This window comes from Micromonospora sp. NBRC 107095 (genome assembly GCF_030269705.1).
Taxonomy (GTDB): Bacteria; Actinomycetota; Actinomycetes; order Mycobacteriales; family Micromonosporaceae; genus Micromonospora; species Micromonospora parva.
Genome location: NZ_BSTU01000001.1, coordinates 2,039,850 through 2,097,520, shown reverse-complemented (window position 1 = coordinate 2,097,520; position 57,671 = coordinate 2,039,850). Strand labels below are relative to the sequence as shown.

Genomic DNA, 57,671 nt, shown 5'->3' with positions numbered 1-57,671 from the left:
TCAGTGAGATCCGCTCGCGCCAGCGGGGGCGTCGGGGCCGATCGTGCACGGCGACTCCGCCACCACCATCAGCACCGGCGCCGCCGCCACGACCGGCATCGGCTCCGGCATCATCGCCACCGGAGCGACCGGCGTCGGACGCCGGCCGACCGGCCCGTTCGGGCTGCTTCATCGGCACTCCGTACCCCCGCTTTTCGGCTGCTCGGACCGCGACTTTCGGCGGGCCGGGCGCCGCCGCCGCATCCACTGAGGATTGCTTCGTCACCATTTCACCCCCCAGTGTCGCTCGGGCCCGTCACTGCAACGGCCGACTGGACGTTACCGGAGTAAGTCGACGACTGAGCCACCCGATGCCGGGCGGGATCACGCACTGGGCAGAACCGGAAATCCTACATGAATGCTCACATTCACGCGGCCTTTCCGTCCCCCTTCCCACCACTGGGTGAAGTCAGCGTATGGCGGAGCGTAGCCAGGAGTAGCACCTGAGTATGGGAAAAGCGGGACACGCGCGTTCCGCAGCGGTGCCGGGGGGAGAACGTCCATGAGTGTCATCCGACCGACGACCGTAGAGGTCGAGACGTCGCTAAGGCTCGTCGCACCTGACGCCACCGCCTTGCCGGTGCGTGCCAGTCTGCGTTACGACCCTGCTGACCCGTATGCGGTCCATGTCCTGTTCCATGCCGAATCGGCCGGGGGCGAGGCGGTGAGTTGGTCGTTCGCTCGCGAACTTCTGGTCACCGGCCTGGACGAACCGGCCGGCATCGGGGATGTGCGGGTCTGGCCCTGGGCCACACCGCGCGGCGATTTCGTCGCGCTGGCCCTCTCGTCACCGGACGGCAACGCCCTCTTCGAGGTGCCGCGCAGCGTCCTGGTGCGTTTCCTTCGACGGACCTACGTCGTCGTCCCGCGCGGCCGTGAGGCCGAGCACCTGGACGTCGACACGGCGGTGAACCGGCTGCTCGCCGGTCGCTGACCGCCCGAACACTGCAACACCGGCCACACCGGGGCCGCGCGGATCTGCCGAGTCCGCGCGGCCCCGGCACACACCCCATCGGGTACGCGGACAGCGCGGCCCCGGGGTCCGCCGGTGCTCAGCCGTGCGTGGTGATGCCGCCGTCGACCGGAATGACGGCTCCGGTGAGGTACGCGCCGGCGCGTGACGAGAGGTAGATGGCCGTGCCGGCCATGTCCTCGGGGCGTCCGATGCGGCCCAGCGGCACCTGCTGCTCGATGGCGGCCCGGCTCGCCGGGTCGTCGAGCGCGAACGCCATCATCTTGCTCTCGAACGGGCCGGGCGCTATCGCGTTGACGGTGATCTGCTCACCGGCGAGCTGGTGGGCGAGGCTGCGGGTGAGCATGTGCACGGCCGCCTTGGTGGCCGAGTACGCGTACACCTCCATCATCGGCACCCGGATGCCGTCGATCGACCCGATGTTGATCACGCGGGCCGGGTCGTCGGCGCTGGCGGCGGCGCGCAGCGCCGGCAGCAGCGCGGTGGTGAGCCGGAAGACGGCCTTGACGTTGACCGCCCAGAGCTTGTCGAACGCGGCCTCCGGGTAGTCCTCCAGCGGTGCACCCCAGGTCGCGCCCGCGTTGTTGACCAGCACGTCGAGCCGACCGAAGCGCTCGCGTACGGCGGCGGCGAGCGTCTCGGCGCCGGCGTCGTCGCTGAGGTCGGCGGGGATGGCCTCGCAGCGGCCCTCGGCGGAGAGGGTGGTGGCGACCGCCTCGCAGACGTCCGCCTTACGCGACGAGATGATCACGTGCGCGCCGGCCCGGACGAAACCCTGGGCGATCATCAGCCCGATCCCCCGCGACCCGCCGGTGACCAGGACCGTCTTACCTTCGACCGAGAACAGCTGCGTCATGCCCATCCCATCGCGAGTCGGCGGGGGCCGCCGGCCGGTCGGGGTGGCCGGCGAGTGCCGGGTGAACCGCGGACCGGCGGCGCTACCGTCGGGTAACGTAGCCCGGCTCCCAGGACCCGGACAAGCCCGGGGCACACCGCGGATTCCGCTCCGAACGGCGACCGGGATGCGGTGACCTGCGGTTCGGGCTACCGTCGCAGGCGATGGTCTCCACCGATCCCTCCCCCGCGCCATCGATCGGAACGGCGTCTCGCGGACCCGACGAGATAGCCACGTTCGCGCTGGCCGACCTCGCCGGTGACCCCGGCTGGCGTCGGCCGGTGGTCGTCGAGCGGGAGCTGTTGATTCTCACCACCCGTGGGCACGGCGACGCGGAACTCGACTTTCACCTGCTGCTGTGCCGGCCCGGCACGCTGCTGCGGGTCCACCCCGGCCAGGTGCTGCGCTGCGCCGGCCCCCAGTTCGACGCCACAGTGGTCGCCTGGGAGCCCGAGGCGCTGCGCGACTTCGACATCGACCTGAACACCACCGCGACCTGGCGGCAGTTGGCCGGCGAGGACGAGGACGCGGTGATCAGCGAGGTGAGCCAGTTGGCGGTGGACTGCCGGCGGCACCCCGACGGCCCCACCGCCCGCGTGCTGCTCCGGCACCAACTGGCCGTGCTGCTGCTACGGCTGGCCCTCCCGCACGCCGACCGGCCGTCGACGCGGCCCGAGGACGAGACGTTCCACCGGTTCCGCCGCGAGGTGGAACACGGCTATCCGCACACCCGGCGGGTCGAGGACTACGCGGCCGAGCTGGGCTGCTCCGTGCGGACCCTGACCCGGGCCTGCCTGGCCGTCACCGGCCGCAGCGCCAAGCAGGTCATCGACGAGCGGGTCGCGTTGCAGGCCGGCCGGTTACTCGCCACCACGGATCAGCCGATCGCCGAGATCGGCCGGCGGCTCGGCTTCTCCGAACCCACGAACTTCGGCCGCTTCTTCACCCGCGAGGTCGGCGTCAGCCCCGGCGCGTTCCGGGCCGCACGGGACCAACCGGCGGCCGGTCGAGTGATCCGACAGCGACCGCCGGCCGAGTCGACGGCCGCCAACGGGGCCAGATTCCGCCTCGGCACCCCCGGTGACTCCGCCAACAGCGACCACCCGACGAGACCACTGCCGCCCGCCGGAGGGCCGGAGGTCACCGGCCGGGCATGATGACAGGGTGCAGATCTCCGCGCGCGGCGACTACGCGGTACGGGCGGCGTTGAGCCTCGCCACCGCGTACCCCTCGCTGCTGTCCACCCAGGCCATCGCCGCGGAGCAGGACATGCCCCGCAAGTTCCTGGAGGCGGTCCTGGCTGATCTGCGCCGGGCCGGCATCGTCCGCGCCCAACGCGGCGCCGAGGGCGGCTACACCCTCGCCCGCCCGCCCCGCGAGGTGACAGTCGGCGCGGTGCTACGCGCAGTTGAAGGCCCCCTGGCCGGGGTACGCGGGCTGCGCCCCGAGGAGACCCGCTACGAAGGCTCGGCGGAGAACCTTCCCGGCCTGTGGGTGGCCGTCCGGGCGGCGGTGCGGCGGGTCGTCGACGAGGTGAGCCTCGCCGAGATCGTCAGCGGTCGGCTGCCCGCGCACGTCCGCAAGCTCACCGCGCTGCCCGACGCGTGGGAGCCGCGCTGACACCAGCCGGCGGCCACCGCCTCAGCGGCCGAAGAGCTTGCGCAGCCAGGCGAGCTGTTCGAGCTGCTGGTGTGCCTCGCCACCCTCGTGGTCGTTGAACTCGTACACGCGCACCTCCTTGTCGCCGCCGTAACGGTGGTAGGCGGCGAAGCAGGTCGAGGGCGGGCAGGTCCGGTCCATCATCGCGACGGAGAACAGCGCGGGCGCTGTCGCGCCGGGTGCGAGCACCGCGGCGTCGACGTACGACAACGTGCGGAACACCTCGCTGCTCTGGTCGCGGTGCAGCGCGAGATACTCGACGACCTCGCCGTAGGGGCCCTCGGTGGCGACCCGGACGGCGCGCGGGAAGTCACACAGGAACGGCACGTCGGGCATGACCGCCGCCACGCCCGGGAACAACGCGGCCACCGCCAGCGACAGGCCCCCTCCCTGGCTGATGCCGGTGACGACGACCCGGTCGGGGTCGACGGCGGGATGCTCCTGGGCGGCCTGGGCGAACCGGACCGCGTCGGTGATCAGCCTGCGGTAGTAGAAGTCCTCCGGGCTGGTGACCCCACGGGTGAGGAACCCCGGAACGGTGCCCGCCGGGTACCGGTGCGGATCGGCGGTGCTGCCGGGCGCGGCACTCCAGCCCTGCCCCCGGGCGTCCATGATGAGGTGCGCGAAGCCCGCCGAGGCCCAGAAGAGCTTCTCGTGCGGCAGTCCCCGACCCCGGCCGTACCCGAGGTACTCGACCACGCACGCCAACGGCTCGATGGCGGTCGCCGGCAGGTGCAGCCAGCCGTGCACCGGCTCGCCGCCGAAGCCGGGGACGGTGACCGAGAAGGTACGGATCTGGGTGAGCCCGGTGTCGACGGGCTCGTACGTCGCCGCGGTGGGCTGGGCGGCACCGAGCGTCCGCTCCCAGAACGCGTGCAGGTCCTCCGGAACGGTCAGGTCGGGTCGGTACGCCCAGCAGTCGGCGACGGTGAGATCGCTCAAAGCCACAGCTTGGCCTCCACGGCAGCAGGATTGTCAGATGGTCGTGGGGGTGGGTGCGGCGTTCGCCATCGCCGCCGCGAACCACCCGGTGATGGTGCTGGGGTGGGTGATCGCCGTACCCACCACCACCGTCCACGCCCCGGCCCGCAGCGCCTGGGCCGCGTGCGCCGGTGTGTGGATCCGGCCCTCCGCGACCACCGGCACGTCGACCGCGGTGGCGAGCCGGGCCACCAGGTCCAGGTCCGGGCCGGGCTGCTTGCTGGTGTACGCGGTGTAACCGGACAGGGTGGTACCGACCAGGTCGGCACCCGCCGCTGCGGCGTCGATCCCCTCGGCGAGGGTGGAACAGTCGGCCATCACCAGAGCCCCGGTCAGCTGGTGGACGGCGGCGATGGTCTCGGCGAGGGTGCGGCCGTCCGGCCGGGGCCGCGCCGTGCCGTCGAGAGCCACGATGTGCGCGCCGGCCCGCGCCACCGACAGCGCGTGCTCCAGCGTGGGGGTGATGAAGACGTCGTCGTCCCCGTCCTTCCACAGCCCGATCAGCGGCAGGTCGACCGCCCCTCGGATGGCCGCGATGTCCGCCAGGCCCTGGGCGCGGATGCCGGCGGCGCCGCCGTTGGCGGCGGCGAGGGCCACCCGGCGCATCGTGTCCGGGCTGCGCATCGGCTCACCGGGGTACGCCTGGCAGGACACGACGAGGCGGTGCCGGAGCTGTTCGATCAGCTTGTTCATGCGGTGCCCTCCCAGGCGAGTGCGGCGGCGCCGAGAAGTGGGGCGTCCGTTCCGAGGGTCGAGGCCAGGACGGGCACGCCGACCAGGCTGGGCAACGTCTCCCGCCGTACGGCGTCGCGCAGCGCCTGCCACCAACGCTCGCCGAGGCCGGTCACGCCGCCGCCGATGACGACGGCAGCGGGGTCGAGCACGTTGACCAGACCGCCGACCGCCGAGCCGACGGCGGCCCCGCCCAGCAGGACCACCTCGATGGCAAGGACGTCGCCGTCCGCCGCACGCGCGGCCACCGTGCGCAGGTCGTCGACCGGCTGGCCGGTACGCCGGACGTACTCCTCCGTGAGGCCGGGGCCGGAGGCGAGCGCCTCCAGGTGCTCCCGGCCGCCGCACGTGCACGCCAGCCCCACCGCGTACGGGGAGGGCTGGTGACCCGCGTGGCCGGCAGCGGAGTGGGCTCCGGCCAGCACTGTGCCGTCGATGACGAACGAGGCGCCGATACCGGTGCCGACAGCGATAAAGAGCGTCGTCTCGTGGCCGACGGCCACACCGTGGCGCGTCTCGCCGAGGGCGTGCGCGTGCACGTCGTTGACGACGGCCACGGGCAGGCCGAGCAGTTCGCGCAGTCGCCCGCGCAGATCCGTGCCGGCCCAACCGGCCAGGGCGTCGGTGGCCGAGAGCACCCGGCCGGTCCGGTGGTCGATGACCCCGGCACTACCCACTCCGACGGCGTGGACGCGTGTTCCCGCCGCCCGCGCCCGCAGCCGACCGACGAGGTCGGCTGCGGTGTCCAGGATGGCGGTCGCCCCGGCCCGACCCGGGGTGGGGGCGGTGATCCGGTCGACGACCTCGCCGTGGCGGGTCACCAGGGCGGCGGCCGTTTTGGTGCCCCCGATGTCGAGCGCGGCGACAACCGGGGGCCTGTGTACCTCGGACATGGTTAGAGCAGTCCCGCCAGTTCCAGGTGGCCCCGCACCCGCGCCGTCTCGTCCGCGTCGAGCGGTCGCAGCGGAAGCGACACGGCGTTGCTGTCGATGACGCCGAGCAGGGCCAGGGCGGTCTTGAACGCGCCCACGCCCCGGGTCGCCCCCGCCGCCGTCGCCGGGTCGGCCGCGTCGACGATCCGGAACAACCGGGTCAGCCGGTCCTGCTCCGCGCGGGCGGTGTCCCAGTCGGCGGCCAGGCAGGCCCGGTGCAGTCGCACGTAGCCCTGCGGGTCCACGTTGCCCAGGCCGGGGACGGAACCGGAGGCACCGGCGAGCATCATCGCGTCGACCACCACCTCGTGACCGGTCAACAGGCTGAAGCCGGCGTCCGGCGCGTGTTCCGCGATGGACAGCACCAGCTGGCGGAAGGAGACGTCGTCGCCACTGGAATCCTTGACACCCGCGAGGACGCCCTCCACGGCGAGCCGGCTCAGCAGACCCGGCGACAGCTTGGTGTGCACGCAGACCGGAATGTCGTACGCCAGCAGCGGCAGGTCGACCGACGCGGCGAGCGACCGGAAGTGCCGCTCGACCTCGTGCGGGCCGACGATGGCGTAGAAGGGGGCGGTGGCCACCAGGCCGTCGACCCCCAGCCGCGTCGACGCGTCGGCCCGGTCGAGCACCCGGCGGGTGGTCGGCTCGATGCACCCGGCGATGACGGGTACGGTCCCGCCCACGGTCTTCACCACGGTTTCCAGAGCCTGGTCCCGCTGACTGTCGGTGAGGAACACCGTCTCGCCGGAACTGCCGAGGGCGAAGATGCCGTCGACGCCGGCGGAGAGCATCCGCTCGACGAGTCGCTCAAGGGAGGCGACGTCGACAGCACCCTCCTCGGTCAGGGGGGTGACGACCGGCGGCACGACTCCGGCGAACCGCGGGGCAGGGGTGGTCACGCTGACTCCTCGACATGTAGGGGGGTGGTGCGACCGGTCGATGCTCTGGCGAGCTCGACCAGTTCGGCGTTGCTGGATCCCGCGGGAACGGGGTGGTAGCACCGGAACTCGTGGGTGCCGCCGCCGTCCGCCTCGGGCGGCGGCATCTCGGTGGCGCACACGTCGGTGGCCTTCCAGCACCGGGTACGGAACGGGCAACCGCTGGGCGGGCGGGTGGCGAGGGGAACGGGGCCGACCAGCGGGATCGGGTCGAGCGGCGAGAGCAGCCCCGGCGTGGCGGAGAAGAGCGCCCGGGTGTACGGGTGCTGGGCGACCTCGGGGAGCCCGGCGGCGGGTGTCTGCTCCACGATCCGGCCGAGGTACATGGTGACCACCCGGTCACTGATCCGCTTGACCGTCTGGATGTCGTGCGAGACGAAGACCATGGCCAGGTTCAGCCGCTCCTTGAGGTCCAGGAGCAGGTTGAGGATCTGCGCCCGGACCGACACGTCGAGGGCGCTGGTCGGCTCGTCGGCGATGACCAGCCCCGGCTCCAGGGCTAGGGCGCGCGCGATGGACACCCGCTGGCGTTGACCGCCGGAGAGCTGGCTGGGCAGCACGTCGGCGACCGACCGGGGCAGCCCCACCAGCGCCATCAGTTCCCTGACCCGCTCCTCGCGGGCGGTGCGGGTGCCGCGACGGTGCACGTCGAGCGGGTCGCGCAGGATGTCGCGGACCGGCATGCGCCGGTTCAGCGACGTGGCCGGATCCTGGAAGATCATGCCGACGCCGGCACCGATGTGCAGTCGGCGTTCCGCCGCGCTCATCGACCACACGTCCTTGCCCGCGAAGGCGACAGTGCCGCTCGTCGGCCGTTGCAGGCCCACCAGCACCTTGGCCATCGTGGACTTGCCGCAGCCGGACTCGCCGACGACGCCGATCGTCTCGCCGGCCCGCACGGTCAGGTCCGCGCCGGTGAGGGCGTACACCCGCTCGCGGCCGAACAGGCCACCCCCTCGGGTGCGGTGGACCACGTGCACGTCACGCAGTTCGACGATCGACTGGTGGGACGCGCTCATCGGGTCAGCTCCTCTTCCCTGACGGTGACGGCCGGGTGGTGGCAGGCGTACCGGTGGGCGGCGTCGCCCTCCAGCCGGGGCGTCTGTTCCCGGCAGACCTCGCTGGCCATCGGGCAGCGGTCGGCGAACCGGCAGCCCGCCGGGAAGTCGGCCGGCGACGGCACCACACCGCGGATCTGGGTGAGCCGCTCCGCGCCGGCCTCCAGGGACAGCACGGAACCGAGAAGGCCACGGGCGTAGTGGTGCGCCGGCGCGCCGACCACGTCGGCGGTGACGCCGCTCTCGACGATCTGCCCGCCGTACATCACCACGACCCGGTCCGCGACGTCGCTGACCAGTGCGAGGTCGTGGCTGACCAGGATCAGCGCGAAGCCGAGCTGGCCGCGCAGCCGCAGCAGCAGCTCCATGACCTGCGCCTGGACCGTGACGTCGAGCGCGGTGGTCGGCTCGTCGGCGATGATGAGCCGCGGGTCCCGGGACAGCGCCATCGCGATCACGACACGCTGCCGCTGCCCACCGGAGAGTTCGTGCGGGTACGCGGACAGGGTGCGCTGCGCGTCCAGACCGACCAGTTCCATCAGCTCCTGGGCCGACCGGGTGCCGCCACGGCTGATCATCTGCGCGAGCTGGGGGCCGATGCGCAGTGACGGGTTCAACGCCGAGAGGGCGTCCTGGTAGACCATCGCGATCTCGCGCCCCATCAGGGCACGGCGTCGTTTGGTGCTCACCGTCAACAGGTCGGTGCCCGCGAAGCGGACCTCACCGCGTACCCGGGCGCCCTGCGGCAGCAGGCCCATCACGGCGAGGGAGGTCAGCGACTTGCCGGAGCCGGACTCCCCCACCAGGCCGAGGACCTCGCCGGGGCGCACGTCGAAGGTCAGGTCGTCGACGATGTCGACGCCGCGGTGGCGTCCCTCGAACCCGATCGACAGGTTGCGGACCTCCAGGACGGGCTCGCCCTGCGGGAGCGGGCGGGCCCGCTCGCGCAGCCGCTGCGCCGCCTCCGCCAGGCCGGGCAGTTGCACCACCTCACCGGAGCCGGGCTGCGCCTCCTCCTGCGCGTCGCCGTTCTTCGTGGTGGTGGCGCGCCGCGCCGCCGGGGCGGCCCACGCGTCGGACATCCCCTCGGAGAGCACGTTCAGGGCGAGCACGGTGAGCAGGATCAGCAGGCCGGGGAAGAACGTGGCCCACCAGCCACCGATCTGGACCATCTCCTTGCCGAAGGCGATCACCGAGCCCCACGAGGACGCGGCCTCCTGGGGTGCCAGCCCGCCACCGATGAAGGAGAGCGACGCCTCGAACACGATGGCGTCGGCGACCATGACGGTGACGAAGACGAGGATCGGGGCGGCGCAGTTGCGCAGGATGTGCCGCCAGAGGATGTGCGGTCGCCGCGCGCCGATGATCCGTTCGGCCGCGACGTAGTCCTCGCGGTACTGCGACAGCACGTTGGCGCGCACGATCCGCGCGATCGAGGGCACGAAGACGAAGCCGATCGCGACCACGAGGACCACGAGGCTGTTCTTACCGAACGAGATGATCAGGAGGGCGGAGAGCACGATGGCGGGGAAGGCCATGACGACGTCGAGGCAGCGCATCACCACCTCGTCGACGGCGGGCCGGCTGGTTCCGGCCAGCGCGCCCAGGATGGCGCCGACCACCAGGGCGATGCCGGCGCTGCCGAAGCCCACGATCAGCGAACGTCGGGTGCCGGCGACCAGCCGCGAGAAGACGTCGCGTCCGAGCTTGTCCAGGCCGAACCAGTAGTCACCGTTCGGCCCGGTGAGCGCGGGACCGAGCCCGGCCTGCGCGGGGTCGTGCCGCAGGATCAGCGGCGCGAAGATGCCAACGACAACGATGAGCAGGACGAAGCTCAGTGCGATCCGGGCCGTGACGCTGAGCCGTTTGAAGGCGATGCCGGGGGTCGACAGCCGGGCGGTGAGTGTGCGACGCATCAGTGGGCTCCGCGCAGTCGAGGGTTGGCGAAGAGGTAGAGGATGTCGACCACCAGGTTCACGAGGACGAAGCAGATGGCGATGGTCAGCACGGTTCCCTGCGCGAGGGCTGTGTCGTTCTGCTGCACCGCGCTCATGATCTGGGTGCCCATGCCGGGCAACGAGAAGATCGCCTCGATCACGACGGTGCCGCCCAGCAGGTAGCCGATCCGCAGGCCCAGCACGGTGAGCGGGTTGACGAGCGCGTTGCGCAGCACGTTGCGTCCGATCACCACGCGGGGTGGCAGCCCGGCGCCGATGGCGGTCCGCACGTAGTCCTTGTCGAGTTCCTCGACCATGGACGTGCGCACGATTCTGGCCAGTGAGCAGCCGACCGGCACGGCGAGCGCCAGCGCGGGCATGGCGAGGGACTGCAACCACAGGGAGAACGAGTCGCCGGGGTTGACGTACCCGCCCGTCGGGAAGACGGGGCGGCGGACCGACAGCTCCTGGATGAGCAGGAGCGCGAGCCAGAACGACGGCATGGCGATGCCGGCCATCGAGACGAACCGGATGACCTGGTCGGGCCAGCGGTCGCGGTACAGCGCGGCGGGGATGCCGAGGGCCAACGCGATGGCCAGCGCGCCGACGATCCCGAGGGCCGTCAGCTGGATGGTCAGCGGCAGCGCGGTGGCGATCTTGTCGGCGACCGGGACGGACGGCGGGAACGTCACGCCGAGATCACCCCGGAGCAGGTCACCCAGGAAGTGCAGGTACCGCAGCGGCAGCGGGTCGTCGAGACCGTTGGCGGCCTTGAACGCGGCCACCTGCGCGGGGGTCGCCTGATCACCGAGGACGGACAGCGCGGGATCGATCGGGGAGAACTGCATGATCACGAATACGAAGATCGTGATGCCCAGCACCAGCGGTATCAGGGTCAGGAGTCGTCGCGTGACCAGGCTCAGAACGCTCAGCATGGTGTCTTTCTCTCGTCGAGGGCCGCCGGGACGTCCCGCCCAGCCCGAGGGACAGGGGGCTGGGCGGGACGCGGAGGGGTCGGGGTCCGGGCGCCCCCGAGGCAGGGATCAGCCCTTTCGGCTGGAGCCCAGGAAGTACAGACCGGTGGTTGCCGCGCCCGAGAAGTCGGAGAGCTTCGCCGGGTCGTACGCGGTGACGACCTTGGTGTGCAGGATCGGGTACAGCGGGACCTCGTCGGCCACCTTGTCCAGGGCCTGCTTCCACAGCGCCTTGCGGGCCGCCTCGTCGGAGGTCTGCGCCGCCTTGTCGAGCAGCTCGGCCATGGCCTTGCGGTCCGCGGCGCTCCACCGGTAACGCTGCCCCGGCCAGGTCTCGCCGTAGTAGAACCAGCGCATGAGCAGGTCGGTGTCGACGCCGAAGACGCTGGGGTCACCGGTGGCCATCAGCACCCGGAAGGTGTCCTTCGGAACGATGTCCCCGTAGATGGCCGAGGACGGCACCGTGTTGAGGCTGGCGGTGACGCCGATCTTCTTCCACTGCTCGATGACCAGCGGCGCGACGTCCTTCACGACCGAGTTGTCGGTGGTGTCGAGCTGGAACGACAGGTTCGTGACACCGGCCTCCTGAAGCAGACTCTTGGCCTTCTCCAGGTTGTAGTCGTAGACGGTGGCGGCCTTCTGGTAGTCCTTGTTGCCCTCGTCCAGGTAGCTCGTCGCCGGGGCGCCGTAGCCGTTGAGCGCGGTCTTGATGACCTCGTCCTTGTTGATCGCGTAGTGCAGCGCCTGGCGCACCCGCTTGTCGCTGAACGGCGCCGCCGACGAGTTGAACATGAGGAAGACCTGGTTGAAGGCCTGCTTCACATCGACGGTGTACTTGTCCTTGAGCGAGTCGACGTTCAGGTACGGCACCGACTCGATGGCCTGGACACGGCCGCCCTGCAGGTCCGACACCCGGGCGGAGGCCTCGGACGTGGTGTTCCAGGTCATCGTCTCGACCTTGGCGGGACGCGGGCCGTTGTAGTTCGGGTTCGTGCTGAGCTTGACGCCCGACTCCTTGGAGGCGCTGTCCAGCTTGAACGGGCCGGAGCCGATCGGCGCCGTGTCGAATGCCTTCGACGCGGCCGGGTCGGCGGTCTTCGCCTTCGGCACGACCTTGATGACGGCGATCCGCTCGGCGAACAGGGCGAACGGGTACTTGAGCTTGAACTCGGCCGTCGTCGCGTCCTTGGCGGTCACCGAGTCGATGAACGACACGAAGCCCTGCATCAGCGGCGGGGCCTTGGGGTCGGCCGGCTTCAGCACGCGGGTGAAGGACCAGGCGACGTCCTCGGCGGTGACGGGGGTGCCGTCGGAGAACGTGGCGCCGTCGCGCACCGCCACCGTGTAGGTGAGCCCGTCCGCGCTGGCCACCGGGTCTTCCTTGGCGAGCGCGCGGTAAGGTTCCCGGGTAACCGGGTCAAGATCGATCAGGCCCTCGAAGATGTGCTGGTTGACCGCCGTCGCCACCGCCGACGAGGCGTTCCCCGGGTCGAACCCGCTAGAGAGGGTGAACGCGAGGGTGGTCTCGATGGACTTCTTCCCCCCGCTTCCCTCGACGGCGTTGGTCGAGGCCGGGCCGCCGCTGCACGCGACCAGTCCGAGAGCGAGGGTCGCCGCGGTGGACGCGACGGCCAACGAACGGAGCCGGCGCGGGGGGCAGCGCCGACTCTCCTTTGGCTCAATGGTGGTGCTCACGTAGCTGCCTCCATAGGCTCTTCATGCGCTCGCGTTGCTGCTCGCGCTGAGGGATTCGAAGATAATGGGGTCTGACGTCAGACATCTGATGCCGATAGGGTGAGCGTGTCAGATCCGTGAACGAAGGGCAAGTGGCAGATGACGACCATTGACGCAACCCCGCTACGCGGTGCGGAGCGCCCCGGTCCCCGCCGGCAGGAGGTGGGGGCCAAGATCAAGGAGTACATCCTGCGCAACCGCCTCAAGCCGGGAGACATCCTGCCCACCGAGGCGGAGCTGTGCGAGGCGGTGGGTGCGAGCCGCTCCAGCGTCCGCGAGGCCGTCAAGATCCTCTCCGCCCTCGACATCGTCGAGGTGCGGCACGGGCACGGCACCTTCGTCGGCCGCATGTCCCTCGCCGCCCTCGTGGAGGGCCTGACCTTCCGCGGCCTGCTCAGCGGCGAGGAGGACCATCACGTGCTGGGGCAGGTCGTCGACGTCCGGCAGACCCTCGAACAGGGGCTCGCGGCCCAGGTCATCGCCGTTCTCGACAGCGAGCACCAGGCCGCCCTCTCCGCGCTCGCCGACGAGATGGAGAGCCTTGCCGCCCAGGGCATGGATTTCCTCGACGTCGACCGGGCCTTCCACGTGAAGCTGCTGGAACCCCTCGGCAACGACCTGATCCTCCAGTTGACCGAGGCGTTCTGGCAGGTGCAGGCCATCGTCGCCCCCACGCTGCGCACCGAGCCGGAGGACCGGTTGATCACCGCCCAGCGACACCGGGCGATCGTGCAGGCGGTCGCCGCCGGGGACGTGGCGCGCCTGCAGGCTGCCATCGCCGAGCACTACGCGCCCATCCGGGCCAGCATCGCCCGCGTCGTACAGGCCTGAAATAGGCACCGCCATCGCCGTCGGAGTGGAGAGCGGCCTGATCGACGGCGCGCGATGGGGTGCGTCCGGTAACGATCACCGCCCCGGCGGCGCACCACCCTGACGTCGGGCACCCGACGTCAATCCGCGATCCAGCGGCGGCGCACCGTCCCCTGTGTCCGTACACGGGAGACTGTCGCCGCCCTGAACGTTCGACGAACTCGTCATCGCAGCGCCGGGATGTTGCGGCACTGAGCGGGATCGGTCACAGCGCCCGCCGGAGCCACTCCTCGACACCGGCGACGTGCACCGTGGCCCAGGAGCGCGCCAGATCGGCCTGCCCGGCCGTGATCGCGTCGACGATCGCCTGGTGCTGCTCACGGGTCCGGGTGACGGCGCCCTCCTGGGTGACACCGCGCCAGATGCGGGCCCGGGTGGTGGAGCCGGAGAGCCCGTCGAGCAGCGAACACAGCACGGCGTTTCCGGCGCCGACGGCGATCTGGCGGTGAAATTTCAGATCGTTGGCGACCAGCGTTTCGACGTCGCTGGTGTCGTCGACGTCGTCGAGGACGGCCTGAAGGTTGGCGATCGCCTCGGCACCCATCCGTTGCGCGGCCAACGCCGTGGCGGCGGGCTCGAGGATGCGCCGGACCTCAAGGAACTCCAGCACGGTGTCGTCGCGGTGGAAGTCCACGACGAAGCCGAGCATGTCGAGCAGCAACTGTGGAGCAAGGCTGGTGACGTAGGTGCCGTCGCCCTGGCGGACGTCCAGGACGCGGATGATGGACAGCGCCTTCACCGCTTCCCGTAGGGAGTTGCGGGACAGGCCGAGCCGGCGGGCCAGGTCCGCCTCCTTGGGCAGTCGATCGCCGGGACCGAGCTCGCCCGAGGTGATCATATTCTTGATCTTGCCGATCGCCTCGTCGGTGAGGGCCATCGCTGCCTCCAGACGCCGCGTCGGTGAACTCGTCGAAGCTGCACCACACCACCTCGCAAACATCGGGTGTTTCCGGGTCTGCGACCTCCGACATCTGATGTGTAGCAGGTGTTGAGTCATCCGGCAACAGATCCAGATGACCTGACGGACCGTCCATCAAGGTCGCTGCCTCCTTACGAGTTAACACATCACGCGGATGAATCCGACCCATTGACAAAAATAAACATCCCATGTTAACTCCCCTTTCATAGAGGAGGCCCTATGTTCAAGGTCGGCACTTTCCGGACGATCCTGCGGGCCGCAGCCGCATCCCTTCTCGTGGCCGCATGCCTGACTTCCGGGTCCGTCACTGCGGCTCCAGCCGGGGCCGCCGTCAGCGACCCCGCCCTCGCGCTCTGGTACGACGAACCCGCCGCCACCTGGGAGAGCAACGCGCTGCCGCTGGGCAACGGCGCGCTCGGCGCGATGGTCTTCGGAGGCGTCCAGACCGAACGCCTCCAACTCAACGAGAAGAGCCTGTGGACCGGTGGACCCGGCACCGCCGGCTACAACCACGGCAACTGGACAGCACCACGGCCCGGAGCCCTGGCCGGCGTTCAGGCCCAGATCGACAGGGACGGACGGATGACGCCCGGCGCGGTCGCCACCGCCCTCGGGCAGCCAGCGACCGGGTTCGGCTCCTACCAGAACCTCGCCGACATGTACCTCGACATGACCGGCACCCCGGCCACGGTGAGCGGCTACCGACGTGAGCTGGACCTCGCCGAGGCCACCGCCCGCGTCGCGTACTCCCACGGCGGGGTGACCTACCAGCGGGAGCACTTCGCCAGCTACCCGCGCAACGTGATCGTCTCCCGGCTCTCGGCCAGCCAGGCCGGGAAGGTCTCCTTCGTCCTGCGTCCCGTGTCGGCCCAGTCCGGCAGCACCGTGACGGTGGCGAACGGCCGGATCACCACCCGGGGCGCGCTGCCCGGCAACGGACTGATCCACGAGACCCAGTACCGGGTGGTGACCACGGGCGGCACCCGCACCGACGGCACCGACCGGATCACCGTCGCCGGCGCCGACTCGGCGTTCATCGTGTTGTCCGCCGCGACGTCGTACGCCGACACGTACCCCACCTACCGCGGCGCCGACCCGCACGCCCAGGTCACCCAGGCGGTCGACGGCGCGGCAGCCTCGACCTGGGCGGCGCTGCGCGCGGCCCACCTCGCCGACTACAAGAACCTCTTCGACCGCGTCCGGCTCACCGTGGGTGGCCAGATGCCGAACATTCCCACCGACGAGCTGCGGTCGGCGTACACCGGTGCCACCGGACGGGCCCAGGACCGCGCGTTGGAATCGCTGTACTTCTCCTTCGGCCGGTACCTGCTCATCGCATCGTCGCGCGGCGGCTCCCTGCCGGCCAACCTCCAGGGCGTCTGGAACAACTCCAACAACCCGCCCTGGCAGGCCGACTACCACACCAACATCAACGTCCAGATGAACTACTGGCCGGCGGAGACCACGAACCTCACCGAGACCGCCACACCGCTGTTCGACTTCATCGACGCGCTGCGGGCGCCCGGAAGGACAAGCGCGCAGAGCATCTACGGTACGACCGGTTGGGTCACCCACCTCAGCACCAACCCGTACGGCTTCACCGGTGTGCAGGACTGGGCCACCGCCTTCTGGTTCCCGGAGGCCGCCGCCTGGCTGTGCCAGCACCTCTACGAGCACTACCGCTTCACCCGTGACACCGCGTTCCTGCGCGATCAGGCGTACCCGGCGATGAAGGAGGCCGCCGAGTTCTGGCGGGCCAACCTGCGGGTCGATCCGCGCGACAGCAAGCTGGTCGTGACGCCCAGCTACTCGCCCGAGCAGGGCGACTTCTCGGCCGGCGCGTCGATGAGCGAGCAGATCGTGTGGGAGCTGCTTACCAACACCATCGAGGCGAGCACCACGCTCGGCGTCGACGCCACCCTGCGCGCCCAGTGGCAGAGCACGCTGAGCAAGCTCGACCCCGGCCTGCGGGTCGGCTCCTGGGGGCAGTTGCAGGAATGGAAGGCGGACTGGGACAGCCCCACGAACGACCACCGGCACGTCTCGCACCTGTACGCCCTGCACCCGGGCCGGCAGGTCTCACCGCTGACCACCCCGGCCCTGGCCAACGCCGCCAAGGTGTCCCTCACGGCACGCGGCGACGGTGGCACCGGCTGGAGCAAGGCCTGGAAGATCAATTTCTGGGCTCGGCTGCTCGACGGGGATCACGCCCACAAGATGCTCAGCGAGCAGCTCAAGAGCAGTACGCTCGCCAACCTGTTCGACACCCACCCGCCGTTCCAGATCGACGGCAACTTCGGTGCCACCGCCGGAGTCGCCGAGATGCTGTTGCAGAGCCAGAACGGTGTCGTCGACGTCCTGCCGGCCGTGCCGGCGGCGTGGCCCACCGGCTCGGTCAGCGGCCTGAAGGCGCGCGGCAACGTAACTGTGGACGCCGAGTGGCGCAACCGCCTGGCCAGCCGGATCACGCTCACCGCCGGCAGCGGCGGCACCCTCACCGTCCGGAACCCGATGCTGGCCACCGCGTCCCTGGTGGACCTCAGCACCAACCAGGTCGTGCCGGTGACCCGTACGGGTGACCGGGTCACGTTCACGGCCGAGGCCGGGCACCGCTACCAGGCCGTCTCCACGGCCGCGACCGGCACGATCGCCGGAGTGGCGAGCGGGCGCTGCGTCGACGTACCGGGGGCGGCCACCGCCGACGGCACCGCCCTCATCCTCTGGGACTGCACCGCAGCGGCCAACCAGATCTGGACCCGCGAGGCCGACAACACCATCCGCAACCGTGGCAAGTGCCTCGCCCCCGCCAGCACCACCAACGGCGCAGCCGCCACCATCACCACCTGCGGCACCGCCATCAACCAACGCTGGACCTACGACCTGACCGCCAAGACACTGCGCAACCAGGCCACCGGCACCTGCCTCGACGCAGGAGGCGGCGGCACCACCAACAACACCGCCGTCATCCTCTGGCCCTGCACCACCGCCACCAACCAACAGTGGCTGATGTAGCACCGGGCCCAGCCGCGCGCCACCCACCCGCACCGCCCTCCCTGCCCGTTCCCGGAGAGGACGACCCATGACCCGTACCCTGCGTCGCCACCGCTCGCGCGCGAGCGGGGCCGCCCTGACCGCTCTGGCAGTGCTCGCCACCTGCCTGGTCCAGCTCACCCCACCGGCGGCACCGGCCGCCGCGGCACCGGGGGACGGCACGATCACGGGGGTGGCCAGCGGGCGCTGCGTCGACGTGCCCGGCGGTGCCACCGCCGACGGCACCGCCCTCATCCTCTGGGACTGCACCGCAGCGGCCAACCAGATCTGGACCCGCGAGGCCGACAACACCATCCGCAACCGTGGCAAGTGCCTCGCCCCCGCCAGCACCACCAACGGCGCAGCCGCCACCATCACCACCTGCGGCACCGCCACCAACCAACGCTGGACCTACGACCCCACCGCCAAGACACTGCGCAACCAGGCCACCGGCACCTGCCTCGACGCAGGAGGCGGCGGCACCACCAACAACACCGCCGCCATCCTCTGGCCCTGCGGCAGTGCCACCAACCAACAGTGGCGCGTCGCCGCCGCCGACTACCAACCGCTTCTCGACGTCGGATTCAGCGGCACGTTCACCTCCGCCACCGGCTACACGCCGTCGACCGGTGAACTGGTCGACGGGCAGCTCACCCGGTTGGCCGGCAGCGAAACGATCAGCGGTACGTCGGTCACGCTCACCGGCGGGAGCACCGGCATCGGGTTCTCCCCACGGATCCCGGTGACCAGCGCGAAGTACGTCAACAGGAGCCTGCTGGCCGAGGCTGTGGTACGCCGACAGAGCGGGGCCACGCTGACCTTCGACACGGTGCTCAGCCTCGCCGGTGGGGGCTACTACCGCTACTCCAGCGGTTCGCAGACCACCACCGAGTTCGGCATGTACGGGCCGGACGCGCCGTACCACGACACCCGGCAGAGCGGGCCGAACCTGCCCGACACGCAGGACACCCACGTGGCGTTGGCCTACGAGTACGTGAACGACGCCTCGGCCCGGCTCGTCGCGTACGTGAACGGCTGCCAGGTAGGCACCACCGTCACCACTCCGGTCGCCGCGGCCAACGCGTCGCAGGGTCTGCTGACCTTCGGCAACGACGCCGGCACCCGTAACCGTGGCTGGCACGGCACTGTGGACGCCATCGCCCTCGCGACGATGACCGGCGCCGCCGGTCCGGTCGACTTCCAGCTCGACGCGCCGGTCTGCGGGGGCACCCCGCCGCCGCCCGGCTGCGCCGGCAACCCCGGCAGCAGCGGCCCGGTCACGCCGGCCACCGTCATCACCGTCGACCGGTGCGACACCCTCGACCGGATCCGGCAGAAGGCGGCCCAGGTCGTCCCGTCGGCCGCCCAACTGGCCTGGCAGCAGCGGGAGCTGACGGCGTTCCTGCACTACGGCATGAACACCTTCACCGACGTCGAGTGGGGCAGCGGGAACGAGGACCCGGCCCAGTTCAACCCGACGACCGTCAACCCCGCGCAGTGGATGGACGTGCTCAAGCGCAACGGGTTCAAGCAGGTCATCCTCACCGTCAAGCACCATGACGGGTTCCTGCTCTACCCGTCGCGGTACAGCACCCACTCGGTGCGCAGCAGCCCCTGGTGGGGTCGTACCAGCCAGAGCGACATCCTGCGGGCCACCGTCGACGCCGCCCGCGCGGCCGGTCTCGCCGTCGGCTTCTACCTCTCCCCCGCCGACGGCGCGGAGATCCCAGGTCGACGCGGTGGCGACCGGTTCGGCAACGGCAGCGCCAAACGGAGCGTCACCATCCCGACGCTCGTCGCCGGTGACACCCGCACCCCCACCCAGACGTACGCGTACCAGGCCGACGACTACAACGCCTACGTCCTCAACCAGCTCTACGAGCTGCTCACCGAGTACGGTCCGATGGCCGAGGTGTGGTTCGACGGTGCCAACCCGTACACCGCGTACCCGCAGCCGTACCAGGTCGGTGACTGGTACCGACTGATCCGGGCCCTGCAACCGAACGCCACGATCGCGATCAACGGCCCGGACGTGCGCTGGGTCGGCTCCGAGTCCGGGGCGTTCCGGGCTGACGAGTGGAGCGCGCTGCCGTTCCGGGGCACCGATCCCGGCGCGCTGAACCGCGACGACGACATGCTCACCGGCGCCGCGTCGAGCGACCTGGGTTCCAGTGCGCTGATCGGCCGCAACCTGGGCACGATCACCTACCTGTCGTGGTACCCGGCCGAGGCGGACGTGTCGATCCGGCCCGGCTGGTTCTGGCACTCCGGCCAGAACGGCTCGGTCAAGCAGCCGGCCGCGCTGATGCAGCTCTACGAGAACGCGGTGGGCCGCAACGCCAACCTGCTGCTCAACGTCCCGCCGAACCGGGCCGGCGTGATCGACGCTCCGGACGTCAACGCCCTCGACGGGTTCGGCACCGCGCAACGCGCCCGGTACGGCCGGGAGCTGTTCGCCAAGGCGGGCGCGACCGGCACCCACGCCGCCCTCACCGACGCGGCCCTGGGCACGTACTGGTCGCCCTCGGGTGGCGCCGTCACCGGCTCGGTCGAGCTGACCGCCTGCCGGTCCCGCACGTTCGACCGGGTCCTGGTGCAGGAGTCGGTCGGCAACGGCCAGCGCGTCGAGGCGTTCGCCGTGGACGCCTGGGTCAACGGCGGCTGGCAACAGGTCGCCGCCGCCGGAACGGTCGGCTACAAGCGGATCGTTGCGCTGTCCACCGCCGTGACGAGTGACCGGCTGCGGCTGCGGGTCACCGCGGCACGCGGCGTACCGCAGGTCGCGACGCTCACCGCGTACGCGACCGACAGCACCGCCAACCCGGCGTCCTGCTGATTTCCCAACCCTTTCCCGAGAGGAACGGTTCATGCGCCTTCGACGTATCAGCGTCACCGGAGCGGTGGGAGCACTGGCCGCCGCACTGCTGACGGTGCCGGTCACGACGGCCGCTCCGGCCTCGGCCGTACCGGGTGATCTCCAGGTGATCCCGGCGCTGAAGCAGTGGACGGTGGGCACCGGCAGCTACACCTTCGGCGCGACGTCCCGCATCGTTGTCGACCCCGCCTACACCGCCCAGCTCAACGACGACGCGGCCACCTTCGCGGCCGACCTGCGGGACCTGACCGGCCGCACCGTCGCGGTCACCACCGGAACCGCGGCGACCGGTGACATCCGGCTGACCCTGGGTGGCAGCCAACCCGCCGAGGGTTACACGATGACCGTCGGGTCGAGCATCGCGATCCAGGGCTCGACCGACGCTGGCGCCTTCTACGGCACGCGGACGGTGCTGCAACTGCTCAAGCAGTCCAGCACGGTGCCGGCCGGCACGACAACCGACGCCCCGACCAAGTCCGAACGCGGCATGATGGTCGACGTCGGTCGCAAGTACTTCACCGTCGACTGGCTGCGTCGGCACGTCAAGGAACTCGCCTACCTGAAGATGAACCGGCTGCACCTGCACCTGTCCGACACGTTCGGGTTCCGGCTGGAGAGCACCACCCACCCGGAGGTGGTGTCGGAGCAGTACTACACCAAGCAGCAGATCCGCGACCTCATCGCCCTGGCCGCGCAGTACCACATCGAGGTCATTCCCGAGATCGACATGCCGGGACACATGAACGCCATCCTGGCCGACCACCCGGACCTGCAACTCGCCGACACCAACGGCAACCGCAACCCCTACTACCTCGACCTGTCCAAGCCCGGCGCGTACACCCTCACCCGGGACCTCATCACCGAGTTCCTGCCGCTGTTCCCCGGCCGGTACTGGCACATCGGCGCGGACGAGTACGTCGGCAACTACGCCGCCTACCCGCAACTGCTGACCTACGCCCGGGCGACCTACGGGCCGAACGCCATCGCCAAGGACGCCTACTACGGCTTCATCAACTGGGCCAACGACATCGTCCGTGCCGGCGGCAAGACCACCCGGATGTGGAACGACGGCATCGGCACCGACGGCACCATCCGTCCGGCGTCCAACATCCACGTCGAGGTCTGGTACAACTACGGCATCACCCCGCAGGCCCTGCTGGACCGCGGGCACACCATCTCCAACCAGGCATGGGATCCCACCTACTACGTCCCCGCCATCAGCAAGCCGAACGTGACGTGGGCGTACGAGACCTGGACCCCGGAGCGCTTCCAGGGCAACAACACCGTCAACGCTCCGTCGCGCAACCTCGGCACGGTCCTGCACATCTGGTGTGACTACCCGGACGCGGAGACCGAGGACCAGATCGCCGCCGGTATCCGGACCATCCTGCGCGTCATCGCCCAGCAGACCTGGGGGTCGCCGAAGCCGGTCGCCGCGTACACCGCCTTCACCCCGATCATCGACCGCATCGGTCGGGCTCCCGGCGGCCCGGCGGTGGCGACCGGCAACCTGGCGACCAACCGCCCGGTGACCGCGTCGTCGACCGAGACGGCCAGCTTCCCGGCGTCGGCGGCGGTGGACGGCGACATCAGCACCCGCTGGTCGTCGGCCTACACCGACCCGAGCTGGATCCAGGTCGACCTCGGCAGCAGCCAGGAGCTGTCCCGCGTCGCCCTGCGCTGGGAGGCCGCGTACGCGCGGGCGTACCAGATCCAGACCTCCAGCAACGGCACCACCTGGACCACGGCGGTGACCGTCACCGCCGGGGACGGCGGCGTGGACGAACACGCCCTCAACACCACCGCCCGGTACGTCCGGATGCAGGGCACGCAACGGGCCACCACCTTCGGCTACTCGCTGTGGGAGTTCGAGGTCTACGGACCGAAGAAGGGCATCATCACCGGCACCGCCAGTGGCCGCTGCGTCGACATCCCCGGGAGCAACACCACCGACGGCACCGCGGTCAATCTCTGGGACTGCAACAGCGGGCCCAACCAGACGTGGACCCACCGCAACGACGGCACCCTCACGGCCCTGGGCAAGTGCCTGGAGCCGGCGAACGGAAGCCTCACCGACGGTACCGCGATCGTGATCCGTACCTGTTCCACCGCCACGTACCAGCGCTGGGCCTACGACGCCGCCACCAGCAGCTACCGCACCGGCGGCAAGTGCCTCGACGCCTCCGGCGGCGCGACCGCCAACGGCACCCGCCTCATCCTCTGGCCCTGCACCAACGGCGCCAACCAGCGTTGGAGCACCCCCACCGCCTGACCCACCGATGGAGGCACGATGCGACACGCTATGCACCCACCCTCATCGACGACACGGTCACGGCGGCGCGTCGTGCCCACCATCGTTCTGGGTCTGATCGCCGGTGCCGTCGCGACGGTCGGGGGCCATCCGGCCCCGGCCGGCGCGGCGGTCCCGGCGGACCCGACCTACACCGACGCCGCCGGTCTGGTCTTCCCCGGTGTCCAGCCGGGGGCGGCGACGGCGTCGCTCTCCGGCGGCAGCTTCACGCTGGCCAACGCGGCGCTGTCGACCACGTGGAGCGTGCAGGGCGGCACGGTGTCGCTGACCCGATTCGACAACCGGGCGGCGAACGCCACAGTCCCGATGAGCCTGCGCGGGCTCTTCACCCTCACCCTGGTCGACGGCAGCACCATCACGACGGCGAACACGACCGTCTCCGCCGGACCGGTGGTCAGCGACCTGGCGGCGAACGCCGGGTCGGCACGACTGGCCGAACGCTTCGCCGGCAAGGCGGTCACCACCACCTTCCGGTACGGCGGCGGCACCCGGACGCTCGACGTGCAGTGGCAGGTACGGCTGCGCGGTGGGGCCAACTCGGTGCAGCACAGCTTCACCGTGCGCTCGGTGGCCGGCACGTTCGACGTGACCTCCCTGCGTCTGGTGGAACTGGGCCTGGCCAACGCCCGGGTGCTCGGCAGCGACGACGGCAGCCCGGTGGTGCACGGCGCGGCCGGCAACGAGACGGTGTTCGTCGGCATCGAGAACCCGATGGCGAAGGCCACGGTGAACGGGTCCGCCGTCGACATCGCGGTGCCCCGCGCCGGTGACCTCACCGCCGGCACGTCCTGGGTCTACACCGCCTCCACCGGTGTCTCCCCGGCCGGGCAGCTACGCCGCTCGTTCCAGTACTACCTGCAACGCGAACGGGCCCACGACCGGCGGACGTTCCTGCACTACCAGAGCTGGCTGGACCTCAAACCGCCCGGCGAGGTCATCGACAGCGCCGAGCTGACCCGGGCCATCAACCTGTTCGGCACCCAGCTGCGCAACCGGGGGGCCACCATCGACAGTTTCTGGGTCGACGACGGGTGGGACTATCTGCGTACGCCCCGGGTCGACGAGACGAACCTGAACGTCTGGTCGTTCGACCCGACCCAGTTCCCCACCGGCTTCGCACCGCAGAAGGCCGCCGCCGCACAGTACGGGGCCTCGATGTCGGTGTGGATGTCACCCTTCGGCGGGTACGGCACCAGCGCCGCCACCCGCCAGGCCATCAACGCGAGCAAACCCGCCGAGCAGCGGTTGGAGACGCACAGCGGCGGCCAGTTCAAACTCGGCGGCGCCCGCTACTACGACCGGTTCCGGTCGGTCGCCTTCGACATGATGGACAACCAGGGGGTACGCGGCTTCAAGCTGGACGGCATCGGCGGCGGGCTCTACCAGTCCGGCCCGAACGCCAATTACATCGCCGACTACGAGGCCCTGCTCGGGTTGACCGGCGACCTGCGCGCGCACCAGAAGGACGTGTTCGTCAACGCGACAGTCGGCACCTGGGGCTCGCCGTACTGGTTGTGGTACACCGACTCGATCTGGCGCGACGGGCACGACGCGGGCCTGGTCGGTGCGGGCAGCGCACAGCAGCGCTACGTCAACTACCGCGACTCGGAGACGTTCCGCAACAACACCAGGCAGAACCCGCTGTTCCCGATCCCGAGCCTGATGAACCACGGGATCATCTTCTCCGACCGGACACCCCAGTTCACCGCCGACTACGACCTGACCAAGCCCAGTGTCCAGGCCGAGGTGTCGCAGGACATCCGCGCCTACTTCGCGCTCGGGCTCAGCCTCCAGGAGCTGTACGTCCGCAACACGCTCGTCGACGCGAACCGGCCGGGCGCGGCCTGGTTCTGGGACACCGTGGCGGCCAACGCCCGGTGGGCGCGGGCCAACCAGGGACTGCTCAGCGACGTGCACTGGGTCGGCGGCGACCCGGCCGCCGGGGCGGTCTACGGCACCGCCGCCTGGAACTCCTCGGCCGGCGCGTCGAAGGGGATGCTGATGCTGCGTAACCCGTCGGCGTCCGCGCAGAGTTTCACCGTCAACCCGCAGACGGTCTTCGAGCTGCCCGGCGGCACCCACCAGCGGTACCGGTTCACCGAGCGCGACGGGCGGCGCGGCGGCTTCGTGTCGGGCCCGGCCGCACCGGTGAGCATCACCCTCGCCCCGTTCGAGGTCGCCGTCTTCCAGGCCACACCGACCGACGAGCCGATCGGCGGCGGGGACAGCCCGCTGCTGCCCCGCACCCGGTGGACCGCGACGGCGGACAGCGTGGAAACCGTCGGCGAGAACGGCGTCGCCGCCAACGCCATCGACGGCAACCCGGCCACCATCTGGCACACCCGCTACGTCGGCGGGGTCGCCGCCATGCCGCACCAGATCACCATCGACCTCGGCGGCAACCATCGCGTCGACAGACTCGACTACCTGCCCCGTCAGGACGGCGGCACCAACGGCACCATCGCCGACTACCAGATCCTGACCAGTACCGACGGCACCACCTGGACCCAGGTCGCCGCCGGCACCTTCGGCGGCGGCAGCACAGTGAAGACAGCGGTCTTCGCGCCCACCACGGCCCGGCAGGTACGCCTGCGCACCACCCGCGCCGCGAACGGGGCCGGGTACGCCTCCGCCGCCGAGATCAACCTGTACGGATCGACGGCCTGACCGGTACCGGCCGTCCCGGGGCGCCCCTATCGCCGCCCCGGGACGGCCTCATCCCACCTCACCTGGCGAGGACATGGGCGAGGACCGCCACGCCCCCCGCCACCACCAGCACGTTGCCGACGGCCAGCAGGGCGGCGCCCTCCGGGTGGCCCAGGTGCGCGGGCAGCCGTACGGTGCGATACCGGCGTCGAGCCAGCACGGCCACCGCGGCGGCGAGCGGTGTGCAGGCCAGCACGATCCCCGCCGCGATCGGATGACGGGGCACCAACTCCCGGCCGACGACCAGCAGCACGGTCGCGGTCGCCAGCGCGGTGCGCAGCCACGCGAGCAGGGTGCGTTCGGCCTGCGCCCCCCGGTCGGCGAGACGCGGCGGCCCCGGCAGATCAGCACCGGACGTCAGACCAGTACCGGACATCGGACCAGCACCGGACATCAGATCAGCACCACGACGACGATCGTCACGCCGGCCACGAGCACCCCCGCCGCCGACACGGCGACGACGGGGGTGGACGGTAACGGCAACTGGAGCCGCAGCGCCCGTTCGTTGCGGCTCCACCGGGGAAACGCCTCGGCGGTCACCCCGACGGCGAGCACCGCCAGCACGACCGCCGCCCACTGCGAGCCGTCCGCACCGAAGGCCTTGACCGCCGCGGCGGCCACCATGAGACCCAGCGCGGTCCGCAGCCACGCGAGGAACGTGCGCTCGTTGGCGAGGGTGAAGCGCGGGTCCGGTTCGGTGCCCACCCCGTAGACGTGCCGTGGCCAGCGGCGGTCGGCTCGTCCCGTCGGCTCCTCCGTCACCCGGTGACCGGGGCCGACGGCTGCCACGGGGTGTCACCACACTCCCGCTGGACCCGGGCCAGCTCCTCGGTGAGCGTCGTCCGGATCCGCGCGTACGCGGGGTCGTCGTAAACGCTGCGCATCTCCCACGGATCGGCCCGCAGGTCGAACAGCTCCCACTCCGGCTCCTGTGCCGTCGCGGAGGTGCCGGGCAGCCCCAGCCCGTCGGCGTAGTAGTAGACCAGCTTGTGGTCGTGGGTGCGTACGCCGTAGTGCGCCCACACGTGGTGCTCGTCGTCGTCGTGCTCCCAGTAGCGGTAGTACACCGACTGCCGCCAGTCGTCGACGTCCCCGCCGCGCAGCAGCTGTCGCAGTGAGCGTCCCTGCATGCGCGGGTCGGCCGGCACGCCGGCGTAGTCGAGGAACGTCTGGGCGAAGTCGACGTTCATGGCGAGCGCGCCGGTGGTGGAGCCGGCCGGGATCTCCGCCGGGTAGCGGATCAGAAACGGCATCCGCAGCGATTCCTCGTACATGAACCGCTTGTCGTACCAGCCGTGGTCACCGAGGAAGAAGCCCTGGTCGGAGGTGTAGACGACGATGGTGTCGTCGGTCAGCCCGTGCTCGTCGAGGTAGTCGAGCAGGCGGCCCACATTGTCGTCGACACTGGCGACGCAGCGCAGATAGTCCTTGATGTACCGCTGGTAGGTCCAGAGCGCGGCCTCGTCCGGGTCCAGGTGTGGCGGCAGCATCTCCTTGATGTCGTTGGCGGTCAGGTCCCGGTCCACCCGCATCCGGGCGGCCCGGGCGGCGGCGGCGTGTCCCGAGTGGTCGTCGTCGAACGAGCCCGGTACGGCCACGTCGTCGACGTACATGTCGCGGTGTTTGTCGTCGGGCTCCCAGTTGCGGTGCGGGGCCTTGTGGTGCACGAGCAGGCAGAAGGGGCGCTGCTGGTCGCGCTGGTCGAGCCAGTCGACGGCCAGGTCGGTGATGATGTTCGTGCAGTAGCCGGGACGGACCTGCTCGGTGCCGTCCATGCCGATGAACACGGGGTCGCGGTAGCGGCCCTGACCGGGCACGACCTCCCAGTAGTCGAAACCCCGGGGGTCGTGCTCCGGGCCGTGCCCGAGGTGCCACTTGCCGACCAGCGCGGTCTGGTAGCCGGCACGGCGCAGCAGCTCCGGGAAGACGAGCTGCCGGTTGTCGAACTCGGTCGACAACGTCTGCACGCCGTTGACGTGGTTGTAGGTGCCGGTGAGGATGGTGGCCCGGCTGGGCGCGCAGAGCGAGTTGGTGCAGAAGCAGTTCTCCAGCAGGGCGCCGCCGGCCGCGATGCGGTCGATGTGGGGCGTCTCGTTGATCTTGCTTCCGTAGGCGCCCACCGCGTGCGCGGCGTGGTCGTCGGCCATGATGAAGACGATGTTGGGCCGCACGGGTTGGTCCTTTCTCACCGGTTCAGGACGCGTACGCGGCGGCGTCGTAGTAGGCGCTCGGGTCGACCACGTTCGGCAGCTTGCCCAGGTCCTTGAACAGACCGTTGAGGCCGGTGAGCCAGCCCGCGACGGTGCCGTCGGTGGACTTGGCGGCGAGTTCCGCCGAGGGCAGGAACCGGGCGTTGGTGGCTTCGGCGCGCAGCTGATCGACCGGTGCCGACTTGAGGAACTTCGCGGTCACCTCGACGGCACGGTCCACGTCGGCAGCCCGCTCGTCGTTGGCGGCGCGCAGCACCGCGAGCACCTTCTTGACCAGCTCCGGCTTGCCGGTCACCACGTCGTTGCGCCCGACGTAGGCGGACGGAAAGCTGATGTCGGGGTAGAAGTCCTCGTTCTTGGCCAGCTCGATCAGGTCCGGCACCCGCTTCTTGATGGTGCCGATCAAGGGGTACCAGATGCCGGCCGCGTCGATCTGGCCGGACCCGAACGCGGTGACCACCGTGCTGGCGTCCATCGTGACCTTCTCCACGTCGTCGATGGAGAGCCCGGCGCGCCGCAGGGCCAACCGGACGATCATGTCGCCGGAGGTGCCCTCCGGCACGCCGACCTTCTTGCCCTTGAGAGCGGCGACGGAGGTGATGCCCGGCTTGGCGATGACCCGGTCGGCGAAGCCGAGCGAGTTGATGGCGATGACCCGGGCCTTGCCGGAGGCCGGCAGCCACATCGCACCCGGGCCCAGGTAGCCGAAGTCGAGGTCTCCGGCGCCGAGCGCCTGCACCTGAAGGGGACCGTTGGTGAAGACCTTCAGGTCCGGCTTGAGCCCGTGCTTGTCCCACAGCTTCTTGTCGTCGGCGATCGCCATGAGGCTCGCGCCGGTGAAGTCGGCGATGTAGCCGAGCTTCACCGGTTCGCTGGCGGAGCCGCCGGATCCGGACTGGTCGTCGCCGCAGGCGGCGAGGGCCGTGGTGGCGCCGAGACCGGCGATGCCGGCCAGCACGGCGCGACGGGAGAGAGGGCTCATCGGGATGCACCTTCCTGAGGGGTCTGGTGGTAGACGGCGCGCCAGACCCGATTGCGGATCCGGGAGAATTCCGGGGAGAGACGGACCGCTTCGGTTCGCGGGTACGGCAGGTCGACGTCGATGACCTCGTGCACCCGACCCGGACGGGCGGCCATGACGACGACCCGGTTGGCGAGGTAGACGGCCTCGTCGACGTCGTGGGTGATGAACATGACCGTTCGGCGCTCGGTGCCCCAGGTGTCCAGCAGTTGGTCCTGCATCTGCACCCGGGTGAGGGCGTCGAGGGCGCCGAAGGGTTCGTCCATGAGCAGGACGCCGGGGTCGACGGCGTACGCGCGGGCGATGGCGCACCGCTGCCGCATGCCACCGGAGAGCATCCGGGGCAGCGCGTCGGCGAAGTCGCTGAGACCCACCAGGTCGATGAAGTGCTGCGCCCGCGCTCGCCGTTGTGCCCGCCCGACCTTGGCGATCCGGAGACCGAACTCGACATTCTCGCGGACCGTCAGCCAGGGGAACAGCGCGTACTGCTGGAAGATGACGCCGCGTTCCGGGCTGGGCCCCCGCACCGGTCGTGAGTCGACGAGCACCTCACCGCTGGTGGGTTCGACCAGGCCGGCGGCGATGTTCATCAGTGTCGACTTGCCGCAGCCGGACGGGCCGACCACTGTGACGAACTCGCGGTCGGCGATGTCCAGGTCGACCTCGCGCAGCGCGTGGAACGGTTTGCCGCCCACCTCGAACGTGCGGGTGGTGGCGCGGAAGGAGATCTTCTCGGTCATCGGCGTTCCTGCCATCCGGTGAGGCGCTTCTCGGCGGCGAGCAGGAGCCGATCCATGAGCAGGCCGAGCACGCCGATGGTGATCAGGCCGACGAAGATGCTCGGCAGGTCGTAGTAGATCTGCGCCTGCTGCATCCGGTAGCCGAGGCCTTCCTGGGCGGCGATCAACTCGGCGGCGACCAGTGTCGCCCACGCCGCGCCGAGGCCGACGCGCATGCCGACCAGGATGAACGGGGTGGACGCGGGGACGACGACCCGGCGGAACACCACGGCGTCGTTGGCGCCGAGCACCCGGGCGGCGTTGATCATGGTGCTGTCGACGCTCACCACTCCCTGGAACGTCGACACGACGCAGGACAGGAACGCGGCGAGGAAGATGACGAAGATCTTCGGGGTCTCCCCGATGCCCATGAGCAGGATGGCCAGCGGGATGACGGCCAGCGGCGGGATGGTGCGAAAGAACTGCACGTAGGGCTCGATCAGCCCGCGCGCGGTCCGGTACCAGCCCATGAGGAAGCCGACCGGGATGGCGAGTGCGCTGCCGAGCGCGAAGCCGATGAGCACCCGGCGCAGGCTGGCCAGGCTGTCGTCGAGCAGGGTGCCGTCCATGGTCAGCTCACCGGCGCGGACGGCGACCTCCTGCGGCCCGGGAAGGCCCGAGACCCCGATCCGGGCCAGCACGGTCCAGATGCCGACGCCCAGTGCGACGGCGAGCACGTTCCACACCAGCAGCGGCACGGCGCGGCGCGGCGGCGACGTCGCAGGGGTGGTTTCCGGACCTCGGGGTGGGGACTGGTGCACGTCTATCGCCACGGTGGTGCTCCGTAGCCCAGCTCGGACATGGGGCTCCTCTCCGGTCGGCGGCGCTGAAGGTAAGCGAATCTTTGGCGACGGCACTATTCATGTCAACCCTTCGGACTAAAAAGCCCGAGCTGGGAGCGGTGCGGCAGTTCATAAGATGTCCGATGTCTGGCCGGCAGCCTAGGGGTGGCCGGGCCGCCTGACAACGCCCGGCCACGACCGGACCGGGCCGCCGGTTTATGTCCGGGGCATTGACTAAATTGGACGGCGTCAGCAGACTGCGGCGTACCCGAGCAACCAGTCCCCCGGCGAACCGGGCGACGGACAGAGGAGTCCCATGTCGATTCCGCGCTCCCCCCACACCACCGGATCCAGACGCCGCTTGGCCGCGGCGAAGCTCGCCCTGGTGATCGCCGCGTCGCTGCTCGCGCCGCTCACGTCCGGCAGCGCAGCCATGGCCGCGCCGGTGAACCTGGCCCGCACCGGCACCGCCACCGCGTCGAGCGTCGAACTCGACCGCGCCGACTTCGTCGCCACGCGCGTCAACGACGGCGACCGCAACACCCGCTGGTCCTCGAAGTACCAGGACGACAACTGGGTCCAGGTACGCCTGGCGTCCGCCGCCCGGGTCGACCACGTGGTGCTGACGTGGCCCAACGCGTGCGCCCGTGACTTCTCCCTACAGACCTCGACCGACGGCGCCGCCTGGACCACCGTCACCCGCCTACAGCGCGACACCTGCCCCCGCACGGACGTCATCGCGGTGAACTCGGCCCAGCCGGTGTCCTACGTACGGATGCAGGGGCACCAACGGTGGGCCGCCTACGGCTACTCGATCTCCGAGTTCGAGATCTGGGACAGCACCGCACCCCCGCCGGCACCCTCACTGGGCCTGCTGCCCAAACCGGTGTCGCTCGCGGAGAACGGCGGCACGCCGTACACGCTGAACCCGAACACGCCGGTCGTCGCGGTCGGATCGCAGGCCACCGCGCCCGCCACCTACCTCGCCGGGCTGCTCCGCCCCGCCACCGGGTACGCCCTGCCGGTGGTCACCCAGAGCACCGCGCCCGCGCCCATCGTCGTCGACGTGGGGGCCGGCAAGGGTCCGGTCGGGCACGCCGCCGAGGGATACCGGCTCGTCGTCACCACCGGCACGGTCCGGATCAGCGCCGACACGGCCAACGGCGCGCTCAACGGGGTGCAGACGCTGCGCCAGCTCCTGCCCCAGTGGGTGGAGTCCGACACCGTCGTGAACACCGCGTGGACGGTGCCGGCGGTGACGATCTCCGACTACCCGCGCTTCGCCCACCGCGCGATGATGCTCGACGTCGCCCGCAGCTTCTATCCGGTGAACGAGGTCAAGGCGTACATCGACAGCGCGGCGCAATACAAGATCAATCGTCTGCACCTGCACCTGACCGACGACCAGGGCTGGCGGATCGCCATCGACAACCCGACCAGCAACCCGGCGGGCATCGACTACGGCCGGCTCACCTCGGTCAGCGGGCGCACCGCCATGACCTACAACGACAGCGGTCAACTGATGGGCACCGAGCTGGGCATCACCGGCTTCTACACCAGGGCCGACTACGCCGAGATCGTGCGCTACGCGGGCCTGAACGGCATGACGGTCATCCCGGAGATCGACATGCCGGGGCACACCAACGCGGCGCTGCACGCCATCCCCCAGCTCAACACGGCCGGCGCCCAGCCCAAGCCGGCGCCCGGCCAGCAGACCGCACCGGCCAACGGCACCGGCAACGTCGGCTACTCGACGCTCGACTCGGCCAGCGCGACGACGTACGAGTTCGTCACGCAGGTGCTGACCCAGATCGCCGCCATGACGCCGGGGCCGTACCTGCACATCGGCGGCGACGAGGCGCACGTGACCAGCCACGCGAACTACACCACGATGGTCGACGCCTTCACCGCTACCGTCGCGTCGCTCGGCAAGACGGTGGTCGGCTGGAACGAGTACGCCGGCACGGCGCTGCCCCGCGACAACGCCGTGGTGCAGTACTGGAACGGTGACCGCACGGCGGTGAGCAACGCGGTGACCGGCCGCGGCGCCCGGGTCGTCCTCTCCCCCGCCGCCCACACGTACGTGCCACAGAAGCAGGATTCCCGCCAACCACTCGGCGGCTCGTGGGCCTGCGGTGGGCCGTGCGGGCTTGACCGGCACTACAACTGGGACCCGGGCACCTTCATCCCGAACATCGCCGAGACCAGCGTGCTCGGGGTCGAGTCGGCCCTGTGGGGCGAGTTCATCCGCCGGGTCGGCCAGGCGCAGTACTACAGCTTCCCGCGCCTGATCGCCACCGCCGAGGTGGGGTGGACGCCGCAGGGGCAGCGCAACTACGCCGACTTCACCACCCGGCTGTCGGTGGCCGGCGGGCGGTTGACGGTCGAGGGGGTCAACTTCTTCCCCACGGCCGACGTGGCGTGGCGCAAACAGGCGATCGGCCGGTCCGCCGCCGTCGTCGTCGGCGCACCGGTCGGCGCCACCTGGACGGTCACCGCCCCCGGGCTGCGCAGCACCGACCTGGCAGCCACGGTCACCTGGAGTGACGGACGCGTGGAGGCGTTGACGCCGACCGCGACGCGCGAGCCGAGCATCCCGGCGATGCAGATCAACAGCGCGTTCACCGTCGTGTCCCGGCGCACGTTCGGTTCGGCCGGGACGTACACCGGGACGTTGTCGGTGCGCTCGGCCGGGCTGGCCCCGGTCCAGGCGGCGCTGACCGTCACCGTCCGCGCCAACTGACCGCAGGCCGGCGCCGCCGGGGGGGCGGCGCCGGCCTCCGCGGGTTACGTTGCCGCGACGACACCCGAGAGCAGGCGTCGGTCATGATGGTGCCGTGATCGAACGTCCGGATGCCATGCAACGTGTGCGGCTGGCGCACACGGAGGCGCTGCTGGCCCAGCTCCGCAGCGCCGGCCCGCTCAGTCGGGCCGACCTCATCCGGCTGACCGGGCTGTCCCGCACCACCCTGTTCGACATCATCGGCGACCTCATCGCCCGCGGTGTGGTCGTCGAGCGGGAACCGGCGCTGTCCGGCCAGCGGGGTCGGGGACGGCCGTCCACGACCGTCAGCCTCAATCCGTCCGCCGGCCGGATCATCGGCATCGACCTCGGACGGGTGACGATCACCGTCATCGTCGCCACCCTGGGGCACGACATCCTGGCCCGGGGCAGCCGCCCCATCACGCTGGCGGCGGGGCCGGCCCGGCGCGCCAACGCCGCGATCAAGCTGATCGACGACCTCGTGCAGGAACACGACATCGATCTGCGCGCGCTGGAGGCGATCGGCCTCGGCCTGCCCGGCCTGGTGGCCGGCCGGGAGCGCCCCGCGGGCGGCCGCAGCCCGTCGGTGGCCGCGAAGCAGGTCAGCACACGCATCCAGGACCGGTACGGCGTCGCCGTTGTCACCGACAACAACTCGCGGTTGGCCGCGCTGGCCGAGGGCACCTGGGGAGCGACCCGGGACGTGCGGGACGCCATCTACGTCCGGTGGAGTGACGGCGTCGGTGGCGGGCTCATCGTCGACGGCCGACTCGCCCGGGGTGCGAACGGCGCGGCCGGCGAGATCGGCCACGTCAGCGTCGACCCCGACGGGGACCCCTGTCCCTGCGGTGGTCGCGGTTGCCTGGAACTGCTGATCCGTCCGTCGGCGCTCATCGAGCAGTGCGCCCGCCGTGGTGTGCCAGTCGCGGACCCGGCCGACCTGGTGGCCCGGGCACTCGCCGGCGAGCCGACCGTGCAGGACGTGGTGCGGCACGCCGCGACGATGCTCGGTCGCGTCCTGTCCGGGATGGTGGTGCAGTTGGATCCGGGCAAGGTGGCCATCGGCGGCACCCTGGCCCACGCCGGCGAGGTGGTGCTCGGACCGGTCCGCGCGGCGATCGCCGAGCTGGCGATGCCCCGGCACACCCGCCGCCTGGACGTCGTGCCGGCCCAGTTCGGCGACGAGGGCGGTGCCCTGGGCGCCGTCGCGGCCGCGTTGCGGCTCAACCTGTCCGAGCCCGCACCGACCTTCCCCGCGTAGCCCCCGAGGGGCAGCGGCTACGACGCTTCGGGCAGCAGCGTGAGCAGCCGCTGCACAGCCTCGGTCACCGCGTCCCGGCCGGCAGCGAGATACCGGCGCGGGTCGCGGGAGTGCGGCAGGACGCCACGGACCGCGTCGGTGAACGCCACGTTGAGGGCGGTACCAACATTGATTTTCACCATGCCGTGACCGACAGCGGCGCGGATCTGCTCCAGCGGCACCCCGGAGGAGCCGTGCAGGACCAGCGGCACCGGCACGGCCTCGCGGATCGCGGCCACCAGGTCGAGATCCAGCGAGGCGGTCCGGTCGGCCATCGCGTGCGAACTGCCCACCGCGACCGCCAGCGCGTCGACGCCGGTCTCGGCGACGTAGCGGGCGGCCTCGGCCGGGTCGGTGCGGACCCCGGCGGTGTGCGCGCTGGCCGGGGCGTCCGGTTTACCGCCGACGTAGCCGAGTTCGGCCTCCACCCACAACCGGTGGTCGTGCGCCCACTCGGTCGCCTTGCGGGTGGCCGCCACGTTGGCGGCGTACGGCAGCGCTGACGCGTCGACCATCACGGAGCTGAAGCCGGCGTCGGGCGCCCGCTCCAGCAGGGTCGTGTCGTCGACGTGGTCCAGGTGCAGCGACAGGGTGGCGCCGGACAGCCAGGCGACCTCGGCCGTCGCCGCGGCGATGGCCGACACGCCGGAGTGGTAGCGCGCGGCGTTCTGACTGATCTGCAGGATCGCCGGTCGGCCGGCCCGCTCCGCCGCGGTGGCGATGGCCTGGGCGTACTCGATCGTGATCACGTTGAACGCGAGCACGCCGGTACCGGCCGCCTTGGCCGCCGCCACCAGGTCGGCGGTGGGTACGAGGGTCATCAGCGGCCTCAGGCGACCGGCGCGGTGAGGACGACGGACCGGGTGAGCAGCCGGGGCTGGTCCGGATGCAGACCGCGACGCGCCGCGAGCTCGACAGCGAGCCGCTGTGCGGTCGTGAGGTGCGCCATGGCGTCGATGTCCTCGTGCACCACGATCGCCCCGGTGGGGGCCAGGTCGTCGAGGAGGCCCGGCGCCACCGGCCCGAAGATCCAGACCACGGACCGGTGGTCCACCACGCTGATCGGACCGTGCCGGAACTCCATCGCCGGGTACGACTCGGCCCACATCTGTGCCGCCTCGCGCAGTTTGAGGGCGGCCTCGTGCGCCACGCCCACCGTCCAGCCGGTGCCGAGGAAGGTGAACTGGTCCCGACCGACAACGGCCGGGTCCAGTGGCGTGCCGAGCTGGGTCCGCGCCTGGTCGATCGTCTCGGTCAGGTCCGCACCGAGGCCGGCGCGCCAGAGGGCGAGCGCGGTCGTGGCGAAGCGGGTCTGCACCACCGACTGCTCGTCGGCGAAGTCGAGGACGACGCAGTCGCTCACCAGCCGGGTCACCGGCCGGTCGGCGTCGGTGGTGAGCACTGTCGAGCGGCTGCCGGGCGGCAGCTGCTCAAGGAGTCGGATCACCTCGGTGGTGGTGCCGGAACGGGTGATGGCGACGACTCGGTCATAGCGTCGCCCGGCGGGGAATTCCGAGGCGGCGAAGGCGTCGGTCTCCCCCTGGCCCGCCGACTCCCGCAGCGCCGCGAAACTCTGGGCCATGAAGTACGAGGTGCCGCAGCCCACCACGGCGACCCGTTCGCCGGGCTGGGGCAGTGCCTGCGCCACGCCCGGTCGGGCGACCAGATCCACGGCGCGACGCCACGTCTCGGGCTGGGAGGTTATCTCGGCGGCGACGTGCGACACGATTCCTGCTCTCTGTCGGTGCGGTGCTCTTCCAGGTGTTCGACAGTGGTTCCGGGCAGCAGCCGGGAAGCCACGACGGCGTCGTACTCGCCGGCCCACCGGCAGGCGACGGCGGCCGCCGAGACGGCCGCGCCTCGGGCGAGGACGTCCCGCCAGGGCGTGCGGGTGAGCAGCCCGTACGCGAGCACGGCCGCGAGGGCGTCACCGGCACCGGTCGGGTTGCCGGCCATCCGTTCGGGCGCGCGGGCGCTGTAGGCGGCCCCGCCGTTGACCGCCACGAAGCCGTCCGCGCCACGGGAGACGACTCCGGCGACGGCACCGAGCCGGACGAGCCGGTGCGCCACCCGCACGGCGTCGTCGCGGGTGCGCACCGGGCGGCCGAGCAGCTCCGCCGCCTCGTGGACGTTGGGTTTCACCAGCGTCGGCGCGGCGGCCAGCGCGTGCCGCAGCGCGGCACCGTCGGTGTCCACGATGGTCTGGGCCCCGCCGGCCCTGGCGATGGTGACGAGATCGCGGTACGCGGTCTCGGGGACACCCGGTGGCCGGCTGCCGGAGAGCACCACCACCCGTGCCGCCCGGACCCGCTCGGCGAACTGCTCCCGGAACGACTCCCACTGGGCGGCGGTGACGCGCGGCCCCGGTTCGTTGAGGACTGTCGCCGTGCCTCGCCCGAGGACGGTCACCGTCCGGCGGGTCTCCGTGTCGAGGCGGGTGAATCGCGCCGGTACGCCGGCCGTCGCCAACTCGGCCTCGATCCGCTCGCCGGCGGCGCCACCGGCCAGGCCGAGGACCATCGTCTCGGCGCCCAGCTGCCGCAGGACCCGGGCGACGTTCAGGCCCTTGCCTCCGGCACGGGACACCACGTCCGTCACCCGATGGGAGGTGTCCGGCACCAGGTCGGGCACGGTGTAGGTGACGTCCAGGGCCGGATTGAGCGCCACCGAGATGATCAGGTCGCCGCGCGCCCGGGACTCCGGCGGACCGCCATTCAGGTCTCGTTTCATGTCCGCCTCTTCCGGAAGATGCCAACCATACGAGCACGCATGATCTTTCGTGACATCCAGATGCCAGAATCAATCAGGATGTTGCAGACCCTAGGATCTGGCCCCGGCGGCGTCAAGGTCGGCCGTGAGCACTCCAACACCGTCACCTCCAATACGGGCACCACATCGGGAGAGCGTCACGGCGTTCGGGCAGCCCCGGCGCAGAGGGCTCCGACCGGGCAGGAATTTTGCATCAACTTGCACGGGTCGCCACCGAACCGAAGGCCGGGCGGCGACGCGGGACGGCCGCCGGGGCAGGGAACCGCTCTCTTGACGGGCGTCGATATCGCTCGTAAGTTCGTCCGACATCTGACGTAGGACATTCCCCACTGTCCGAAGGACATCTATGACCACACGCCTCCCCCGCCGCGCGGTCGCGCTGGCGGGCGCCGCCGGCGCCCTCGCCGCCGTCGTCCCGCCCGGCCGCGCCGACGCCGTGACCGCCTCGACATCCCTGCCGGTGCTCGGGGTCTCCGACGACTGGAACGCCGTCCTGGCCCGTACGCCTCAGGTGCAGCTCGCGCCCGGCGCCACGTACACCCTCTCCGCGCCGGCCGCCCTGCCCGACCGTTGCCTCATCGTCGGCAACGGCGCGACCGTCACCGTCCCCGACGACCAGAGCAGCGCGCTGTCCATCGTGGGCCGCAGCGGCGTCACCATCAGCGGCGTCCACTTCCTCGGACGCCAGGCCAGCCCTGTCGGCTCCGCTCCACAGTTCGCGCACGTCGCCGTCCGGATCAGCCGCAGCACCGGCGTACGGATCCTGGACTGCGACTTCACGAACTGGCGCGGTGCCGGCCTGGCGATCACCGGATCGGCGGCGGACGACTACTTCGGCTACCGGCTCAAGGTGAGCGGCAACGCCTTCCACCGCTGCTACTTCGGTGCCTCGCTGGCCGACCGCAGTGAGTACTCGCAGTTGACCGCGAACAGCTTCACCTCGTGCCGGCTCGCGATCTGGAACTCGTCGGGGAACTGGACGATCAACGGCAACGTCGTCGTCGGCTGCTACGGCGCGTACTACTCGTTCGCCCAGACCAGCCCGTACGGGGCACTCGCCAGTGACAACTGGGGGCACGGCAGCCTGACCGGCAACACCGTCAACCACAGCAACGGTGGCGTCCCGGTGCGGTGGAGCACCGCCCTGTCGTTCCCGATCGGCGGGGTCGAGCGTAACCCGGGAACCGGCGTTGTCGTCGACGGTGTCCTGCCACCGACTTTTACCGGCAACACCCTCTGGTACAGCGACATCCGCGCCACGAACCTGCTCGGCACCCGGTGGCTGCTCTCCGGGTGCACGCTCTCCAACCTCGCCGTCACCTGCGCCGGCACCGTCCCGGTGCACCTGGTCGGCACGCAGTCCAACAGCGGCACCGCGCCCCTGTTGCAGGGCAACGTCAAGGATCTCCTTCCGCTCTGAACGATCGGGGGTACGTGACCGTGTTCTCCTCCCACAAGCGGCTTCTTCCTCTCCTCCTCGCCTCAGTGCTGGCCGGCGTGGGGCTCGGTGTCCCGTCGGCGGCGCGGGCGGCCAACCCGACGCCCCAGGTCGCGCCGAGCGTCCGGGAGTGGACCGGAGGGACCGGCGTCTGGACGCTGGCCCCGTCGTCCCGGATCCTGCTCGACCCGGCACACGCCGCCCAGTTGTCACCAGCCGCGACGGCGCTGCGCGTCGACCTCGGCGCGATCAGCGGCGCAGACGTACCTGTCGTCTCGTCGGCGACGCCCGGGGCCGGCGACATCCTGCTCACCCTGGCGAACACCGACGCCGGCATCGGGGATCAGGGCTACCTGCTGACCGCCGGCCCGACCATCGTGATCCGCGCGAACGCGGCGGCCGGCGTGTACTACGGCACCCAGACCCTGCTGCAAATGATCAAACAGAGCGCGACGAGGACGACAGTGCCGACGGGCACCATCCGGGACTACCCGCAGTTCCGGGACCGGGGAGTGATGCTCGATGTCGGCCGGCACTTCTACGAGATGGACTACCTCGAGAACCTGCTCCGCCGGATGGCGTGGCTACGCCTGAACACGCTGCGCCTGCACCTCACCGAGTGGAACGGCTTCCGGCTGCGCAGCGACCGGTACCCCGGTCTGGCCTCGGCGCAGTCCTACAGCAAGGCGGACCTGCGCCGGTTGCAGGACGTCGCCAAGCGGTACCACATCACCATCGTTCCCGAGATCGACCTGCCGGGGCACGCCACGGCGATGACGACCTACGACCCGACCATGCGGTTCTCCTGCCCGTCGATGGACTACGCGCCCTGGCCGGGCGGTGAGAGGGGCGGCTGGACGCTGAACCTGACAAAGGACAACGCCCGGACGTTCGTGATGAACCTGCTGTCGGAGTTCGTCCCACTGTTCGACGGCCCCTACTTCCACATCGGCGGCGACGAGTACCAGACCGACGCCGCCAAGAACTCCTGCCCCGAGCTGGTCAGCTACGCGCAGGCGCGCGGCTTCCCGTACCCCGGTGACGTCTTCACCGAGTTCATGAACCTGATGAACGACAAGGTGCGCTCGTACGGCAAGACGGCCCAGCTGTGGAACTGGTGGGAGACGAACGGCCAGCAGACCAGCATCAAGCCGGCGACCACCATCGTGCTCACGCCGTACACCGGGTCGCTGAACTACTTCTACAACCTGGGTTACACGGTGGTCGGCGTGCCGGAGAGCACCCTGTACGTGACTCCGGGCCTGAACCTCTACGTCAACACCAAGAACGTCTACGAGAGCTGGGCGCCGGACCAGAACGCCAAGGTCAACGGGTACCAGATGGCCCGCTGGTCGGACGCCGTGGAGTACCAGACCGACGAGTGGTTCGACCAGTACGCGAAGCGGCCGACCGAGGTCGTGGCGGAGCGCCTGTGGGGCGGCCCCCGGTCGAGCACCGTGGAGGCGTACTTCGCCCGGGTGGACGCGATCGGGGACGCCCCGGGCGTGCCGAGCGTGGTCCAGGTCAACGACAACACCACGGGGACCGGCGACAACCAGTTCAGCTACGCGGGCACGTGGTCCTACGGGGCCAACGGCAGCCAGCAGTTCCAACGCGACGACCACTACAGCAGCACGCTCGACAGCGCCTACCAGGTGCGGTTCACCGGCAACAAGATCAAGCTCTTCGCCGCCCGGGCGGCGAACCACGGCCGGGCGGGCGTCTCGATCGACGGTGGCCCGGAGACGGTTGTCGACCTGTACTCCCCGACCCGGGTGGACCAGGCGATGGTCTTCACCAGTGGACAGCTCGCGCAGGGCCCGCACGTCCTCAAGGTGCGGGTGCTGAACAGCAAAGACGGCAGCTCGTCCGGTACAGCGGTCACGGCGGACAAGGTCGAGGTGTCCCGGGCGGCGACCCCGGCCGCGGTGTTCGACCCGGCGACCGAACACCGCGTGGTCAACCGCAACAGCGCCAAGGTGCTCGAAGTGCCGGCGGGCAGCGGGGAGGGCGCGAACGCCATCCAGTGGTCGGGCAACGATGCGGCACATCAGCGCTGGACGCTCGTCGAGGCCGGCGGCGGCTACCACCGCATCGTCAACCGCAGCAGCGGCAAGGCGCTGGACGTGCCCGGCTCCTCCACGGCCGACGGGACGAACGTCGTGCAGTGGACGTACCACGGCGGTGCGAACCAACTGTGGAGCGTCATCCCGGTCGGCACGAACTTCAAGATCATCAACAGGAGTTCCGGCAAGGCGCTCACCGTCGCCAACGCCGCTACCACCGACGGCGCCGCCGTCGTCCAGTCGACCTACCGCGGAGGTACCGAACAGCAATGGACCATCACCCGATGAACGGCCGGTGGACGGCGGCCCGGGCGGGCACCGCCGCGACCGTCGCCCTGCTGTTCCTGCTCAGCCTTCTGGTGGCTCCGGTCCACCAGCACCGCCGTGGCGGAGAGGGGCAGCCTTGACGCGGCCCGTCCCCAGACGCCCTTGCCTGCTTGGCCCCTCCGTGCGGCCTGTCGACTGCAATCAACACAGGCTGTTGAGGGCGTCGGCGGAGGGACTGCCCGGCTCCGCGTGGTAAGTGATGATCGTTTGTTCTTCGGCGCCAGCGATCGACAGTGCTTGGCGTCGAAGCGTCAGGGGGCCCACGAGCGGATGCACGAACCGCTTGATCTCATTCTGTACCGGTCGTACGTCATGGTTTTCCCAGAGACGCCGGAAGTCGGCGTCCATCAGCATCGAGGAGATGAGCTCGGCAGTCGCGGGATCGCGAGGGTCCCCCTCTGCGCGCAGCGCGGCAGCGGTCTGCACGGCGATCTCCTGCCAATCGAGCAGGAGGCCGCGGGCATCATTTTCGAGGAACACGTCCCGGACGAGGTTGCGCCCAGGCGTGTACATCGGCGAGAGCGCCATGGCGAGCTTGTTGGCTGCCAGGACGTCGAAGCCGTGGTTGCGCACGTACGCCGGGGTCGTGCCCCAGGAGTCGATCAGCTGCTGGACGTCCTCGCCAACCTGGCGGTGCCCCTCGACCGCCGGAGACGGGGCGGCCAGCGCGTACAGGTGCGTGGTCTCGTGCCGGTCCAACCGCAGGGCGATCGCCAGGGCGCGCAGCACCTGGGTCGAGGGGTTGCGATCCTTCCCCTGCTCCAGCCGGGTCAGGTAGTGCTGGCTGATCCCCGCGACGCGGGCCAATTCGTCTCGGCGCAGGCCGGGCACGCGCCTGCGTCCCAAGGACCGCACACCCGCCTGGTCTGCCGTGACCCGCCCACGACGCGCTTTCAGAAAATCGCCGAGGAGGTTCTGACCACTCACACGTCGGAGCCTAGCCCTGTCAGGGTGCTGGCAGCCCACGCTGGGCTGATGGATCGTCACGGCATGAAAACATGGTTCATCACCGGCGCGTCCCGCGGCTTCGGCCGGGCCTGGGCCGCGGCCGCGCTCGCCCGGGGAGATCGGGTCGCCGCAACGGCACGCAACAAGCAGGCCCTCGATGGCCTGATCGAGGCGTACGGCGACAGGGTCCTGCCTCTCGTCCTCGACGTCACCGACCGCTCGGCCGTCTTCGCGGCCGTCTCCCTGGCCACCGAAGCGTTCGGCACCCTGGACGTCATCGTCAACAACGCCGGCTACGGCTTGTTCGGCATGATCGAGGAAACCACCGAGGAACAGGCCCGCGCCCAGATGGAAACGAACTTCTTCGGGGCTCTCTGGGTGACCCAGGCCGCGCTGCCAGTGCTGCGGGCGCAAGGCAGTGGTCACATCATGCAGGTGTCCAGCATCGGCGGCCTCGCCGCCTTCCCCACTCTCGGGCTCTACAACGCGTCGAAATGGGCGCTGGAGGGCCTCAGCGAAGCCCTCGCAGCGGAGATCGCGCCGCTGGGCGTCACGCTGACGATCATCGAACCGGGACCGTACGCCACGGACTGGTCCAACGGCTCGGCCGTGCACACCGACCCCATCGCGGCCTACGAACCCGTGCGCGAAGCGCGCCGCGCCGGCGCGGCCGCCCGCACGCCTGCCGAACCCGCCGTCACGGCGCAGGTCATCCTGGCTCTGGCCGACACCGCCCAACCACCCCTGCGCCTGTTCCTCGGCCCCTATCCGTATCCGGTAGCGGAGCAGGTGTACCGGGATCGGCTAGCGACGTGGCACGAGTGGCGCTGGCTCGCCGAGCAGGCAGTGCCAGCCCGGGAGGAGAAGGCGTGATCGAGCGCCGTGGCCCTGGCGGAGGCGCTGAACACTCTGGCGCACCGCCAAGGGCCCCGGGGTAGACGCGTTACTGCCCCAGCGAGGACCGCGTCGCAGGACGCCGCGGGCTGCTCCGGCAGCCCGCGGCGTCACTTCCGCCGACGTGCAGGATCAATTCATCGAGGCCACCGCCGTGCCGGTGAGCGCCAGATCGGCCACCGTCGTCCACGGCCCCCGGCCACCGGCCTCGCTCAGTGCCCGCAGGCGCAGGTACCGGCCGTTGCGCGCGACGCTGAACGGCACCACCTTCTGCGTCGCCGTGTCGGCGAAGGTTCCCGAGGCCACCGGTGTGCCCCAGCTGCTCGGGCTGTCCGAGACGTACACCTCGTAGCGGCCGATCCGGCCGTTGACTCCACCGTCCTGCCGGGGCAGGTACCGCAGCCCGTCGACCTGGTAGGTGGCGCCCAGGTCGAGTTGGATCTCGTGCGGCAGGGGCGCGGCCGTGGTCGACCAGGCACTGTGCCAGAACGTGGACGGGCTGCCGTCGAACGCGTTCGTGGCCCTGCCGTTCTCCGCGCCGGTCTCCTCGCTGTCGGCGTACACGAGTCGCCAGTTGTCGCGCGGGATCGGCGGCGGCGTCGTGCTGGTCTCGGCGACCGGCAGCACCGCGCCGTCGATCCGGGTCTGGAACGCTGCGCTCCGCGACCCGGCCTTGATCCGCAGAACCCCGTCGGCGTAGAACCAACCGCTGCTCGCCGAGTCGTACGCGGCGCGGGTGGCGAGCGACGGCAGGGTCTGACCGGCGACGGTGACCGCGCGGGGAGCGGCCGCCAGGTGCGCGGTGAACTCGTAGGAGCGCGACGACGGCTTGCCGGCGTACGCGCCGACGGATGCGCCCACGTCCACGGTGACCGTCCCGGTGCCGGACGTCGGTGCCGTCATGCTGACCTGCTGGGTGGCGTAGGCCCCGCTCTGGTAGGCGCGGGTGATGCCGTCGTCCTCGTAGAGGGTGAAGCTCGACGAGCCGCGTGGATACAGGTCGTAGGTGAGCGTGGAGACCGGCTTCTCACCGGTGTGGTTCATCTGCGGCCACATCGGCACGATGGAGCCGCCCTTGACGAACAGGGGCAGGCGGTCGAGCGGCGCGGCGTACCCGTTCAGGGTGAGCGGGCCCTGGTAGACCCGGCCGGTCCAGTAGTCGGTCCAGGTGCCGGCCGGCAGGTAGATGCCGTCGCGCAGCTCGGTGTCGGAGACCACCGGCGCCACCAGGAACGCGTCGCCCGCCATGAACTGCCCTGACGTGGCGTTGCCCCGGGCGACCGGGTCGTTGGGGTATTCGAGCACCAGGGCCCGGGTCGCCGGTACGCCGGTCACGCTGGCCACCCGGCTCATCGTGTAGTGGTACGGCATCAGCCGCATCTTGAGCTGGAGGTACCGGCGGTTGATCGACAGGTACGGCTCGGCGTACCGCCAGGGTTGCTTGTCCTGGTAGCCGGCCGCCGGGTTGGTCACCCCCCACCCGGACATCGTCATGAACGCCGGCGTGAACGACTTCCACTGCAGGTCCCGCACGTAGGTGTTCGGGCTGCCCCCGAAGATCCCGTCGACGTCACCGGTGGCGTAGTTGAAGCCGGACAGCCCGGCGCCGGCGACGGCCGGCACCGTCCACCGCATGTCGTCCCACCGCCCATACGTGTCACCGGTCCAGACCACGGCGTTGCGCTGGGTGCCGGCCCACCCGTCGACGGTCCAGACGTAGCGGCGCGCGTCGGAGTTGCGCTCGATGCCGTCCACCGCCTGCTGAACACCACGGAACGCGTTCTGGTAGCCGCCGCCGACCCAGGCGACGTCGGTCTTCACGCCACGGGTGCCCGCGGTGCCGACCTCGTAGTCGATCGACGACAGGCCGGTGGAGGTCCACAGGCCGGTCTGGAAACCGAGCGCCTTGGCCCCGGCGACGGTCGCGGGCAGGTCGGTGTAGCCGCAGCCGTACCCGTCGTTGGGCAGGAACCAGCCGGACGGCATGTCCTTGGCGCGGGCCTCCCGCGCGTACGAGAGCACATCGGGAGTGCGCTGGTGCCCGGCCCGGTTGTGGTCGCCCTGATAGGCGGGGTTGGACGCGTTGAAGCAGTCGGCGTTGCCGAGTTCGAGGCCCCACATCGGGCTCAGGAACGGCTTGCCGGTCACATCGGTGTACGCCCCGAGCACCCCCTTGAGCGAGTCGCCCACGAAGTAGTAGGCGTCGAACCGTTCCTCGTTGTGGGTGGTGGTCACCGGTGCGGTGAAGCCGTACGAGCCGGGCGCCCACGTGTTGCGCAGGACGCCGTAGCCGTTGGTGGACATGTAGAAGGGCGCCGGGCTGGCGTTGGTGTTCTCCCGCCACTGGTTGTCCACGGCGACCGGGACCGTCTTGTCGCGCAACGCCCATTCCCCCAGGCGCAGACCGGTGCCGTAGAACTGCTCGTCGGCGGCGCGGGTCAACCGTTGGGTGGTGCGGCCCGAGCCCCAGTCGAGCGGTTGCGACTCTCGCCAGATGAGCCGCCCGTCGGGGCGCTGGACCTGCATCGTCAGAGGGCTCTTGGTGATCCGGATGACCACCGCCGAGGTGGCGATGCGGAAGGCGGTGCCTTCGTCGGTCGCGGTGCTGGCAACCGTACCGAAGTCGGTCCGCACGGTGATCTCGTTCGCCGCCGGTTCGGTGAAGGTGCCGTTCGGTGCGACCCAGACGCGGAAGATGTCCGCGCGGGCCAGGGTGAGCCGGATGCGGGCGGCCGTGCTGGTGGCGATGGTGTACGTGTTCCCGGCCCGGGTGAGGCCGGTCGCGCTTCCCGGTGTGCCCGCGCGGGCGGGTACGGCGTGCAGCATCGCGGCGAGCAGGATGAGGACCACGACGGCGGCCCGGACAGAGATTCGGCGGGTGTGCGCGGGCAGCGATGACCAGATCATCGTTTTCTCCCGGTGCGGTGAGGGACAACATTCACGAAAACCGATGAGATGGAATGCTGCACCCGCTTGACTCAAGATGCAATAAGTACGCCGCGATTTTGCATCGAGTTACATCTTTGCCAGCAGCCCGTCAGACCTGGAGCACCGTGACGCCGGCCTGCTCGACGAGGCTCACCTGCTGCGGATCCGCCGCCCGGTCGGTGACCAGGGTGTCGATGTCGCCCAACGGGCAGATCCGGTTGAAGCTCCGCCGGCCCAGCTTCGAGGCGTCGGCGACGACGATCGTCCGCGCCGCGCTGGTCACCATGACGTGGTTGACCGCCGCCTCGCCGTCGTTGTGGGCGCTGGCGCCGTGCTGGTGGTCGATCGCGTCCACCCCGAGCACGACGACGTCCAGCGCCACGGACGCGAGCATCGTCTCCGCGATACGACCGACCAGCTCGTACGACTGCGGGCGGGCCGTCCCGCCGGTGAGCACCACCCGGATGTGCGGACGCACGATGAGCTCGTGGGCGATGTTCAGCGCATTGGTCACCACCGTGGCCGCCGACAGCTGCCCGCTCGGGTCGGTGCGCAGCGCGAGCGCCCGGGCCACCTCGGTCGTCGTGGTGCCACCGTTGAGCCCGACCGTGCTGCCCGGTGGGATCAGCGCGAGGGCGGCCGCGGCGATCCGCTGCTTCTCCGATGCCTGCCGCACCGCCTTGTAGCGCAGCGGCAGGTCGTAGGAGACGTTGGTGACGACCACGCCACCCCGGGTGCGGGTCACCAACTGCTGGGTGGCCAACTCGTCGAAGTCACGACGGATGGTCGCCGTGCTGACGCCCAACTCGCGGGCCGTGGACTCGATGTCGAGTTGGCCCTCGACGGCGACCATCTCCAGGAGCCGGTGCCACCGCTCGTGCTGGTTCACGTCTCACTCCGGTCGCTGCGCCCGCCCATGCGGCCATCTTTGCATCTGCGATGCAACGGCCGTACCGCACCACGACGGGTGGACAGGTCACCGGAACGAACGGGGGCCGATGGGCGGCCGAGGACGTCAGGCCGGGGTGAGCCGCCAGTGCTGGGAGGCGCTGCCGGTGTCGGTCTGCTGCACGATCACGGCCCCGTTGGTGCTCGCCCCACCGGCCACGGCCAGGACCTTGCCGGTCTGCACGTTGACCAGCTTCACGAAGTCGCCGGACGCCGTGACGACCCGCCACTGCTGGTTGCCGCCGCCGGTCGCGGTCCACTGGATGACCCGCGCCCCCTCCGCCGTGGAACCCGCCTCGACGTCGGCGAGCAGACCCGAGCTGACGCTGGTCATCGTGGTGACGCCACCCACCGCGCCGGCCATCAGCCACGCCTGGTTGGCGCCACCGTTGGGGGTCCACTGGATCAACTGCACGCCGGTGGCCCGGGACAGGTCCGGTACGTCGAGGGCCTTGCCGCTGGCCCGGTTGACCACCGTGTGCCGGACCGCGCCGGACTGGCCGCTCAGGGTGGCCTCGAAGGGGATCGGCTGCGCCTGCGTCTGGTGCAGGTCGAAGACGACGATCTCGTTGGCGCCGACCCGCAGCCACGGCGCCGGGCAGTAGAGCCGCTGCTGCGGCCCCACCTTCCAGTAGCGGCCCAGGTTGCGGCCGTTGACCCAGACCACGCCCTTGGTCCAGCGGGACATGTCGAGATACGTGTCGCCGGTCTGGGTGAGGTTCACGGTGGCCTTGAAGAAGATGCCGGGCCGCGAGCTGTTGGTGATCACCGGACGGAGGGCGGCCACGAACGCCTCGTCGACGGGGAGCAGGTGGGTCTGCCAGTTGGTCAACGTGCCGGTCAGGGTGCCCGCGTCGACAAGCGACACCCTCTCGGTGATGCCCTTGCGGTCCACCAGCGCCTGGCCGAAGTTGTTGCGACCCATGCCCTCGACCAGGATGTCGAGTGTGGGGCTGCCGCTCGCCGAGGTCTTCAGCGCCAGCGGCGCGTCCTGCACGGTCAGGCCGAGCGGAGTCGTGTAGGCCGCCGGGAGGTTGCTCCGGGACAGGCCGCCCTGGTAAGCGCCGTCGAGGAACACCGTCGCGTAGTCGCGCACCGACCTGATGTCCAGTGTCGCCCGGGTGTAGCCGGGCAGGACCCGGCGGTACAGCATGAAGCCGGAGTTCTGGCCGTACATCTCCATCGGTTGTGGATTGGTCTGGGTCGGCAGCGCGGCCGGCAGGTTGTCCCACAGCGAGGCGTACGGCGTGGGCAGCACCGCCTGGCCGCCGGTCCGCACGATGGTGGGGATCGGTGCCGGCACGGCCGGCAGCGTCACCCCGAGGGCGGTGCCGATGATCTCCCGGTAGGCCGGGTACAGCCGCGACGGGCCGCCCTGTTCGGTGATCGGGGCACCGTAGTCGTAGGTGGTGATGTCCGCCTGGTAGCCGGACCCGTTGTCGGCGGCGTTCGCGCCGGCCCAGTACCCGAAGTTCGTCCCACCGTGGATCATGTAGAGGTTGAACGACAGCCGGCCGGCCATCAGACCCCGCAACTGGGTGGAGATGTCGGTGTTCGATCCGGCGAAGCCACCGTCGGCCCAGTGGGTCAACCAGCCGGTGTACAGCTCACCGGACATCGCCGGAACGGTCGGGAACGACTGGCGGGCGGCGGCGATGGCCGCGGCGTCACCCCCGCTGAGGGCGACCGCGCCGCCGGTGACCACCGTGCGGTTGCCCTGCACCTGCCCCAGGCCGTCCTCGGTGTAGAACGGTCCGTTGATCCCGGCGCGCAGCCACAGCTGCCGCAGCTCCTCCAGGTACGTCGTGTCGCTGCCGTACGACCCGTACTCGTTCTCGATCTGGACCATCAGGATCGGCCCACCGTTGGCCACCATGAGCGGCTTGACGAGCGCGGCGAGCGCGTTGATGTAGCGCGTGACAGCGGCCATGTAGTTCGGGTCGGCGGCGGTGCGGACCCGCAGTTTGATGGTCGGGTTGCGCAGCAGGTACGGCGGCAGGCCGCCGAGGTCCCATTCGGCGCAGACGTACGGGCCGGGGCGCAACAGCACGTACATGCCCTCGGCCTGGCACAGCCGGATGAAGCCGGCGATGTCCCGTCGATCGGTGGTGAAGTCGAAGACGCCCTGCCGCTCCTCGATGTGGTTCCACATCACGTAGATGGCGATCGTGTTCATGCCCATCGCCTTGGCCATCTGGATCCGGTGCCGCCAGTACTGCACCGGGATGCGGGCCGGGTGCATCTCGCCGCTGCGGATCTGGAACGGCTGGCCGTCGAGCAGGAAGTTGCTGCCGTCCGCGGAGAACCCGAAGGTCTGCGCCGCCGCGGCGCTGGCCGGGCCGCCCGACGCCAGCATCGCCGCGAACGGACTGAGCACGCCGAGGGTGAGGAGTTGGCGCCGTTCCATGGGGTCTCCTTCGGACAGGCGTCGCCGGCGGCGGTCGCGGGCCGGGGACGGGCCCGATCGCCGAGATGACGAAGATGGTCGATGCAGTCGAGCCTGCCAGACGACGCAACATGATGTAAATATCCGAGCCCGATCCGTCATCTTCAATCAACCGAGCGCTATGACTGCACCGTCCATCCCGGACGACCAGGGCGACGCGCACGGCCACGTCGATCTATTGACGATCGGTGCGGCGTCCGGCTAGCGTCCCGACATCAGATATCCGACGTCTTATGCCTAGCCTTCCCCCGCCCGCACCCCCGTCCCCCGAAGGAGTCCCGTGTCTCCTGTCCGAGCACTACCACGCCGAGTGATCGCGGTCGTGGCCACCGTCCTCGGCGTGGCCGCGATCCTGCCCGCCACGCCAGCTCACGCCGCCCCCGCCGGGGTGAGCGCCACCGCCAGCGCCGACTGCACGACCGGCCGGCTCAACCTACGGCTCACCAACGGCAGCACCACCGCGCAGACCTTCACCGTCACCTGGCCGGGCCGCGCCAACTCCCCCTGGACCCGGACGGTCGCCGCCGGCAGCACCAGCAACGAGCTGTACTGGACCCTCCCGGCGGGCACCGCGTACACCCTGCGGACCACCACCCCGACCGGCCTGGACGACACCTCCGCCGGCATCTTCCACTGCGGCACCGGCATGTCCGCGCTCACCAGCTACGACTGCACTGCCGGACGGCTCCAACTCGCGCTGGAGAACCGCACCACCACGGCCCGGGACTTCACCGTCACCTGGCCCGGCCGCACCGGTTCCCCGTGGACCCGCACCATCGCCGCCGGGGGCAACTATCTGCACTACTGGACCGTCGGAGCCGGCACCGCGTACACCCTGCGGGTCACCGCCCCCGGCTTCGACACCACGCTGCGGGGCACCGCCGGCTGCGGCCTGGCCGCCGGCACCCCGCAGATGAACAGCACCGCCGTGCTGACCACGCAGAGCGTCATTCGCAACCTCAACGGCCCCAACGGCCGCTACGACGGCACCTCCGCCTCGGTCCGCATCCCGGGCATGGCCGTCACCAACAACGGCACCGTCATCGCCGTCGCCGACGCCCGGATCAACGGCTCGTACGACCTCGGCGGCGGCACGAACAACATCCAGATCGCGATGACCCGCAGCACCGACGGTGGCCGGACCTTCGACCAGCCCCGCGTCATCCACGCGCCCGCCACCACCAGCGAGGGGGCGGGCGACCCGAGCCTGCTGGTGGACCGCCGGACCGGCACCGTCTACTGCTTCTTCACGTACTCCCCCCGGCCGGGCATCAGCTTCTGGTCCGGCTCGTCCGGCCTCAACACGGCCAACGACCCGAACAGCCTGCACCTGCAATACATCACCAGCCGGGACAACGGCGCCACCTGGAGCGCCCCGGTCGAGCTGAACCCGACGATCAAGGTCGCGAGCTGGCAGCAGGCGTTCTTCTCCTCCGGGCACGGCATCCAGACCAGCACCGGCCGCCTGATCCAGCCGTTCGTCTACCGGGACGGGGCGGGTCTCACCCAGACCGCCAACGTCTACAGCGACGACAACGGCGTGACGTGGCGACGTGGCGGACCCGCCGGTGGGAACATCAACGAGAGCAAGGCGGTCGAGCGCGGCACCGGTGCGATCGTGCAGAACATGCGGCACAACAGCACCCGCAGCCGGTTCTACTCCACGTCCACCGACGGCGCGGTGACGTTCGGCCCGGCCACCGCCAGCGCCGTGCTGACCGACCCGCTCTGCAACGCCGACGAGATTTCCTACCTGCGCCCGTCGGAGGTGGGCGCGAACGGCGCACCGGTGCGCACCCGCACCGCCCTGTTCAGCAACAACGCGGCCCCGGCGGCACGCAACGACCTCACCGTCCGGCTCTCCACCGACGACGGCGCCAGCTGGCCCGCCCGTGCGCTCGTCAAGCCGGGCGGGGCGGGCTACTCCACGATGGCGGTGCTGAACGACGGCACGGTCGGCAACCTGTACGAAGTGGGCAACACCGGCGGGATCTTCTTCGCCCGCTTCACCGTGGACTGGGTCAAGGGAGCCTGACCCGCGAACCACCCGCCCCCGGTGCCGGCCCCACGCCGGCATCGGGGGCGGTCCCACCTCGCGTGCCGAAACCCTTTCAGCAGCGTTTACCGATCCGCAACACCTATCTGGGCGGTAGGGATGCCCGGGTCAGGCGGGCACCGTCCAGGACGGACAGCGAGCGGGTTTCAAAAGTTGCCGGTTCGGGAATGTTCGATCTCGACACGGCAGGGAAACGGTGACGAGGGGAGCGCTCCGATGGGCCTCATGTTTCGCAAGCGCAAGAAGTACGGTCCGATCATCCTGAACTTCACCGAGAACGGCTTCTCCTCGTGGAGCATCAAGATCGGTCGCTGGTCCTGGAACTCCAGGGCGCGCGCGCACCGCGTCGACCTGCCGGGTCCGCTGTCCTGGAAGCAGGACAAGGCCCGGTCGTAAGCGTCCCGGGAGTCGAGCGGGGTGCCGGTGATTCACCGGCACCCCGCTCGGCGTCCGCGGTGGGGCGGTCAGCGCGTCAGGCTGATGATCTCGTCGCCGGCCAGTCGCCCGGACTCGCGTTCGCGCCGCACCTCACCGGCGTCGAGCAGGTCGGCTAGCGCCTGGTTGGCGTCGGCGGCCCGGTAGACGGTCGCGGTGAGGGTGTGCCGGCGCAGCTCGGTGACCGGCCGCGGCCCACCCGCCCGCAACTCGGTCAGCAGTTCGTGGGCCAACGGTTCGAGGTCCGGGTCGCCGAGCACGTCGACAGTCGTACCGGTCGGGTCGAGGGGGTCGCGGTAGCGCACGCCGTGGTCCGCACCGACCGCCCAGAGCGCGTCGCGGATCGCCTCCAGACTCCGGTCGGAGCGGCTGCCGAACGCGACCACCCCGACGGCCTCGCCGCCGGGCAGCACCGGTGCCACCTCGGCGACCAGCGGGAAGCCGGCGGAGACGAGCACGTCTCGGGCGCTGTCGCCGGTGTGCAGCAGCAGCTCTCCGGCCCGACCGTTGGTCGCGGCGGCGAGCAGCTTCGGCGTCACCGCGCCGGGCAGGCCCACGAAGGAGAACAGCGGCGCGCCGGCCGCGCCGGCGGCCTTCACGGCGACCGGTAGCCGGTACGGGTCGCCGGGCAGCAGGTGCACGGTGACCTCGGCGGGCAGCTCCGCCTCGATGGGGCCGAGCCGGGCCGGCAGGTCGGCGTCGGCGGCGTCGGCCAGCACCAGCACCGTCATCTGCCGGCCGCGCGTCTGGTCGCCGTGTGCGGCGACCAGACGCAGTGCTGCCTCCGCGCTGCCCGGGTCGACGCCCGCGAGGGCGACGGTGGCCCGCCGGGAGCGGTGCAGGGCCGCGGGCAGCCAGGTCGTCAACTGGCGGACCAGCAGCTCGCGGAGGAAATCAGTGGTCCGGTCGGTCGGCATCGGTCCGTTCTACCGTACGGGCGGTCAGGCCGGGACGGAGATCCCCACCCCGCCCCGGGTCTGCCCGCCGTAGCGCTGCCGCTCGGCGTCCAGGTCGAGCCGACCGATCTGCTTGCGGGCGGCCAGCGCGGCGTCGTCGAGCAGGTCGGCCGGGATCAGCCAGACCACCTCGAACTCCAGACCGTCGGGGTCCCTGCCGTAGAGGCTCTTGGTCGTGCCGTGGTCGGAGGTGCCGACCAGCGCGCCGGCCGCGACGAGCCGCTCGGCGGTGGCGGCCAGCTCGTCGAGCGTGTCCACCTCCCAGGCGAGGTGGTAGAGGCCGACGGTGGACCGACCGGCGGTCGACCGCCCGGCGCCCGCGCCGATCTCGAAGAGGCCGAGGTCGTGGTCGTTGGTGGAGTCGGGGGCCTGGAGGAAGGTGGCGCCCCGGAAGCCGTCCGGGGTCATCGCCACCGGGCGGAAGCCCAGCACGTCGCGGTAGAACGCGACGCTGCGGGCGAGGTCACTGACGTAGAGGACCGCGTGGTTGAGCCGATGAATACCCATGACCCGAGGCTAGCGCGGTTTAGTTGAACATTCAACCATCGGGGATATGATGGCGGTCATGACCCGCTGGCTGGACCCCGACGAGCAACGCACCTGGCGCGCGTACCTCACCGCCTCCCGGGTGCTGATGGACACTCTCGACCGCGAGCTGCAACGCGACGCGGGCATGCCGCACGCGTACTACGAGATCCTGGTCCAGCTCTCCGAGGCCCCCGGGCGCCAACTGCGGATGAGCCAGCTGGCCCAGGCGGCGGGGTCCTCCCGCAGCCGGCTCTCACACGCCGTGGCCCGACTGGAGGCCGCCGGCTGGGTGCGCCGCGAGGACTGCCCCACCGACCGGCGGGGGCAGATCGCGCTACTCACCGACGAGGGTTTCGCCACCCTCGCGGCCGCCGCGCCCGGCCACGTCGAAGGGGTACGCCGTCACCTGTTCGACGCGTTGAGCCCCGCCCAGGTCGACCAGCTGCGCCGAATCAGCGAGACCCTGGCCGAGCACCTGACCGGATCCTGACCAATCGACACCGGCGCGGGTCTTGTACTTACCGTCGTCGGATGAGCACGATGGGGCGTGTCTTCCGGCTTCGGTGAACTGACTGATCAGGCGCACCACCTCGTGTCCTCCGGCGATCTGGCCGGCGCACAGCAGCTGCTCTCCGACGCGCTCACCGACGCCGACCCCCGCCCGGCCAACGCCACCCCCGAGCTGGCCGAGGCGGCCAGCCTCCAGGCACGGGTGCTGGTCGCCCTCGGTGAGCCGCACTCGGCCCGGGGGTGGGCCGCCTTCGCGTACGCGGCCACCACCCGCCTGCACGGTCGCGCCGACCCGCGCACGGTGGCCGCGGCGGCCACCCTGGCCGCGGTGCTGCACCGGGTCGGCAGTCACTCCCGGGCGGCGCGGCTCTACCAGGAAGTCATCATCGAGCTGACCGCGCAGGACGGCCCGGAGTCGCTGCGGGTGCTCGCCGCGCACGCCGACCTGGCCACCGTGGAGTACGCGCGAGGCCAGTGCACGGTGGCCCGCGACCGCCTCCAGGACGCCTGGGAGCTGCACCGCGAGGTGTACGGCGACGGGCACCCCAGCGGCATCAAGATGCTGGCGCGGCTCGGGGCGATGCAGCGCGACTGTGGGCAGTTCGCCGAGGCGCACGACAACCTGGCGCTCGCCCGTGAGTTGTGCCGGCAGCACCTGCCCGCCGACGATCCGCTGGCCACCCAGGTGGCGGCGCTGGCCCGGGCGGCGGCGAATCCCGATCACGTCTGCGCCGACGACCCACCCACGGCCCGCGACACGCCTGTCGTACCGGCCGCCCGCGTTCCACCGCACGACGACGGGCCGACCGACTCGGGCCACCACCCGTCGGCAGCCGTGCCCCACCACGCCGGGGCGGTCCCGAACCCCCGGCTGCCCTCCGACGAGGCGGTCGGGTCGACGGGCGGCAGGTGGCCGACCGAACCGGCGGACACGCCCCCGCCCCACCCCGCCGACCCTCCGGTGCCCCCGTCGGTGGTCGGGCTGGCCGGCGGCGCGCAGGAGCAGCCCGGGGTGTATCGGCTGTATCGTCCCGCCGACTCGTTCCCGTCGCCCGACTCGTACCCGCCGCTCGACCGGCACGCGCCGCCCGACTCGTCATCGCGGTCGGAGCCGTATGCACCGGTTGAGCCGTACACGCCGTCGCGGCTGCTGCCGGTGCCCGTGCACCGCGCACCGCCGGAGCAGCGCAACCGGCTGGTGCCGGTGCTGGTGGCCGGCGTGGTCGTGGTGCTCCTCGGTGCGGCGGCGGTGATCGCCGGGGTGGCCCGGGTCGACGGCGACGACGACCCGACCCCGCCGCCAGTCAGCGCCTCCCCCACCGCCGGCGCGCCGGCCGGCACCGCGCCCGCCCCGGGCGGCTCGGCACCCACGTCGGCTGCCACCGCGGCGCCGCCCGGCACCCCACCCACCGCGGTGACCCTGCGCGACAACCGGGACAGCATCGCGCTGAACTGGACGTACCCGGCCGGCAGCGAGGGCCCGGTGGTCATCGCGGGCGGTCGCACCGGCCAGGCCCACAACATCTTCGCCACGTTGCCGGCGGGCACCACGAGCTTCGTCATCTACGCGCTCAACCGCACCAACGACTTCTGCTTCACCGTGGCCGTCGCCTGGTCAACCGACACCGTGGCCCGTTCCAAGCAGGTCTGCACCCGCCGCCGCTGACCCGCAGGCCACTGCCCTGCCCGCCACGCCCCGACCCTGCCCGCCACTGCACCGCCGGCTACGCCCCGCAGACCTCACTCAGCGTGGGCTACCCGTTGACGAACCCGCCGTGACACGCCGTCACACCCGACGCCCCGCCCACAACTCCGGCCCAGGCTTTGCTCTGCTTACCTATACGCACCACCTCGAATGAGCAGCTGAAACGTCGCGACCGCCGCTACAACACGCGTCGGCGACCATCACGTTGCGTGGCTGTCGCGTCCGCGGGTGCAGAGCAAAGGGGCATCAGTGGGCGGTTGGGGGGAGGCCGCCGTCACGGACCGTCTACCTTTGGCCGTCCTCGGCCGGCAACGCTGGCAGCAGCAGGCACACCCGTAGTCCTCGCTGGTCCGGCGCATCGGTCAGTGTGATGCTGCCGCCCGCCCGTCGGACCAGCTCCCGGACGATGGCCAGCCCCAGGCCGGCGCCCCCGTCGTCGCGGGCCCGTCCGTCATCCAGCCGGGTGAACCGGTCGAAGACCCGCTCCCGGTCCGCCACCGGGATCCCCGGGCCGTCGTCGGTCACCGTCACCAGGTGGTACGCCCCGACGTCAGGCCCTGTCGCCTCGGCCGTGAGCACCACACTGCCGTCCGCGTGCCGTACCGCGTTGTCGACCAGGTTGGCCAGCACCCGACGCAACTCCTCGACGGTGCCGACCGTCCAGAGCGGGCCCGGCGGGAGCGCGACCCGCACCGGCGGCGACGAATAGCGGGCGGCGACGTCCGTCAGCAACGCGCCCAGCTCCACCGGGCCGGTCCCCCGCGTCGGCGGCGTCTCGTCCAGGCGGGCCAGCAGCAGAAGGTCGTCGACCAGGCGGCTCAGCCGGTCGGTGTCGGCGAGCAGGTTGGCGGTCACCGCCGTCCAGTCCGTCCGGTCGGCGAGGCGCTGGGCCACCTCCAGCTCCGTCCGGATGTTGGTCAGCGGGCTGCGCAGCTCGTGCGCGGCGTCGGAGACGAAGGCCCGCTGCCGGACGCGGGCGGATTCCAGCCGGTCCAGCATGCCGTTGAGGGTGACCGCCAGGCGGTGGATCTCGTCGGCCGACGCCGGCACCGGCAGCCGGCCGGCACCGGCTCTCCCGGTGATCTCCTCGGCGCCTCGACGCAACTGCTCGACCGGCCGCAGGGTCGCGCCCACCACCCGCCACGCCACCCCGGCCAGCACAGCCACCAGCAGCGGAAACGCCACCAGCAGGATGGTCCGGACCACGTGGATGCTGTGCCGCACGTCGGCCATCGAGCGGGCGACCAGCACGGTGAGCGGGTCGGCCGCGGTGCCGGCGGGTACGGCGACCACGCGGACCGGGCCGACCAGCCCGACCCGCTCGGCCGGCACCTCCAGCCGCTGCCGACCCGTCCGGTCCAGTCGCTCCGGGCGGACCATCGGCACCAGCCGGTCGGCGTCGATCGAGGCCGCCCTGATCCGCCCCTGCTCGTCGACGACCTGCACGCGGACCTGCCCGCCGGCCACCGGCAGGGGATCGGGCAGCGCGTCCTCGGCGGCGAGCAGGGCAACGGCATCGGCGGTGCGGAACGCCTCGGTGTCGACGGTGCGCTGGAGCACGAAGCCGAGCGCGCCGAGCAGCACCACCCCGCCCACCGCCAACCCGATGGTGAGGCCGAACACGCCGATCGCCATGAGCCGCCCCCGCAGCCCGAGGATCGGCATCCAGCCGGGCCGGGCCCGACCGGTAAGTGCCGGGCCGCCCGACGTCACGTCGCCAACCGGTAGCCGGCGCCCCGGACCGTCTCCAGCCGATCCCGGCCGAGCTTGCGACGCAGGTAGCCGACATACACCTCGACGGCGTTCGGCGCGGTCTCCAGGCTCGCGTCCCAGACGTGGTCCAACAACTCGATCTTGGAGATCACCTGGCCCGGCCGGCGCATCAGATAGTCCAACAGCGCGAACTCCCGCGCGGTCAGCGTCACCTCGGCGTCCGCCCGGGTCACCCGTCGCCGGGCCGGGTCCAGCCGCAGGTCGCCGACCGCCAGCACGGTCGGACGCTCCGGTGCGCCCCGACGCAGCAACGCCCGCAGCCGGGCCAGCAGCACCACGTACGAGAAGGGCTTGGTCAGATAGTCGTCGGCGCCGCAGTCGAGGCCGTCGGCCTGGTCGTACTCGCCGTCCTTGGCGGAGAGCATCAGCACCGGCAACCAGTGCTCCTCCGCACGCAGCCGCCGGACCAGCTCGTACCCGGAGAGGCCGGGCAGCATCACGTCGAGGATCATGGCGTCGTACCCGCCGTGCCGGGCCGCGTCCAGGCCGGCCGGGCCGGTCCCCGCCACATCCACCGCGAAC

Annotated in this window: 46 protein-coding genes (2 of these 46 cut by a window edge); 18 read left to right on the top strand and 28 right to left on the bottom strand. The window is 70.9% G+C overall.

Going from position 1 to position 57,671, the window contains the following annotated elements; all coding sequences use genetic code 11:
• Window positions 1-247, bottom strand: the start of a protein-coding gene (locus QSK15_RS09790) for a TIGR02611 family protein (RefSeq protein WP_502889559.1). It extends 368 nt beyond the left edge of the window; only the first 247 of its 615 coding nucleotides appear in the window; it begins with the start codon at window positions 245-247; its stop codon lies beyond the left edge, outside the window.
• Window positions 248-541: 294 nt separating this feature from the next.
• Here QSK15_RS09790 and QSK15_RS09785 point away from each other — a divergent pair, with 294 nt between their 5' ends.
• A complete protein-coding gene (locus tag QSK15_RS09785) occupies window positions 542-973 on the top strand; it encodes an SsgA family sporulation/cell division regulator (RefSeq protein WP_007457244.1) in 432 nt (143 codons plus the stop codon).
• Between the two features lie 118 nt (window positions 974-1,091).
• Here QSK15_RS09785 and QSK15_RS09780 read toward each other — a convergent pair whose 3' ends face one another.
• The gene (locus QSK15_RS09780; protein ID WP_030333678.1) at window positions 1,092-1,868 is read right to left on the bottom strand and encodes a glucose 1-dehydrogenase; all 777 of its coding nucleotides are present in this window, start codon (window positions 1,866-1,868) and stop codon (window positions 1,092-1,094) included.
• Between the two features lie 203 nt (window positions 1,869-2,071).
• On the opposite strand from QSK15_RS09780, the gene QSK15_RS09775 reads away from it, so the two are divergent.
• On the top strand, window positions 2,072-3,064 hold the full coding sequence (locus QSK15_RS09775; protein WP_285793843.1) for a helix-turn-helix transcriptional regulator: 993 nt from the start codon (window positions 2,072-2,074) through the stop codon (window positions 3,062-3,064).
• Between the two features lie 7 nt (window positions 3,065-3,071).
• Window positions 3,072-3,527 carry an RrF2 family transcriptional regulator gene (locus QSK15_RS09770; RefSeq protein ID WP_030333674.1) on the top strand — a complete coding sequence of 152 codons (456 nt, stop codon included), beginning with the start codon at window positions 3,072-3,074 and terminating at the stop codon, window positions 3,525-3,527.
• 21 nt (window positions 3,528-3,548) lie between these two features.
• Here the strand turns inward: QSK15_RS09770 and QSK15_RS09765 are convergent, their stop codons facing one another.
• From QSK15_RS09765 to QSK15_RS09730, 8 genes are all read right to left on the bottom strand, one after another.
• On the bottom strand, window positions 3,549-4,514 hold the full coding sequence (locus tag QSK15_RS09765) for an acetylxylan esterase (protein WP_285793842.1): 966 nt from the start codon (window positions 4,512-4,514) through the stop codon (window positions 3,549-3,551).
• A gap of 27 nt (window positions 4,515-4,541) precedes the next feature.
• Window positions 4,542-5,240, bottom strand: coding sequence for an N-acetylmannosamine-6-phosphate 2-epimerase (locus QSK15_RS09760; protein ID WP_285793841.1), 699 nt, complete (start codon window positions 5,238-5,240; stop codon window positions 4,542-4,544).
• A complete protein-coding gene (locus QSK15_RS09755) occupies window positions 5,237-6,172 on the bottom strand; it encodes an ROK family protein (RefSeq protein ID WP_285793840.1) in 936 nt (311 codons plus the stop codon). The genes QSK15_RS09760 and QSK15_RS09755 overlap by 4 nt, the downstream gene beginning before the upstream one ends.
• Before the next feature lie 2 nt (window positions 6,173-6,174).
• Window positions 6,175-7,113 carry a dihydrodipicolinate synthase family protein gene (locus tag QSK15_RS09750; RefSeq protein ID WP_285793839.1) on the bottom strand — a complete coding sequence of 313 codons (939 nt, stop codon included), beginning with the start codon at window positions 7,111-7,113 and terminating at the stop codon, window positions 6,175-6,177.
• Window positions 7,110-8,171, bottom strand: a complete 1,062-nt coding sequence (locus QSK15_RS09745) for an oligopeptide/dipeptide ABC transporter ATP-binding protein (protein WP_285793838.1) — start codon at window positions 8,169-8,171, stop codon at window positions 7,110-7,112. Before QSK15_RS09745 ends, QSK15_RS09750 begins: the two co-directional genes overlap by 4 nt.
• Window positions 8,168-10,126 (bottom strand): dipeptide/oligopeptide/nickel ABC transporter permease/ATP-binding protein, encoded by a 1,959-nt coding sequence (locus QSK15_RS09740; RefSeq protein ID WP_285793837.1) that lies wholly within the window; start codon window positions 10,124-10,126, stop codon window positions 8,168-8,170. Before QSK15_RS09740 ends, QSK15_RS09745 begins: the two co-directional genes overlap by 4 nt.
• A complete protein-coding gene (locus QSK15_RS09735; RefSeq protein WP_285793836.1) occupies window positions 10,126-11,082 on the bottom strand; it encodes an ABC transporter permease in 957 nt (318 codons plus the stop codon). Before QSK15_RS09735 ends, QSK15_RS09740 begins: the two co-directional genes overlap by 1 nt.
• Before the next feature lie 108 nt (window positions 11,083-11,190).
• The gene (locus QSK15_RS09730) at window positions 11,191-12,816 is read right to left on the bottom strand and encodes an ABC transporter substrate-binding protein (protein ID WP_285793835.1); all 1,626 of its coding nucleotides are present in this window, start codon (window positions 12,814-12,816) and stop codon (window positions 11,191-11,193) included.
• Window positions 12,817-12,954: 138 nt separating this feature from the next.
• Here QSK15_RS09730 and QSK15_RS09725 point away from each other — a divergent pair, with 138 nt between their 5' ends.
• Entirely contained in the window at window positions 12,955-13,686 is a 732-nt protein-coding gene (locus tag QSK15_RS09725) for a FadR/GntR family transcriptional regulator (protein WP_285793834.1), read from the top strand.
• Between the two features lie 244 nt (window positions 13,687-13,930).
• Here the strand turns inward: QSK15_RS09725 and QSK15_RS09720 are convergent, their stop codons facing one another.
• Window positions 13,931-14,602 carry a FadR/GntR family transcriptional regulator gene (locus tag QSK15_RS09720; protein WP_285793833.1) on the bottom strand — a complete coding sequence of 224 codons (672 nt, stop codon included), beginning with the start codon at window positions 14,600-14,602 and terminating at the stop codon, window positions 13,931-13,933.
• Between the two features lie 261 nt (window positions 14,603-14,863).
• On the opposite strand from QSK15_RS09720, the gene QSK15_RS09715 reads away from it, so the two are divergent.
• The 4 genes from QSK15_RS09715 to QSK15_RS09700 all read left to right on the top strand — a co-directional run bounded on the left by QSK15_RS09715 (window position 14,864) and on the right by QSK15_RS09700 (window position 25,527).
• Entirely contained in the window at window positions 14,864-17,656 is a 2,793-nt protein-coding gene (locus tag QSK15_RS09715) for a glycosyl hydrolase family 95 catalytic domain-containing protein (RefSeq protein ID WP_285793832.1), read from the top strand.
• Between the two features lie 67 nt (window positions 17,657-17,723).
• A complete protein-coding gene (locus tag QSK15_RS09710; RefSeq protein ID WP_285793831.1) occupies window positions 17,724-20,510 on the top strand; it encodes an alpha-L-fucosidase in 2,787 nt (928 codons plus the stop codon).
• 31 nt (window positions 20,511-20,541) lie between these two features.
• The gene (locus QSK15_RS09705; protein ID WP_285793830.1) at window positions 20,542-22,821 is read left to right on the top strand and encodes a family 20 glycosylhydrolase; all 2,280 of its coding nucleotides are present in this window, start codon (window positions 20,542-20,544) and stop codon (window positions 22,819-22,821) included.
• A gap of 72 nt (window positions 22,822-22,893) precedes the next feature.
• Window positions 22,894-25,527, top strand: coding sequence for a discoidin domain-containing protein (locus QSK15_RS09700; protein WP_285793829.1), 2,634 nt, complete (start codon window positions 22,894-22,896; stop codon window positions 25,525-25,527).
• 58 nt (window positions 25,528-25,585) lie between these two features.
• On the opposite strand, the gene QSK15_RS09695 is transcribed toward QSK15_RS09700, so the two are convergent.
• Genes QSK15_RS09695 through QSK15_RS09670 form a run of 6 tightly spaced genes read right to left on the bottom strand, consistent with a single transcriptional unit; the run spans window position 25,586 to window position 30,349 of the window.
• Complete coding sequence (locus tag QSK15_RS09695) at window positions 25,586-25,942, bottom strand: DUF202 domain-containing protein (RefSeq protein WP_285793828.1); 357 nt, start codon at window positions 25,940-25,942, stop codon at window positions 25,586-25,588.
• 17 nt (window positions 25,943-25,959) lie between these two features.
• Window positions 25,960-26,355: a YidH family protein gene (locus tag QSK15_RS09690; RefSeq protein WP_285793827.1), complete on the bottom strand. Its 396-nt coding sequence runs from the start codon at window positions 26,353-26,355 to the stop codon at window positions 25,960-25,962.
• On the bottom strand, window positions 26,325-27,737 hold the full coding sequence (locus QSK15_RS09685) for a sulfatase family protein (protein ID WP_285793826.1): 1,413 nt from the start codon (window positions 27,735-27,737) through the stop codon (window positions 26,325-26,327). The genes QSK15_RS09690 and QSK15_RS09685 overlap by 31 nt, the downstream gene beginning before the upstream one ends.
• A 22-nt stretch (window positions 27,738-27,759) precedes the next feature.
• Window positions 27,760-28,758, bottom strand: coding sequence for an aliphatic sulfonate ABC transporter substrate-binding protein (locus QSK15_RS09680; protein ID WP_285793825.1), 999 nt, complete (start codon window positions 28,756-28,758; stop codon window positions 27,760-27,762).
• Window positions 28,755-29,537, bottom strand: a complete 783-nt coding sequence (locus QSK15_RS09675) for an ABC transporter ATP-binding protein (protein WP_285793824.1) — start codon at window positions 29,535-29,537, stop codon at window positions 28,755-28,757. The genes QSK15_RS09680 and QSK15_RS09675 overlap by 4 nt, the downstream gene beginning before the upstream one ends.
• Window positions 29,534-30,349 carry an ABC transporter permease gene (locus QSK15_RS09670; protein WP_285793823.1) on the bottom strand — a complete coding sequence of 272 codons (816 nt, stop codon included), beginning with the start codon at window positions 30,347-30,349 and terminating at the stop codon, window positions 29,534-29,536. Before QSK15_RS09670 ends, QSK15_RS09675 begins: the two co-directional genes overlap by 4 nt.
• Window positions 30,350-30,674: 325 nt before the next feature.
• On the opposite strand from QSK15_RS09670, the gene QSK15_RS09665 reads away from it, so the two are divergent.
• Together QSK15_RS09665 and QSK15_RS09660 are read left to right on the top strand one after the other, a co-directional pair.
• Window positions 30,675-33,101 (top strand): family 20 glycosylhydrolase, encoded by a 2,427-nt coding sequence (locus QSK15_RS09665; RefSeq protein ID WP_285793822.1) that lies wholly within the window; start codon window positions 30,675-30,677, stop codon window positions 33,099-33,101.
• A gap of 94 nt (window positions 33,102-33,195) precedes the next feature.
• The gene (locus tag QSK15_RS09660) at window positions 33,196-34,383 is read left to right on the top strand and encodes an ROK family transcriptional regulator (RefSeq protein ID WP_285793821.1); all 1,188 of its coding nucleotides are present in this window, start codon (window positions 33,196-33,198) and stop codon (window positions 34,381-34,383) included.
• Window positions 34,384-34,400: 17 nt separating this feature from the next.
• On the opposite strand, the gene QSK15_RS09655 is transcribed toward QSK15_RS09660, so the two are convergent.
• Genes QSK15_RS09655 through QSK15_RS09645 form a run of 3 tightly spaced genes read right to left on the bottom strand, consistent with a single transcriptional unit; the run spans window position 34,401 to window position 37,152 of the window.
• Window positions 34,401-35,243 carry a class II fructose-bisphosphate aldolase gene (locus QSK15_RS09655; protein ID WP_285793820.1) on the bottom strand — a complete coding sequence of 281 codons (843 nt, stop codon included), beginning with the start codon at window positions 35,241-35,243 and terminating at the stop codon, window positions 34,401-34,403.
• An 8-nt stretch (window positions 35,244-35,251) separates the two neighbouring features.
• Entirely contained in the window at window positions 35,252-36,148 is an 897-nt protein-coding gene (locus tag QSK15_RS09650; protein ID WP_285793819.1) for an SIS domain-containing protein, read from the bottom strand.
• On the bottom strand, window positions 36,124-37,152 hold the full coding sequence (locus tag QSK15_RS09645) for a 1-phosphofructokinase family hexose kinase (protein WP_285793818.1): 1,029 nt from the start codon (window positions 37,150-37,152) through the stop codon (window positions 36,124-36,126). Before QSK15_RS09645 ends, QSK15_RS09650 begins: the two co-directional genes overlap by 25 nt.
• Window positions 37,153-37,537: 385 nt before the next feature.
• Here QSK15_RS09645 and QSK15_RS09640 point away from each other — a divergent pair, with 385 nt between their 5' ends.
• Genes QSK15_RS09640 through QSK15_RS09630 form a run of 3 tightly spaced genes read left to right on the top strand, consistent with a single transcriptional unit; the run spans window position 37,538 to window position 41,102 of the window.
• A complete protein-coding gene (locus QSK15_RS09640; RefSeq protein WP_285793817.1) occupies window positions 37,538-38,611 on the top strand; it encodes a right-handed parallel beta-helix repeat-containing protein in 1,074 nt (357 codons plus the stop codon).
• A gap of 14 nt (window positions 38,612-38,625) precedes the next feature.
• Window positions 38,626-40,983 carry a family 20 glycosylhydrolase gene (locus tag QSK15_RS09635; RefSeq protein ID WP_285793816.1) on the top strand — a complete coding sequence of 786 codons (2,358 nt, stop codon included), beginning with the start codon at window positions 38,626-38,628 and terminating at the stop codon, window positions 40,981-40,983.
• Complete coding sequence (locus tag QSK15_RS09630) at window positions 40,980-41,102, top strand: hypothetical protein (RefSeq protein ID WP_285793815.1); 123 nt, start codon at window positions 40,980-40,982, stop codon at window positions 41,100-41,102. Before QSK15_RS09635 ends, QSK15_RS09630 begins: the two co-directional genes overlap by 4 nt.
• Before the next feature lie 61 nt (window positions 41,103-41,163).
• Here the strand turns inward: QSK15_RS09630 and QSK15_RS09625 are convergent, their stop codons facing one another.
• Window positions 41,164-41,949: a helix-turn-helix domain-containing protein gene (locus QSK15_RS09625; protein WP_285793814.1), complete on the bottom strand. Its 786-nt coding sequence runs from the start codon at window positions 41,947-41,949 to the stop codon at window positions 41,164-41,166.
• Between the two features lie 48 nt (window positions 41,950-41,997).
• Here QSK15_RS09625 and QSK15_RS09620 point away from each other — a divergent pair, with 48 nt between their 5' ends.
• Window positions 41,998-42,843, top strand: coding sequence for an SDR family NAD(P)-dependent oxidoreductase (locus QSK15_RS09620; protein ID WP_285793813.1), 846 nt, complete (start codon window positions 41,998-42,000; stop codon window positions 42,841-42,843).
• Window positions 42,844-42,996: 153 nt separating this feature from the next.
• Here the strand turns inward: QSK15_RS09620 and QSK15_RS09615 are convergent, their stop codons facing one another.
• The 3 genes from QSK15_RS09615 to QSK15_RS09605 form a co-directional block, all read right to left on the bottom strand.
• Window positions 42,997-45,771, bottom strand: a complete 2,775-nt coding sequence (locus QSK15_RS09615) for a TIM-barrel domain-containing protein (protein WP_285793812.1) — start codon at window positions 45,769-45,771, stop codon at window positions 42,997-42,999.
• 130 nt (window positions 45,772-45,901) lie between these two features.
• Window positions 45,902-46,681: a DeoR/GlpR family DNA-binding transcription regulator gene (locus tag QSK15_RS09610; RefSeq protein ID WP_285793811.1), complete on the bottom strand. Its 780-nt coding sequence runs from the start codon at window positions 46,679-46,681 to the stop codon at window positions 45,902-45,904.
• Between the two features lie 126 nt (window positions 46,682-46,807).
• On the bottom strand, window positions 46,808-49,147 hold the full coding sequence (locus tag QSK15_RS09605; RefSeq protein WP_285793810.1) for a beta-galactosidase: 2,340 nt from the start codon (window positions 49,145-49,147) through the stop codon (window positions 46,808-46,810).
• A gap of 319 nt (window positions 49,148-49,466) precedes the next feature.
• Here QSK15_RS09605 and QSK15_RS09600 point away from each other — a divergent pair, with 319 nt between their 5' ends.
• Window positions 49,467-51,221, top strand: a complete 1,755-nt coding sequence (locus QSK15_RS09600) for an exo-alpha-sialidase (RefSeq protein WP_285793809.1) — start codon at window positions 49,467-49,469, stop codon at window positions 51,219-51,221.
• Between the two features lie 237 nt (window positions 51,222-51,458).
• Window positions 51,459-51,638, top strand: a complete 180-nt coding sequence (locus tag QSK15_RS09595; RefSeq protein WP_279520276.1) for a DUF4236 domain-containing protein — start codon at window positions 51,459-51,461, stop codon at window positions 51,636-51,638.
• Between the two features lie 68 nt (window positions 51,639-51,706).
• Here the strand turns inward: QSK15_RS09595 and QSK15_RS09590 are convergent, their stop codons facing one another.
• Together QSK15_RS09590 and QSK15_RS09585 are read right to left on the bottom strand one after the other, a co-directional pair.
• Window positions 51,707-52,594, bottom strand: coding sequence for a hypothetical protein (locus QSK15_RS09590; protein WP_285793808.1), 888 nt, complete (start codon window positions 52,592-52,594; stop codon window positions 51,707-51,709).
• Window positions 52,595-52,618: 24 nt separating this feature from the next.
• Window positions 52,619-53,140 carry a VOC family protein gene (locus tag QSK15_RS09585; RefSeq protein WP_285793807.1) on the bottom strand — a complete coding sequence of 174 codons (522 nt, stop codon included), beginning with the start codon at window positions 53,138-53,140 and terminating at the stop codon, window positions 52,619-52,621.
• 49 nt (window positions 53,141-53,189) lie between these two features.
• Between QSK15_RS09585 and QSK15_RS09580 the strand changes: the two genes are divergently transcribed.
• Entirely contained in the window at window positions 53,190-53,651 is a 462-nt protein-coding gene (locus QSK15_RS09580) for a MarR family winged helix-turn-helix transcriptional regulator (RefSeq protein ID WP_030333595.1), read from the top strand.
• Window positions 53,652-53,708: 57 nt separating this feature from the next.
• Window positions 53,709-55,337 carry a tetratricopeptide repeat protein gene (locus QSK15_RS09575; RefSeq protein ID WP_285793806.1) on the top strand — a complete coding sequence of 543 codons (1,629 nt, stop codon included), beginning with the start codon at window positions 53,709-53,711 and terminating at the stop codon, window positions 55,335-55,337.
• 324 nt (window positions 55,338-55,661) lie between these two features.
• On the opposite strand, the gene QSK15_RS09570 is transcribed toward QSK15_RS09575, so the two are convergent.
• Both QSK15_RS09570 and QSK15_RS09565 read right to left on the bottom strand, forming a co-directional pair.
• Entirely contained in the window at window positions 55,662-57,011 is a 1,350-nt protein-coding gene (locus QSK15_RS09570) for a sensor histidine kinase (RefSeq protein ID WP_285794375.1), read from the bottom strand.
• A gap of 74 nt (window positions 57,012-57,085) precedes the next feature.
• Window positions 57,086-57,671 carry the 3' portion of a response regulator transcription factor gene (locus tag QSK15_RS09565; protein ID WP_030333589.1) on the bottom strand. It continues 71 nt past the right edge of the window, so the window shows 586 of its 657 coding nt (coding positions 72-657); the start codon falls outside the window, past its right edge; the stop codon is at window positions 57,086-57,088.

Bases quoted from the DNA above. Each gene is read 5' to 3' on its own strand.
- QSK15_RS09620 (WP_285793813.1), top strand. From the start codon at position 41,998: ATGGATCGTCACGGCATGAAAACATGGTTCATCACCGGCGCGTCCCGC.
- QSK15_RS09665 (WP_285793822.1), top strand. From the start codon at position 30,675: ATGTCGATTCCGCGCTCCCCCCACACCACCGGATCCAGACGCCGCTTG.
- QSK15_RS09605 (WP_285793810.1), bottom strand. From the start codon at position 49,147: ATGGAACGGCGCCAACTCCTCACCCTCGGCGTGCTCAGTCCGTTCGCG.
- QSK15_RS09725 (WP_285793834.1), top strand. From the start codon at position 12,955: ATGACGACCATTGACGCAACCCCGCTACGCGGTGCGGAGCGCCCCGGT.
- QSK15_RS09595 (WP_279520276.1), top strand. From the start codon at position 51,459: ATGGGCCTCATGTTTCGCAAGCGCAAGAAGTACGGTCCGATCATCCTG.
- QSK15_RS09580 (WP_030333595.1), top strand. From the start codon at position 53,190: ATGGCGGTCATGACCCGCTGGCTGGACCCCGACGAGCAACGCACCTGG.
- QSK15_RS09755 (WP_285793840.1), bottom strand. From the start codon at position 6,172: ATGTCCGAGGTACACAGGCCCCCGGTTGTCGCCGCGCTCGACATCGGG.
- QSK15_RS09775 (WP_285793843.1), top strand. From the start codon at position 2,072: ATGGTCTCCACCGATCCCTCCCCCGCGCCATCGATCGGAACGGCGTCT.
- QSK15_RS09645 (WP_285793818.1), bottom strand. From the start codon at position 37,152: ATGAAACGAGACCTGAATGGCGGTCCGCCGGAGTCCCGGGCGCGCGGC.
- QSK15_RS09570 (WP_285794375.1), bottom strand. From the start codon at position 57,011: ATGGCGATCGGCGTGTTCGGCCTCACCATCGGGTTGGCGGTGGGCGGG.
- QSK15_RS09695 (WP_285793828.1), bottom strand. From the start codon at position 25,942: ATGTCCGGTACTGGTCTGACGTCCGGTGCTGATCTGCCGGGGCCGCCG.
- QSK15_RS09715 (WP_285793832.1), top strand. From the start codon at position 14,864: ATGTTCAAGGTCGGCACTTTCCGGACGATCCTGCGGGCCGCAGCCGCA.
- QSK15_RS09615 (WP_285793812.1), bottom strand. From the start codon at position 45,771: ATGATCTGGTCATCGCTGCCCGCGCACACCCGCCGAATCTCTGTCCGG.
- QSK15_RS09710 (WP_285793831.1), top strand. From the start codon at position 17,724: ATGACCCGTACCCTGCGTCGCCACCGCTCGCGCGCGAGCGGGGCCGCC.
- QSK15_RS09590 (WP_285793808.1), bottom strand. From the start codon at position 52,594: ATGCCGACCGACCGGACCACTGATTTCCTCCGCGAGCTGCTGGTCCGC.
- QSK15_RS09655 (WP_285793820.1), bottom strand. From the start codon at position 35,243: ATGACCCTCGTACCCACCGCCGACCTGGTGGCGGCGGCCAAGGCGGCC.
- QSK15_RS09630 (WP_285793815.1), top strand. From the start codon at position 40,980: ATGAACGGCCGGTGGACGGCGGCCCGGGCGGGCACCGCCGCGACCGTC.
- QSK15_RS09780 (WP_030333678.1), bottom strand. From the start codon at position 1,868: ATGACGCAGCTGTTCTCGGTCGAAGGTAAGACGGTCCTGGTCACCGGC.
- QSK15_RS09640 (WP_285793817.1), top strand. From the start codon at position 37,538: ATGACCACACGCCTCCCCCGCCGCGCGGTCGCGCTGGCGGGCGCCGCC.
- QSK15_RS09705 (WP_285793830.1), top strand. From the start codon at position 20,542: ATGCGCCTTCGACGTATCAGCGTCACCGGAGCGGTGGGAGCACTGGCC.
- QSK15_RS09760 (WP_285793841.1), bottom strand. From the start codon at position 5,240: ATGAACAAGCTGATCGAACAGCTCCGGCACCGCCTCGTCGTGTCCTGC.
- QSK15_RS09735 (WP_285793836.1), bottom strand. From the start codon at position 11,082: ATGCTGAGCGTTCTGAGCCTGGTCACGCGACGACTCCTGACCCTGATA.
- QSK15_RS09680 (WP_285793825.1), bottom strand. From the start codon at position 28,758: ATGAGCCCTCTCTCCCGTCGCGCCGTGCTGGCCGGCATCGCCGGTCTC.
- QSK15_RS09720 (WP_285793833.1), bottom strand. From the start codon at position 14,602: ATGGCCCTCACCGACGAGGCGATCGGCAAGATCAAGAATATGATCACC.
- QSK15_RS09740 (WP_285793837.1), bottom strand. From the start codon at position 10,126: ATGCGTCGCACACTCACCGCCCGGCTGTCGACCCCCGGCATCGCCTTC.
- QSK15_RS09675 (WP_285793824.1), bottom strand. From the start codon at position 29,537: ATGACCGAGAAGATCTCCTTCCGCGCCACCACCCGCACGTTCGAGGTG.
- QSK15_RS09745 (WP_285793838.1), bottom strand. From the start codon at position 8,171: ATGAGCGCGTCCCACCAGTCGATCGTCGAACTGCGTGACGTGCACGTG.
- QSK15_RS09585 (WP_285793807.1), bottom strand. From the start codon at position 53,140: ATGGGTATTCATCGGCTCAACCACGCGGTCCTCTACGTCAGTGACCTC.
- QSK15_RS09785 (WP_007457244.1), top strand. From the start codon at position 542: ATGAGTGTCATCCGACCGACGACCGTAGAGGTCGAGACGTCGCTAAGG.